At 61.1% G+C, this 48,342-nt stretch carries 42 protein-coding genes and 4 tRNA genes (1 of these 46 running past the window's edge); 33 read left to right on the plus strand and 13 right to left on the minus strand.

The window, feature by feature from the left end; all coding sequences use genetic code 11:
- The 10 genes from LUN51_RS13680 to LUN51_RS13725 all read left to right on the plus strand — a co-directional run.
- Positions 1–459: the 3' end of a PLP-dependent aminotransferase family protein gene (locus LUN51_RS13680; RefSeq protein WP_277811726.1), read on the plus strand. It extends 1,005 nt beyond the left edge of the window; the window shows 459 of its 1,464 coding nt (coding positions 1,006–1,464); its start codon lies beyond the left edge, outside the window; it ends in the stop codon at positions 457–459.
- A complete protein-coding gene (locus tag LUN51_RS13685) occupies positions 456–725 on the plus strand; it encodes a hypothetical protein (protein WP_179000078.1) in 270 nt (89 codons plus the stop codon). Before LUN51_RS13680 ends, LUN51_RS13685 begins: the two co-directional genes overlap by 4 nt.
- A 104-nt stretch (positions 726–829) precedes the next feature.
- Positions 830–1,711, plus strand: coding sequence for an NAD(+) kinase (locus tag LUN51_RS13690; RefSeq protein WP_246893755.1), 882 nt, complete (start codon positions 830–832; stop codon positions 1,709–1,711).
- Between the two features lies 1 nt (position 1,712).
- Entirely contained in the window at positions 1,713–2,720 is a 1,008-nt protein-coding gene (locus tag LUN51_RS13695; protein WP_246893754.1) for a metallophosphoesterase, read from the plus strand.
- A gap of 167 nt (positions 2,721–2,887) precedes the next feature.
- Positions 2,888–3,742 carry a rhomboid family intramembrane serine protease gene (locus LUN51_RS13700; protein WP_277811700.1) on the plus strand — a complete coding sequence of 285 codons (855 nt, stop codon included), beginning with the start codon at positions 2,888–2,890 and terminating at the stop codon, positions 3,740–3,742.
- Positions 3,742–4,005 (plus strand): YeaC family protein, encoded by a 264-nt coding sequence (locus LUN51_RS13705; protein WP_246893752.1) that lies wholly within the window; start codon positions 3,742–3,744, stop codon positions 4,003–4,005. Before LUN51_RS13700 ends, LUN51_RS13705 begins: the two co-directional genes overlap by 1 nt.
- The gene (locus tag LUN51_RS13710) at positions 4,005–4,865 is read left to right on the plus strand and encodes a DUF2797 domain-containing protein (protein ID WP_378094276.1); all 861 of its coding nucleotides are present in this window, start codon (positions 4,005–4,007) and stop codon (positions 4,863–4,865) included. The genes LUN51_RS13705 and LUN51_RS13710 overlap by 1 nt, the downstream gene beginning before the upstream one ends.
- Positions 4,866–4,956: 91 nt before the next feature.
- On the plus strand, positions 4,957–5,640 hold the full coding sequence (locus tag LUN51_RS13715) for a type 1 glutamine amidotransferase domain-containing protein (RefSeq protein ID WP_277811701.1): 684 nt from the start codon (positions 4,957–4,959) through the stop codon (positions 5,638–5,640).
- A gap of 150 nt (positions 5,641–5,790) precedes the next feature.
- Positions 5,791–6,342, plus strand: a complete 552-nt coding sequence (locus LUN51_RS13720; protein WP_246893750.1) for a cytochrome b — start codon at positions 5,791–5,793, stop codon at positions 6,340–6,342.
- A gap of 68 nt (positions 6,343–6,410) precedes the next feature.
- Positions 6,411–7,007 (plus strand): YceI family protein, encoded by a 597-nt coding sequence (locus LUN51_RS13725; RefSeq protein ID WP_075367836.1) that lies wholly within the window; start codon positions 6,411–6,413, stop codon positions 7,005–7,007.
- Between the two features lie 61 nt (positions 7,008–7,068).
- Here the strand turns inward: LUN51_RS13725 and LUN51_RS13730 are convergent, their stop codons facing one another.
- Positions 7,069–8,883: a diguanylate cyclase gene (locus LUN51_RS13730; RefSeq protein ID WP_277811702.1), complete on the minus strand. Its 1,815-nt coding sequence runs from the start codon at positions 8,881–8,883 to the stop codon at positions 7,069–7,071.
- Between the two features lie 219 nt (positions 8,884–9,102).
- Between LUN51_RS13730 and dkgB the strand changes: the two genes are divergently transcribed.
- The 4 genes from dkgB (at position 9,103) to LUN51_RS13750 (ending at position 13,326) form a co-directional block, all read left to right on the plus strand.
- Positions 9,103–9,918, plus strand: coding sequence for a 2,5-didehydrogluconate reductase DkgB (gene dkgB / locus LUN51_RS13735; protein ID WP_277811703.1), 816 nt, complete (start codon positions 9,103–9,105; stop codon positions 9,916–9,918).
- Positions 9,919–10,058: 140 nt separating this feature from the next.
- Entirely contained in the window at positions 10,059–11,384 is a 1,326-nt protein-coding gene (locus LUN51_RS13740) for an MATE family efflux transporter (protein ID WP_277811727.1), read from the plus strand.
- Between the two features lie 153 nt (positions 11,385–11,537).
- Positions 11,538–12,797 (plus strand): D-amino acid dehydrogenase, encoded by a 1,260-nt coding sequence (locus LUN51_RS13745; RefSeq protein WP_277811704.1) that lies wholly within the window; start codon positions 11,538–11,540, stop codon positions 12,795–12,797.
- A 112-nt stretch (positions 12,798–12,909) separates the two neighbouring features.
- Positions 12,910–13,326 carry a hypothetical protein gene (locus LUN51_RS13750; RefSeq protein WP_277811705.1) on the plus strand — a complete coding sequence of 139 codons (417 nt, stop codon included), beginning with the start codon at positions 12,910–12,912 and terminating at the stop codon, positions 13,324–13,326.
- 68 nt (positions 13,327–13,394) lie between these two features.
- On the opposite strand, the gene LUN51_RS13755 is transcribed toward LUN51_RS13750, so the two are convergent.
- The 3 genes from LUN51_RS13755 to LUN51_RS13765 all read right to left on the minus strand — a co-directional run bounded on the left by LUN51_RS13755 (position 13,395) and on the right by LUN51_RS13765 (position 16,979).
- Complete coding sequence (locus LUN51_RS13755; protein ID WP_277811706.1) at positions 13,395–14,585, minus strand: aromatic amino acid transaminase; 1,191 nt, start codon at positions 14,583–14,585, stop codon at positions 13,395–13,397.
- Positions 14,569–14,925 (minus strand): 4a-hydroxytetrahydrobiopterin dehydratase, encoded by a 357-nt coding sequence (locus LUN51_RS13760; RefSeq protein WP_075367841.1) that lies wholly within the window; start codon positions 14,923–14,925, stop codon positions 14,569–14,571. The genes LUN51_RS13755 and LUN51_RS13760 overlap by 17 nt, the downstream gene beginning before the upstream one ends.
- 80 nt (positions 14,926–15,005) lie before the next feature.
- Positions 15,006–16,979 carry a RecQ family ATP-dependent DNA helicase gene (locus LUN51_RS13765; protein ID WP_277811707.1) on the minus strand — a complete coding sequence of 658 codons (1,974 nt, stop codon included), beginning with the start codon at positions 16,977–16,979 and terminating at the stop codon, positions 15,006–15,008.
- A 222-nt stretch (positions 16,980–17,201) separates the two neighbouring features.
- Between LUN51_RS13765 and LUN51_RS13770 the strand changes: the two genes are divergently transcribed.
- The 6 genes from LUN51_RS13770 (at position 17,202) to LUN51_RS13795 (ending at position 24,998) form a co-directional block, all read left to right on the plus strand.
- On the plus strand, positions 17,202–17,462 hold the full coding sequence (locus LUN51_RS13770; RefSeq protein WP_277811708.1) for a BCCT family transporter: 261 nt from the start codon (positions 17,202–17,204) through the stop codon (positions 17,460–17,462).
- The gene (locus LUN51_RS13775) at positions 17,452–18,813 is read left to right on the plus strand and encodes a BCCT family transporter (RefSeq protein ID WP_277811709.1); all 1,362 of its coding nucleotides are present in this window, start codon (positions 17,452–17,454) and stop codon (positions 18,811–18,813) included. The genes LUN51_RS13770 and LUN51_RS13775 overlap by 11 nt, the downstream gene beginning before the upstream one ends.
- A 176-nt stretch (positions 18,814–18,989) precedes the next feature.
- Positions 18,990–22,700: an ATP-binding protein gene (locus LUN51_RS13780; RefSeq protein ID WP_277811710.1), complete on the plus strand. Its 3,711-nt coding sequence runs from the start codon at positions 18,990–18,992 to the stop codon at positions 22,698–22,700.
- Complete coding sequence (locus tag LUN51_RS13785) at positions 22,697–23,323, plus strand: condensin complex protein MksE (RefSeq protein WP_224113461.1); 627 nt, start codon at positions 22,697–22,699, stop codon at positions 23,321–23,323. The genes LUN51_RS13780 and LUN51_RS13785 overlap by 4 nt, the downstream gene beginning before the upstream one ends.
- Positions 23,320–24,579, plus strand: coding sequence for a hypothetical protein (locus LUN51_RS13790; RefSeq protein WP_277811711.1), 1,260 nt, complete (start codon positions 23,320–23,322; stop codon positions 24,577–24,579). Before LUN51_RS13785 ends, LUN51_RS13790 begins: the two co-directional genes overlap by 4 nt.
- On the plus strand, positions 24,576–24,998 hold the full coding sequence (locus LUN51_RS13795) for a group II truncated hemoglobin (RefSeq protein ID WP_277811712.1): 423 nt from the start codon (positions 24,576–24,578) through the stop codon (positions 24,996–24,998). The genes LUN51_RS13790 and LUN51_RS13795 overlap by 4 nt, the downstream gene beginning before the upstream one ends.
- A 21-nt stretch (positions 24,999–25,019) precedes the next feature.
- Here LUN51_RS13795 and LUN51_RS13800 read toward each other — a convergent pair whose 3' ends face one another.
- Positions 25,020–26,354: a replication-associated recombination protein A gene (locus tag LUN51_RS13800; protein WP_277811713.1), complete on the minus strand. Its 1,335-nt coding sequence runs from the start codon at positions 26,352–26,354 to the stop codon at positions 25,020–25,022.
- A gap of 225 nt (positions 26,355–26,579) precedes the next feature.
- On the opposite strand from LUN51_RS13800, the gene LUN51_RS13805 reads away from it, so the two are divergent.
- Positions 26,580–27,125 (plus strand): hemerythrin domain-containing protein, encoded by a 546-nt coding sequence (locus tag LUN51_RS13805; RefSeq protein ID WP_075367860.1) that lies wholly within the window; start codon positions 26,580–26,582, stop codon positions 27,123–27,125.
- A gap of 29 nt (positions 27,126–27,154) precedes the next feature.
- On the opposite strand, the gene LUN51_RS13810 is transcribed toward LUN51_RS13805, so the two are convergent.
- The gene (locus tag LUN51_RS13810; protein WP_277811714.1) at positions 27,155–28,414 is read right to left on the minus strand and encodes a Y-family DNA polymerase; all 1,260 of its coding nucleotides are present in this window, start codon (positions 28,412–28,414) and stop codon (positions 27,155–27,157) included.
- Entirely contained in the window at positions 28,402–28,866 is a 465-nt protein-coding gene (locus LUN51_RS13815) for a LexA family protein (protein ID WP_277811715.1), read from the minus strand. The genes LUN51_RS13810 and LUN51_RS13815 overlap by 13 nt, the downstream gene beginning before the upstream one ends.
- Positions 28,867–29,036: 170 nt before the next feature.
- Between LUN51_RS13815 and LUN51_RS13820 the strand changes: the two genes are divergently transcribed.
- From LUN51_RS13820 to LUN51_RS13845, 6 genes are all read left to right on the plus strand, one after another.
- On the plus strand, positions 29,037–29,930 hold the full coding sequence (locus tag LUN51_RS13820) for a LysR family transcriptional regulator (protein WP_277811716.1): 894 nt from the start codon (positions 29,037–29,039) through the stop codon (positions 29,928–29,930).
- Positions 29,927–30,739 (plus strand): glutamate racemase, encoded by an 813-nt coding sequence (murI, locus tag LUN51_RS13825; RefSeq protein WP_277811717.1) that lies wholly within the window; start codon positions 29,927–29,929, stop codon positions 30,737–30,739. The genes LUN51_RS13820 and murI overlap by 4 nt, the downstream gene beginning before the upstream one ends.
- A 58-nt stretch (positions 30,740–30,797) precedes the next feature.
- On the plus strand, positions 30,798–31,919 hold the full coding sequence (gene trmA / locus LUN51_RS13830) for a tRNA (uridine(54)-C5)-methyltransferase TrmA (protein WP_277811718.1): 1,122 nt from the start codon (positions 30,798–30,800) through the stop codon (positions 31,917–31,919).
- 172 nt (positions 31,920–32,091) lie between these two features.
- Positions 32,092–36,930, plus strand: a complete 4,839-nt coding sequence (locus tag LUN51_RS13835; protein WP_277811719.1) for an NAD-glutamate dehydrogenase — start codon at positions 32,092–32,094, stop codon at positions 36,928–36,930.
- Positions 36,931–37,070: 140 nt separating this feature from the next.
- Positions 37,071–38,126, plus strand: coding sequence for a hypothetical protein (locus tag LUN51_RS13840; RefSeq protein ID WP_040243904.1), 1,056 nt, complete (start codon positions 37,071–37,073; stop codon positions 38,124–38,126).
- A 148-nt stretch (positions 38,127–38,274) separates the two neighbouring features.
- The gene (locus LUN51_RS13845; RefSeq protein WP_040243902.1) at positions 38,275–39,279 is read left to right on the plus strand and encodes a quinone-dependent dihydroorotate dehydrogenase; all 1,005 of its coding nucleotides are present in this window, start codon (positions 38,275–38,277) and stop codon (positions 39,277–39,279) included.
- Positions 39,280–39,369: 90 nt separating this feature from the next.
- On the opposite strand, the gene rmf is transcribed toward LUN51_RS13845, so the two are convergent.
- Positions 39,370–39,576, minus strand: a complete 207-nt coding sequence (gene rmf / locus LUN51_RS13850) for a ribosome modulation factor (protein ID WP_097022303.1) — start codon at positions 39,574–39,576, stop codon at positions 39,370–39,372.
- Between the two features lie 239 nt (positions 39,577–39,815).
- Here rmf and rlmKL point away from each other — a divergent pair, with 239 nt between their 5' ends.
- On the plus strand, positions 39,816–42,029 hold the full coding sequence (rlmKL, locus tag LUN51_RS13855; RefSeq protein ID WP_277811720.1) for a bifunctional 23S rRNA (guanine(2069)-N(7))-methyltransferase RlmK/23S rRNA (guanine(2445)-N(2))-methyltransferase RlmL: 2,214 nt from the start codon (positions 39,816–39,818) through the stop codon (positions 42,027–42,029).
- Between the two features lie 26 nt (positions 42,030–42,055).
- Here the strand turns inward: rlmKL and LUN51_RS13860 are convergent, their stop codons facing one another.
- Positions 42,056–42,340 (minus strand): hypothetical protein, encoded by a 285-nt coding sequence (locus tag LUN51_RS13860; RefSeq protein ID WP_277811721.1) that lies wholly within the window; start codon positions 42,338–42,340, stop codon positions 42,056–42,058.
- A gap of 195 nt (positions 42,341–42,535) precedes the next feature.
- Here LUN51_RS13860 and pdxB point away from each other — a divergent pair, with 195 nt between their 5' ends.
- Complete coding sequence (pdxB, locus tag LUN51_RS13865; RefSeq protein ID WP_075370530.1) at positions 42,536–43,687, plus strand: 4-phosphoerythronate dehydrogenase PdxB; 1,152 nt, start codon at positions 42,536–42,538, stop codon at positions 43,685–43,687.
- Between the two features lie 125 nt (positions 43,688–43,812).
- On the opposite strand, the gene htpX is transcribed toward pdxB, so the two are convergent.
- From htpX to msrB, 4 genes are all read right to left on the minus strand, one after another.
- Positions 43,813–44,715: a protease HtpX gene (gene htpX / locus LUN51_RS13870; protein ID WP_097022300.1), complete on the minus strand. Its 903-nt coding sequence runs from the start codon at positions 44,713–44,715 to the stop codon at positions 43,813–43,815.
- 153 nt (positions 44,716–44,868) lie between these two features.
- Positions 44,869–46,101, minus strand: a complete 1,233-nt coding sequence (locus LUN51_RS13875; protein ID WP_040243891.1) for a pyridoxal phosphate-dependent aminotransferase — start codon at positions 46,099–46,101, stop codon at positions 44,869–44,871.
- A 161-nt stretch (positions 46,102–46,262) separates the two neighbouring features.
- Positions 46,263–47,219 carry a ribosome biogenesis GTPase YlqF gene (ylqF, locus tag LUN51_RS13880; protein WP_277811722.1) on the minus strand — a complete coding sequence of 319 codons (957 nt, stop codon included), beginning with the start codon at positions 47,217–47,219 and terminating at the stop codon, positions 46,263–46,265.
- Positions 47,220–47,348: 129 nt separating this feature from the next.
- Positions 47,349–47,750: a peptide-methionine (R)-S-oxide reductase MsrB gene (gene msrB, locus LUN51_RS13885; protein WP_246920958.1), complete on the minus strand. Its 402-nt coding sequence runs from the start codon at positions 47,748–47,750 to the stop codon at positions 47,349–47,351.
- Positions 47,751–47,968: 218 nt separating this feature from the next.
- Between msrB and LUN51_RS13890 the strand changes: the two genes are divergently transcribed.
- From LUN51_RS13890 to LUN51_RS13905, 4 genes are all read left to right on the plus strand, one after another.
- Positions 47,969–48,044, plus strand: a tRNA-Glu gene (locus tag LUN51_RS13890).
- Positions 48,045–48,067: 23 nt separating this feature from the next.
- Positions 48,068–48,142: transfer RNA gene (locus tag LUN51_RS13895), tRNA-Gly, on the plus strand.
- A gap of 6 nt (positions 48,143–48,148) precedes the next feature.
- Positions 48,149–48,224 (plus strand) — tRNA-Glu (locus LUN51_RS13900).
- Positions 48,225–48,267: 43 nt separating this feature from the next.
- Positions 48,268–48,342: transfer RNA gene (locus tag LUN51_RS13905), tRNA-Gly, on the plus strand.

Consider the following 48,342-nt stretch of genomic DNA (forward strand, 5'->3'; position numbering starts at 1 on the left):
ATGCGCGACAAACTTTCACTTTCTTTATCGGCATCAGCGCCGGCTCAGGTAGCGCTATCGGCTTACCTGTCACGAAGCGGGTTTGATCGGCATTTGCGAACGCTTAGGCACAGGTTTGAATGGCAGCGTAACTGTATGCTGCAAGCGATCACGGCGCATTTCCCTGAAGGTACCCGGACTACATATCCCGCTGGAGGATATTTTTTATGGGTCGAGTTGCCGAAGTGTGTGGACACTTCGCGGCTACACCAGATGGCGCTGGCCGAAGGTATCAGTATCGCGCCGGGTAGTATCTTTTCTTCGCACGAGCGTTTTCACCACTGTCTGCGTTTGAACTATGGCCATCCCTGGGATGAGCGCTTGCAGACCGGCATGGAAATTCTCGGGCGCCTGATTGCCCAGCAGCTGGAGTGCGGGGACCACTCGACAGATGAAATCCAGCAAGGAGCGATACCATGAGTAAGAAGCCAATGTCGCGTAAACTTAAAGCGATATTCAAATTCTTCGCGGCTATCCTCGTGATCAATGTGATCGTGGGCGTCGCTGGGATTGTCTTCATGATGCTCTATTACGGCGAGGTCGATGGGCAGGGTTGGGCAGCGTTGGTGACCTTCATGATCTTGAATACGATCTTCGCTTCGCCGGTGGCCTTGTATCTCTACTGGTGGGAGTTGCACCCCGTGCAGACACCCGAGTCGGATCAGTACAACGACCCCAGGGAATGAGCGAAGATCGCTAATATTGTAAACGTTCCGGTTGGGCGCGGTTTGCTCCGCTGCTCGCCAGTCCGCATAATGACGGGCCGCGACGCCGGCAACGAGACGCTTTCATGCAGCCATTCAAGACCATTGGCCTGATCGGGCGATTGGGCAGCCCCAATGCGGTAGAGACGCTCAAGCGGTTGCTCCGCTTTCTCGGCGCTCGCCAGCTCAATGTGATCATCGAGGAGCGCACCGCCACGGTATTGCTCAATCATGGTTATCCCGAGGCGAGCCGTCGCCAGTTGGGTGAGCGCTGTGACTTGGCGATCGTGGTTGGCGGTGATGGCAGCCTGTTGAGCGCCGCGCGGGAGTTGTGCGCCACGGGTACGCCGGTATTGGGCGTCAATCGGGGGCGGTTGGGGTTTTTGACCGATATCTCGCCGGATGAAGTCGAAGAGCGAATCGGCGAAGTGCTTGATGGGCACTTCGAGAGCGAACGTCGTTTCCTGTTGGAGGCGGAAGTGTTCCGCGCTGGCGAACAGGTCGGCACGGCCTCGGGACTCAACGATGTGGTCATCCATCCTGGTAAGGCCGCGCGGATGATCGAGTTCGAGCTGTTTATCGATGGTCAGTTCGTCTACAGCCAACGCAGCGATGGGTTGATTATCGCTACGCCGACCGGCTCCACTGCTTATGCCTTGTCGGGAGGTGGCCCGATCGTGCATCCCCGGCTCGAGGCCATCACGTTGGTGCCGATGTTTCCGCATACGTTGTCGAGTCGGCCGATCGTCATCGATGCGGCCAGCGAGATCACGGTGCATATCGGTGAAACCAACCACGCGTATCCGCATGTCAGTTGTGACGGCCAGACCCAAGTGGTTTCCAAGCCCGGGGACCGCTTGGTCGTACGCCGCAAACGGGAACGGCTGACACTCCTTCATCCGCATGGTCACAACTATTTCGAGGCCTGTCGCACCAAGCTCGGCTGGAGCAGCCGGATGGGGGAGTGACATGACGCTGGCTCGAAAAGACCTCGAGGGTTACGACCTGATCGGCGATGTGCATGGATGTGGCGCCTCGCTGGCCGTGTTGCTGGAAAAGCTCGGGTATTCCTATCGGGAGGGCGTGTATCGTCATCCGCGTCGTCGCGTGATCTTTCTGGGCGATTTGATCGATCGCGGCCCGCGCATTCGACTGGCTCTGAATATCGCGCGTGACATGGTCGAGGCGGGCGAAGCAGATATCGTGATGGGCAATCACGAATATAATGCCTTGGCGTATTGTCGCCGAGCGCCGCCGGAATGGGCGGGAGAATGGCTGCGTGAGCATTCGCCGCGCCACAATCGCATCATCAATGAGACGTTGGCACAGTTTCGCGATCACCCTCAGGAGTGGCAGTCCCATCTCGACTGGTTCATGACGATGCCGTTGTGCCTCGAACGTGACGGACTACGGGTAGTGCATGCCTGCTGGGACCACGACCTCATCGCGCCATTCCTGGCGCAATGTCCCGATGGTTGCATGAGCGAGGACTTCTTTTACGATTCGGCGTGCCCGGGGACATTCGCCTTTCGTGTCATGGATCGCCTGACGCGGGGCCCCTCCCTGCCGCTGCCGGCGGGCCTGCGGATCTATTCCGGTGATGGCTTCACGCGCACGAGTTTCCGCGCCCATTTCTGGGCACGCGACCCTCTGACCTACGGCGATGTGGTCTTCCAGCCCGATAACCTGCCCGATGATCTCGAGAATCAGCCCTTGAGCACGGAGGAGCGACAGCGACTGCCTTATTATGGACCGGAGGAGCCGCCGTTATTCATTGGCCACTATTGGTGCGAGGGGGTCCCGGCGTTGCCGGCGCCGAATATTGCTTGTCTTGATTACAGCGCTGTGAAATACGGGCGCCTGGTGGCCTATCGTTGGGGAGGGGAACAACACCTGGATGCCAATCGCTTCGTGTGGGTCGATGTGGCGCGTGAGGGATCGGTGCCCCCGACGCCCGATGACATCGCGCTTGCGTGAGTGACAGAAAAAAGTTGAAAAAATTTCGTTGCGCCGGGAACTCATTGCGGTGGGGCGTCGTCAGAGTAAGTGTTCCCTTGAATGATCCCTTGCTCTTGTCCGGCGGCCCCCTCCGCCGGACTTTTTCTTTTGTGCGTTCGTCTGCGGTACTGAAAGGGACCCCGCCCATGTACAAACTGATGGAATTGCCTCTTCAGCAGGATATCGTCGCGCTGCGTCGAGCGTTGTGGGCGCATCGCATCGGTCATCAAGTGACCAATGAGGAGACGATTCAGGTGCTCTGGCTGGCCGATCCGCGTCAGCGTGATGAGGCGGCGCACTTGATCGAACAATGGCACCGTGGCGAGTTGGCCGAGCGTCCCGCTCAGACCACGAAACGTCGTTCACCTGGCATGCTCGGTAGTGCCTTTACCCAGGCACCGCTGGTGGCTGCCTGCGTGGCAATTTGTGTGGTGGTCTTCGCCTTGATGGCGTTGTTCGGTGACCGTGTGGTTGCCGCGCTGACTTTCGTGCCCGTCGATGCCGTGTCCGGACGCCTGACGGTCGGCACCCTGGACGACTCCCTGGCCAGCGGTCAGGTATGGCGCTTGTTGTCACCGGCGTTGATGCATTTTGGTTGGATGCACTTAGTCTTCAACATGCTGTGGTTGTGGTATTTCGGACGCCAGGTCGAGGCCCTGCAAGGCCCTGTGCGCTTTATAATACTCGCCGCCGTGGCAGCACTTGTCTCCAATCTGGCGCAATACGCCACGGGGACCGTGCTGTTCGGCGGCATGTCCGGGGTCGACTATGCCTTGCTGGGGTATGTCTGGCTGATGGCTCGTCGGGCCCCGGAAAGCGGGTTTTTCGTGCCCCAGATGCTGGTGGTGTTCATGCTTGCCTGGATGGTCTTCACCATGACCGACATGGCGGGCTTGTTTGGATTCGGCAACGTCGCCAACGAGGCGCACCTGGGCGGTCTGTTGGTCGGGCTGGTCGGGGGGTGGTGGGCCGGTGGACGTGCCGCGAAAGGAGAGCGTTAGTGAGTGATATGACCTTCGACAAGATGGTGGCGCAGATGACACCTGCCATGTACGACAGCTTCAAGCAGGCGATCGCGCTGCGTAAATGGCCGGATGGACAGCGCTTGAGCCAAGAGCAGACCGAGCTGTGTCTCGAGGCGGTGATGAAATACGAAGTCGCCCACGGTATCCCTGAAGACGAGCGAGTGGGCTATCTTGAGCGCGGCGGTTGTGGCACTAATGATGACACCGGCGAGTCCGATGCCATCAAGTGGATGAACTGATGAGCGATCTGTTCAGCGTGGCGGATGTCAGCGCCGCGCGCGGGCCCCTGCGCAAGATGGACATAGTGCCCGGCGATGCGGAGATGCCGGCGCAATACACCCTGCGTGCCGGAGAACAGCGCATTAGTCTCAATGCGCACCTGGGCACCTCGTTGCGGCTCGTGCATACCGGCGCCATTCACTGCGTGCATTGCGGGCGTGCCACGCGCAAGAGTTTCGCCCAAGGCTATTGCTATCCTTGCTTCAAGTCGCTTGCCCAGTGCGATACCTGCATCGTCAAACCTGAAACTTGCCACTATCATGCGGGCACGTGTCGCGAACCGACATGGGGCGAGCAGCATTGTTTCCAGCCGCACGTGGTCTACCTGGCCAATTCGTCGGGACTCAAGGTCGGCATTACGCGCAAGACGCAATTGCCTACGCGCTGGCTCGATCAGGGGGCGATTCAGGCGCTGCCTATTCTCGAGGTCGACAATCGCCTGCAGTCGGGGCTGGTCGAAACCTTGTTCAAGCAGGTGGTGGGCGACCGGACCAATTGGCGAGCAATGCTGAAAGGGGACGTGGCGCCGCTCGATCTGCCCGCCGAGCGGGATCGTCTATTGTCCGCGCTCGATCAGGAGCTGGCGGCGCTTAAGCAACGCGTCGGCGAACAGGCGATTGGTACGCTGGCGGCGTCCCCGGTCGAGCTGCACTATCCTGTCCTGGAATCTCCCCGCAAGGTGGTGTCGCACAATTTCGATAAATCCCCCGAGGTCAGCGGCCGTTTGATGGGGCTCAAAGGGCAGTACCTGATTTTCGATACCGGCGTCATCAATCTGCGCAAGTTCGGTGGCTACGAGGTGGAAGTGGTGATCGAATAAGGCGCTTGGCGCGGCGGCGACTTGAAGTCCGCTGGGATGTCTCCACTTCGTGGGTATCGACATGAACGTCGCTTAATCCAAGGAGGTTTGCATGAAGATTCTGATGGTGCTGACGTCGCACGATCGCATGGGCGATACCGGCAACGCCACCGGCTTCTGGCTCGAGGAATTCGTTGCGCCGTACTACGTGTTCAAGGATGCGGGCGCCGAGTTGACCCTAGCCTCGCCAAAGGGCGGGCAGCCCCCCATCGATCCCACCTCCACGCAGCCCGATGCGCTGACTGAGGAAACGCGCCGCTTCGAGGCGGATAGCGAGGCCAAGGCGCAGTTGGCCAATACGCGCAAGCTGGCCGAGATGCGCGCCGATGACTACGATGCAGTCTTCTATCCCGGTGGTCACGGCCCGCTGTGGGATTTGACGCAAGACCGCCATTCCCAGCAGCTGATCCACGACTTCCTCGTGGCCCGCAAACCGGTCGCCGCGGTCTGCCATGCGCCCGCCGTGTTGGTGCATGCCCAAGGTCGCGATGGTCAGTCAGTGGTCAAAGGGCATCGCGTCACGGGATTCTCGAACAGCGAGGAAGACGCCGTGGGGCTGACCGATGTCGTGCCGTTGTTAGTGGAAGATGCCTTGAAAGAAAAGGGTGGCCACTATGAGCGCGCCGACGCAGATTTCGACGCCTTCCAATTGCGCGATGGCCTGTTGATCACCGGTCAGAATCCGGCTTCCAGCGCGCCGACGGCCAAGTTGCTACTGGATGCTCTGACAGGCTGAGAATGCCCTCGACCCTTATCCTCTTCTCTTATAATGGCTCGCCTTGGCGGGTCATTATTTCTTTTGGGTTAATGATGCCTTTCCTCGATACGTCCTAGCGTAACGCGCGATAGCCATTATGCTGAAAACATCATCGCTGGAGAGACATGCATGTGGCGCAATTCGGTACACGGCTGGGGCTTGCCCAGCATTCTCTTGCACTGGTTGAGTGCCGTGCTGGTCGTGTCGCTCTTCGTGCTGGGCTGGTGGATGACCGGCCTTGGTTATTATGATCGCTGGTATCAACTGGCACCGTGGTGGCACAAGTCGCTGGGTCTGACGCTACTGGGTCTGACGCTGCTGCGGTTGGCATGGCGCCTGGGTCAGCCCACGCCCACAGCGCATGGCCTGTCTTGGGAGCGAATGCTGGCGCATACCGGCCATTGCCTGCTGTACGTTTTGCTGTTGACGGTAATGGTGAGCGGCTATTTGATCTCCACTGCCGAGGGCCAGGGCATCAGCGTGTTCGGCGTCTTCGAGGTACCGGCGCTGATCAGTGAGCTGCCGAATCAAGCGACCCTGGCGGGTGATGTGCATTGGTACGCTGCTTGGGCACTGATAGTGCTGGCCGTGGGCCATACGCTGGCGGCGCTTAAACATCATATTTTCGATCGTCGGGACACCTTGCGCCGCATGTGGTGGCCCGGTGGGTCTCGACGTTAATGAGTTCGATATACGTGGCGGTGTTGCCGCCACTCTGGTTCTGCAAACCTTCCTCTTAGGAGATGACAATGTTCTCGAAATCGCTATTCAAAACCGTAACCGGTGCCGCCCTCGGCGCAGCCGCGTTATTGCCGATGACCCAGGCCAGTGCCGCCGAGTACCAGATCGACACCGAAGGGCAGCATGCCTTCATTCAGTTCAAGATCAGCCACTTGGGCTATTCCTACGTGCTGGGTACGTTCGACGAGTTCTCGGGGAGCTTCTCTTACGATCCCGACGCGCCGGAAGCGTCCAGTGCCAATGTCGAGATCGACGTGACCAGCCTCGACAGCAATCACGCCGAGCGTGACAAGCACATCCTGAGCGACGACTTCCTGAACGCGTCGGAGTATCCCACCGCAACGTTCGAGTCGACCGGCTTCGAATCGACTGGCGAAGGCGAGGGCAAGCTGTCCGGCGACCTGACGCTGCATGGCGAAACGCAGCCGATCACCATCGATGTCGACCATATCGGTGGGGGCGACGATCCCTGGGGCGAATACCGGAATGGCTTCGAGGGTGAAACGACGCTGACGCTGTCCGACTTCGGCATCGATACCAGCAAATTGGGGCCGACCGCGTCCACTGTCGATATGTACCTCGTGGTCGAAGGTATCCGCCAGTAATTCGCCACGCATGGTCGAGTCTGAGTCGCCCCGCCTCGTGTGGGGCGATTCACGTTAGAGCTTAGTCGTGGGCGATCGCCAGACGGTTACGTCCGCCTTGCTTGGCTCCGTAAAGCGCCATGTCGGCGTGATGCAGCAGAGTTTCGGCATACTCGCCGTGCTGGGGATAACAGGCTAGTCCCAAGGAGACGGTAAGGTGCAGCGGTGTCCCATCGTCCAGGGCTATATCCAGCGTGGCGACCTGGTGCCGAAGATGTTCGCCGCGTTGCCGTGCGGCGGCTAGGCCGGCGCCGGGCATGATGATGACAAATTCCTCACCACCGTAACGACAGACGATATCGCCGCGCCGAACATTATCGCTCAGGAGATCGGCGACCTCGATCAATGCCCTGTCGCCAAAAGCATGGCCGTGATCATCGTTGATTGGCTTGAAGTGGTCAATATCAAGCATGAGGACCGACAAGGGGCCTGACTGGCGTTCGGCACGTGCCAGTTCGCGCGTCAAGGTATCGTCCAGGAAGCGCCGGTTGTAGAGACCGGTCAAGGCGTCGCGGATGCTGGCTTCCTCGAGTTGCTCGCGCAGTCGCACATTGCTTAGCGATAACGCCATATCCTCGACAGCACCTTTGGCGAATTCGGCTTGAGGGTCGCCGTTATCTGCCTCATCAAGGGCACTGGCGAGATGAAGATGCAGTACACCCACCGGCTCCTCCGTGCCTTTCAAAGGAATGCAGAGATGGCGCCCGAGATGAGCGGTGCGTAGGTGGGGGCAGACGTCTGCAGCGTGCGTCGCGGGCAGAGTGATATCGCGTATCCCGCCATCACGCAGGGTCAGGCATCCACCTTGGTCGACATCGCCTTGATCCTCGCCCCACTGGCAAATTCGATGGGGCGCGGTAGCTTGTGCGTCTAGGCACCACAACGTGCCACCGAGGGTATTGGCAAAAACCGTGGGTAACTGGTCGCGGAGCGTCGACTGTGCTTCCTGCGTACTGCGGCAGGCTTGCAGGGCTTCGACAAGATCATGGCGCGCCCGCATATCGCGGGTTCGGTCACGCACCAGCACATTGACGCGTTCGGCGAGCTCGCGATTGGTGCGTTTTTCTGTCGCGACCAAGGTTTCGAGGCGAGCTGCCATGGCGTTGAAAGCATGCGCCATCCAGGCGAACTCATCGCGCCCCCGGAGTGCCACGCGTTGGCTGAGATCTCCCGCGACCATACGCCGCGAGCGCTGGGTGATTTCCGAGACAGCATGGCGGGTGCGACGAAACAGCGGCCACCAGGTCAGCAGGGCACTCGCCAGTGCCAGCAAAATGCTCCATACCATGATGTGCTGCGCACGTTTCGCGGCATCCTGACTATCGGCTTGTTGTGTATGGAGAGCCTCTTGCTCAATATCGATGAAGGCGCTCATGACGATGCGAAACTCATCGACCAAGTTTTTGCTGGCTTTATCGGCTATAGGAGCCAGTTCGGCATTCTCGTTACGCGTCTTGATGATGCTATCGGTGGCGACGGTTTTTATCCACTGCCGGAAGAGCTGGTTGGCCTGCTCGAGGCGTCGATGTTGTGTTTCGTCGTTAGAGGCTGCATGTAAGCGTCTCAGGGTGCGCGGAAATGCGCTCAGGGCACGCTGATAGGGCGCCAGGTAATCGCCATCTTTGGTTAGGGCGTAGCCGCGCTGGGCAGTTTCGGCGTCCATGAACAGTCGCATCAAGTGATTGGCATCGGCAATTACCTCAAGGGTCTGGGCGACGCTGCGTGCCGTGCGCTGCTCGACCTGAGATGCCTGGTAGAGGGCGAGGCAGCCAGTCAGCATGATCATGAAGGGCACGATGGCGGCGATTATCATGCGCGCATAGAGCGAATGAGGCATGAGGCAGAACTTCCTTAGATGTGTAACTCTTGGTTACGTTTGGTTGATCATAACGGGACTCGGCAGCCAATCTCAATGGCGATCTAGCGTGAGGAAGGTGTTGAAAGTCAATTTAACGGTCCCCACTTGTTGTACTGATAAGATAGACCTCCTGACGCCATGTTTCATGTTGTAACAAAGCGTTTTTTGTACTGTCTTGCCATCTGACAAGGAGTCACCATGCTTAACCAACGCACGTTGCCCCGCATTGGTCTCGGTACCTTTCGTCTCAAGGACCAAGACGTCATCGACTCGGTCACATCCGCGCTGTCACTCGGTTACCGGCATATCGACACCGCTCAGTTCTATGATAACGAGCGCGCCGTGGGCGAGGCGCTCAAGCAAAGCGATGTTCCCCGCGACGAGATCTTCCTGACCACCAAGGTATGGTGGGACCGCCTACAGCCGCAGGCATTGCTGGAAAGCTTCGAAGAGAGTTGCCGGCAACTCGGCGTCGAATACGTCGATCTGGCCTTGGTTCACTGGCCATCGCCTGACGACGAGGTGCCGATGGCTGATTACATCGGCGCCTTGAGTCAAGTGCGCGAGAAAGGTCTCACACGCGAGATCGGCGTCTCCAACTTCACGGTGGCGCAGCTTGATCAGGCACTCTCGGTCCCTGGCGGTGAGCACTTGATCACCAACCAGATCGAAGTGCATCCCTTCCTGGCCAATCGCACCGTGGTTGCGCATTGCCAAGAGAAGGGCCTTCAAGTCACCGGTTACATGCCGCTGGCGGTGGGCAAGGTGATGGACGACCCCGTGCTCAAGGAAATCGCCGAGGCGCATAGTGCGAGTCCGGCGCAGATCGCGCTGGCCTGGGTCGCGGCGCGCGACATCGTTATGATTCCGTCGTCCACTAAGCCTGAACACCAGCAATCGAATTTGGAGGCGATGGCGATCACCTTGAGTGCCGACGAAATGGCGCGCATCGATGCGCTCGACCGGGGTGAACGTATCGCCAATCCGGATTTCGCCCCGCAGTGGGACGCCTGATCCGCCATTATGAGTGCCGACGAAGGCGCTTTTTACTGGCAGCCTGTTAGACTTGGCGCCCCCGGTGTCGACCGATACCGGGGGCGCCCTGTTTGATACCTTGATCGTTGATTCGCAATGAGGTTTCCGTGACGGAATCCATGTCCTCGCTACGTCGCCAGCTGTGGCAGCAGACCTGGCCCATGGCCATTGGCGTGCTCTCGCTGCTGGGTTTTCAGCTTGTCGATAGTGCTTTCATCGCCCGTTTGGGCACCCAGCCGCTCGCGGCACAATCCTTCACCTTTCCGCTGTCGTTTCTCATCATCGGTGTGCAAGTGGGGCTGGGTATTGCCATAGCGGCGCTGATCTCACGCACCCTGGGCGCTGGCGACACAGCGCGTGCCAGGCGTCTGGGCAGCCTAGTGCTGCTCGGTGGAAGCATATTGATGGCACTGCTGATGTTGATCATGTGGGCCGCGCAGACGCCGATCTTCACGCTGTTGGGGGCCGATGCCCCCACACGAGAGCTGATTCACGTCTATTGGGGGCCGCAGCTGGTGGCCAACTGGCTGGGGGCGGTGCTGTATTTTGGCTATAGCTTGTTTCGGGCACATGGCGATACGCGCTTGCCCGGCAAGCTCATGGTGCTGACCAGCCTGATCAACTTGGGCCTCGATCCACTGTTGATTTTCGGCGTCGGCGACTGGCCGGGGTGGGGGCTGCCTGGTGCGGCCTGGGCGACAGCGCTGGCGTTTGCCATCGGCATTTGGTTCCTGGTGGTGCGACTGCGGGCTCACGACTGGCTGGCGCGTCATGGGCTGCGTGACGAGATGCGTGCCTCAGCGGTACCGTTCATGGCGATCGCCGGGCCTGCGATGATTAGCCAATTGATGCCGCCGCTCTCGGCGATGCTGGCGACTTCAATCGTGGCCGATCTGGGGGAGACCGCTGTTGCGGCCTGGGGGCTGGCCAGCCGTCTGGAAACGCTCTCATTGATGGTGGTACTGGCGCTGACCATGTCACTGCCGCCCTGGCTGGGGCGTTGTTACGGCGCTGGCGATTGGTCGCGTATCGACGCCTTGATGAGGCTAGCGGCACGTACGACTGTGATCTGGCAACTGGGGCTGGGATGTGTCATGGCATTGGCGGCGCCTTGGGTAGCGGTCGCCCTGTCGGGCAATCCGGAAATACGCGACGAGCTCGCGACCTTGATACGTTGGCTGCTACCCAGCTATAGCCTACTAGGCCTTTGTATGCTGGTGGTATCCGCCTCTAATGCGCTGGGTTGGCCGGTACGTGCCATGCTGCTGTCCTTCATGCGCTTGTTCGTGTGTTACTTGCCATGCTTAGCGGTGGGCGCCTGGCTGTCAGGGGTCTTTGGGGTGGCCTGGGGGGCCGCGTTAGGCAACGTGCTGGCAGGCGGTCTCGCCTGGGGCATTTTTCGACGTTCCCTGACGCAACGTATGGCGGTCAATGCTGACACTTAAGAACGCTGTTTTTTAAGTCGTAAAAACCAGGTTATGTATAAAAATCGATTTCATCATCTAGTTAAAAACTAGATTACCTCATAATTTTCTAGCCTCCCCATTCTATACTGGCGCTTCGTTCAGCATCCAATCAGCGCCAAGCGGGGGAAGGCCATGCACGTACTCATTCTCGGCAGTGGTGTCGTCGGCGTCACCAGTGCCTATTATCTGGCATCGCAGGGGCACGAGGTTACGGTGCTGGATCGCCAGGCCGGACCCGCCATGGAGACCAGCTACGGCAATGCTGGTCAGGTGTCGTTCGGTTTTTCCTCACCCTGGGCGGCTCCCGGCATCCCGCGCAAGGCGCTCAAATGGATGTTTCAGGAGCACGCGCCGCTGAAGATCCAGCCCAAGCGTGACCCCGCCATGGCACGCTTCATGATGGCGATGTTCAATAACTGCACGCCGGAGCGCTACGCCGTCAATAAGGAACGCATGGTGCGTGTCGCCGAGTACAGCCGCCAATGCATCGATGCGTTGCGCCGTGATACAGGGATTCGCTACGAGGATCGCCAGCGAGGTCTGCTACAGCTGTTCCGGCATGAGTCGCAGGTCGAGGCGGTAACCAAGGACATGCGGGTGCTGAGTGAATGCGGTGTGCGTCATCGGCTGCTGAGTGCCGAGGAGCTGGTGACGGCCGAGCCGGCACTGGCACGCGTGCCGGGCAAATTCGTGGGCGGGCTGCACTTGCCGGATGATCAAACCGGCGACTGCCATTTGTTCACCCAACGCTTGGCCGATCACTGCCGTGAACAGTTAGGTGTCGAATTTCGCTTCAATGTCGATATCCAGCGCATCGAGCGTCAGGCCGGTCGCATCGAACGAGTCATGACCTCGGCGGGCGCCCTGAGCGCCGATGCATACGTGGTGTGCCTGGGCAGTTTCTCGCCGCTTCTGATGAAGGATCTCGATATCCGCTTGCCGATTTATCCTGTGAAGGGGTACAGCCTGACGTTGCCGGTGATCGACGATGGCGGCGCGCCGCAGTCCACGGTGATGGACGAGACCTTCAAGGTAGCCATCTCGCGCTTCGACGACCGGATTCGCGTCGGCGGTACCGCCGAGCTGGCGTCCTACGATTTGAGTCTGCTGGAAAAACGCCGCGCGACTATCAGCATGGTGGTGCGTGATGTCTTTCCTGAAGGCGGCGATATGGCCAAGGCTGAATTCTGGACCGGCCTGCGCCCGATGACGCCGGACTCGACGCCTATCATCGGTGCCACGCGGTATGACAACCTCTGGCTCAACACCGGCCATGGCACCCTGGGATGGACGATGAGCTGTGGTAGCGCTCACTTGCTGGCTGACCTGATGGCTGGTCGTCGCCCGGCCATCGATCCTCAAGGGCTTTGTGTGGCGCGTTACGCCGCGTGATCTTGTGGCTTGGGGAATCCCTGAGCGCACTGCTTGTCCAATGCTCGCATCAGGTCCGGTCCATCAGTATCGGGCACTCTTGAGTGTGATGAGAGCCATTGAGGAGGCAGCGATGACGAATCTCTCAAACTGGCGTGCCGCAAGCGCCGGCATAGTGGCGTTGTTATTGAGCAGTACGATGATGATGAGCGGGGCGGCACTCGCCCAGGAAGCGGCTGCTTCCTCGGATGTCCAGAAGGGCCAAGCGACCGAGGCGGGCAAGGTTAGCGAAAAATCAACCGGGGTCAGCGATGAGGAAGCCAGCTTCGGCCAGGGGGGTGCACAAACCCCGCTCGATCAACGCCGCAATGCGGTGACCTTCGATCAGATGGATATCGACGCGGATGGTGTGCTCAGCGAAGAAGAGGCACGTCAGGCCGACCGCCTCGATTTGTTCGAGCGCCTCGACGACGGTGAAAGTGAGGTAACGCGGGAGACGTTTCGCGACAAGATCGGCTCGGACACGCTACCCGACGCTCAGGATAAGTAAACGTACAACAAAACGCCCGCCATGCGTGTGCGTGGCGGGCGTTTTCGTGCCGGTCATCGGCGTCGTTGTCAGCCGACGACGGTGGCGATGGCCTTGGCTACATAGGGAAGGTTTTCCTGCGCCAGGCCAGCGACGTTGGCCCGGCCGGAACGCACCATGTAGATGCCGAATTCGTCGCGTAGGCGGTCCACCTGTTCCGGGCTCAGCCCGGTGTAGGAGAACATGCCACGTTGCTCGGCGATGAACGCGAAGCGTTCGTCCAGCCCGTAAGGCTTGAGCGCCTCGACGAAGTCACGGCGCAAGCCGTTGATGCGGTCACGCATCTCGGTGAGCTCTTCACGCCACACGCCGGCCAGCGCATCGTCGTTGAGGATCTCGGCGACGATGGCACCGCCGTGGGCGGGCGGGTTGGAGTAGTTTTCGCGAGCGACGATGGCCATCTGCGAGCGGACGTTCTCCATCTGCTCGCTGTCGCGAGCGATCATGATCATGCAGCCGGTGCGCTCGCGATAGACCCCGAAGTTCTTGGAGCAGGAGCTGGTGATCATCACCTCATCGAGGTTCTCGGCCAGCAGGCGCGGCCCGTAGGCGTCGGCATCGAGGCCGTCGCCGAAACCTTGATAGGCGAAGTCGACCAGCGGCAGCAGGCGGCGCTCGCGCACGACCTCGAGCACGCGCTGCCATTGTTCGCGTGACAGGTCGAAGCCCGAAGGGTTGTGGCAGCAGGCGTGCAACAGTACGACATCACCTTCGGGAATCTGTTGCAGGGCGTGCAACATGCCGTCGAAATCAAGACGGTTGTCGGCGTCCACGTACGGATACTTCTTCAGTTCGACGCCCGCTGCATGAAAGATGCCCAGGTGGTTGGGCCAGGTCGGATCGGAGACCCAGACACCCTTGCCGGGCAGCTGTGACTTGATGAAGTCTGCCGCCAGACGCAACGCGCCGGTTCCGCCGGGCGACTGGGTCGCGCTGGCACGGTTGGCGGCCAGCACCGGGGATTGCGCGCCGAGGACCAGCTCGAGCACCGCCTGGCCGTAGCGCGGATCGCCGTGCGAGCCGATATAGCTCTTGGTCGTCTCGTTCTTTAGCAGCCGCGCCTCGGCCTCCTTGACGGCCCGCATGACGGGCGTATTGCCGTGAGCGTCACGGTAAACGCCGACCCCCAGGTCGACTTTCTGGGGGTTGGGATCTTTTTTGAAGGCTTCGATAAGCCCGAGGATGGCATCCCCGGGCACGCGTTCAATCTGCTCGAACATTGGACTGCGCTACCTCGTCGGTTCTGGCGGCCATGATGAAATCGTTTTTGTGCAAGCCCTTGATCTTGTGTGACCACCAGGTAACGGTGACTTTGCCCCATTCGGTGGTCAGCGCCGGGTGATGACCTTCTGCCTCGGCGAGATCGCCCACCTGATTGGTGAACGCCAGGGCCTGCTTGAAGTTGCGGAACGTGAACTCACGCTCCAGTTGCATGATGCCATCGCGCTCCACGATCCGCCACTCGGGCACATCGGCGCCCAGGCTATGCATTTCCGCTTCACTGACGGTGGGAGCGTCGGCGCTGCAGGCTTCGCATTTCAACTCGGCAAGCTCGCTCATGGTGTTCTTCGCCTCCTTTCGGTGATTTATCCCAGTGTAGAAGCCAACGCCAGGGCGGACCTACCGCATCGGGGCAGATTTTACGCCTTGTTCAAAGAGGCGGCCTTTACGGCTGCGTGGATCTCTGGGTAGGGGCGGTCTTCTAGCGCTGCGAACCCCTCGAGCTGGCGTGCCTTGAGTTGCGTCAGCAGCGGGGTGGTCAGTCCCGCGAGATAGCGTGTGAACAGGTTCGTGCTGGGCGGTGGTGCGTCGGGCAGCGCGATCAGCCGCTCATGTAGCGGCGCGCACAGCGCGGCCACCTGGCGTGGATCGAGCGGTGCGCGAGTCGTTTCTGTGGGCCACTGCGCGATATGGCCGCGACACACCGAGCAATGGCCACAGTGCTCGGGCGCATTGGCATCGCCGAAATAGTCGGCCAGACGCCGGCTGAGACAGGTCGTCGACTCGAATAGCGCCAGCATGGCCTGCAGGCGCTCGATTTCGGCGCGTTCCTTGCGTTGGAAATACGCCGTGAGCCGCTCGGCCAGCGTGGCGATATCGATCTCGGGGGCCTGCACGGCGTAGACCTCGGTCATCTGCTTGCTCTCGAGCTGGATGAAGCCCTGGTCATTGAAGTACTCCAGCGCGCTGATGACGCGTCGCCGTGAGGTATCGAGACCGCGCTCGGCACCCAGGGCGTTAAGCGCGTCATGGTTCAGGGCGCACCATGTCTTGGCCTTGGGCGAGGCCTCGATCAAGGCGGCGACGAAATCGCGACGTTCGCCGTTGAAACGCTCGATCAGTGCCTCTGGCTCGATCAGATACTTGAAGCGATATTCGGCGAAATAGGCGTAGCGCGGGGCTATGACGCCCTCGAGCTCGAGTCTCACCAGCAGTGTCTTGAGCGGCAGTGGTCGTATGTTGCTGTGCTGGGAGAGGGCGTTCAGGCGTACCTCCCACTGACCGTGGGGCGCGGCGTCACGGATGTCCCGCAGGACGCGCTCGATGCCGTCGCGCTCGGGCGTATCACCGTAGACGAAGTTTTCCAGCGCACCCAGGGCGTCGCGGCCGCCGAGCATCAAGCAGCTCGAGGGTTGCCCGTCGCGTCCGGCGCGACCGATCTCCTGACTGTAGTTCTCGATCGACTTGGGCAGATCGAAATGCACGACGTTGCGAATATCGGCCTTGTCGATGCCCATGCCGAAGGCAATGGTGGCGACGATGCAATTGATCTCGCCGTTCATGAATGCCTGCTGCAGGGCATCGCGGGTCTCGCCGTCGAGGCCGGCGTGATAGGCGCGGGCCTCGAGCCCCGCCTTGCCCAGATACGCCGCCATCTGCTCGGCGGTTTTCTGCAGGGTGACATAGACGATGCTGGGCTGGGGCGGCGAGGCGGCCAGGCGCGGCCCCAGCCACTCGACCAGGGCGCGGGGACGGCGCTCGGTGGCGGTGGGCTGCACCTGCAGGTCGAGATTGGGACGATAGAAGCCCGTGGCGGCGACATCCCGGGCGTCGATGGCGAAGCTGTCGCGCATGTCGTCGATGACGCGCGGCGTGGCCGTGGCGGTGAGCAACAGCGCCTGCGGAATGGCGAATTCACGCTGATAGGCGGGCAGCTTGAGATAGTCGGGACGAAAATTGTGGCCCCACTCGGACAAGCAGTGTGCCTCGTCGACCACCAGCAGCGACACCGGCACCCGCTGCAGGAAGGCGCGGAAGCGCTCGTTCTTGAGGCGTTCCACCGAAATCATCAGGATGCGGATGTCGCCGCGCCTGACGCCATCCATCACCGCCGAGGCTTCCTCCCGGCTCTGGCGAGAGTCGAGGCTCGCCGCGGCGATGCCGTGGCGGCGCAGGAACTCGAGCTGATCCTGCATCAGCGCCAGCAGCGGCGACACCACCAGGGTCAGGTGCGGCAGATGCAGCGCCGGCAACTGGTAGCAGAGCGACTTGCCGGATCCGGTGGGAAATATCGCCGCCGCCGAGCGCCCCTGGGTGACAGCCTCCACCACTTGACGCTGGCCGGGGCGAAAGTCGGAATAGCCGAAGACGCGTTGCAAGGTTTCCTGAATCATCGATCGCTCTCTGCAGAACTGAGTAGGCCGGGATATCGGGGCGTGACGATGGGCGCCCGTTGATACTTTCCGCACGAAGGCGGTTAGCCGGTAGCCCCACGCGTATGCTCATTCTCGCATATCGCCGGGGTAGTAGTGACGGCCAGCATGTCCCATTCGACGCCTTGCTCATCTGCTTCTACGGTATTTCTAGAAGGACAATAAAAGATAAAGGAATAACCCATGGACAAACTGGCCCGTAGACTCGGTCTACAAACCGACCCGACCATCTTCTTCGTGTCGGCCGGCATCATGGTGATCTTCCTGATCGCCCTGCTAATGGCACCTGAACCCATCGGCGCTGCCTTTGGTGCCGGACGGGCCTGGATCGTCACCAATCTCGGCTGGTTTTTCATCTTCGGAGTGACCAGTTGGGTGATATTCCTGCTATGGGTGGCCATCAGTCGTTTCGGCGCGATTCGCCTCGGCGGTAATGACGCCTAAGCCGGCTTATGGCAACGTCTCCTGGTTCACCATGCTGTTTGCCGGAGGTATCGGCACGGTGCTGATGTTCTGGGGGGTGGCCGAGCCCATGTCCCATTTTGCCAATCCGCCGCGGCCGGACGTCGAGGCTTTCTCGGTGCAGGCTGCCGACGACGCGATGGGGTTCGCGATCTATCATCTGGGGCTGCATACCTGGGCGATCTTCACGCTGCCCGGGCTGGCATTTGCGTATTTCATCTACCGCTATGACCTGCCTATGCGCTTTAGCTCGGTGTTCTACTCATTGATCGGGGATCGCATCTACGGGCCACTCGGCAAGACGCTGGATATCTTCGCGATTCTCGGCACCCTATTCGGGGTGGCGGTCTCGATCGGCCTGGGAACCCAGCAGATCAATGCCGGTTTGACGGAACTGTTCGGCATTTCGGATGGCGTAATGCCGAAGGTCATCATCATAGCCATACTTACGACCGTGGCGGTATGTTCGATCGTGGCCGGCCTGGACAAGGGCGTGAGGGTGCTTTCCAACGTCAATATCGGCATGGCCGTCGGCCTGATGCTATTCATACTTTTCACCGGGTCGACCGTGTTCCTGCTGCGCTCGATCATCGAGACCGTCGGCATCTATGTCTCCAATATAGTGCCGATGGCGTTCTGGAACGACGCACTGGCACAATATACCCACGAAGAGGGCGGCTGGGGCTGGCAGGGCGGCTGGACCGTCTTCTATTGGGCATGGACGGTGACCTGGTCGCCGTTCATCGGCATCTTCGTGGCGCGCATTTCCCGTGGGCGCACGATTCGTGAATTCGTGCTCGGGGTCCTGTTCGCCCCGTCGATATTCACCCTGGTTTGGTTCGCGATCTTCGGCTGGTCGGCGATGCAGATCGACGGTATCGGCGAAGATGCCCGCGCGGCACTCGGCGCGCAGGCCGGGTCGTTGTCTGCGGCAGTGGAGGAGAGTATTCCGCTGGCGATGTTCGCCTTTTTCGAGAACTTCCCGGCGGCGACCCTGATACAGGGGCTTGCGGTCGTCATCGTGGCGATCTTCTTCGCCACTTCGTCGGATTCGGCTTCTCTGGTGGTCGACATGCTATGTACCGGGACACCCGACCCGGGCCCCTGGCATCAGCGGGTGTTCTGGGGCGTGTCCGAAGGGGCGCTGGCCGCCATGTTGATCGTGCTTGCCGGCGATGCCGGTTTGACTGCCTTGCAGCAGGTCATCACCGTCGTCGGCCTGCCGATGTTCATCCTGGTCTTCGCGATGATGTTCGCGCTGTTGCGCGGCTTGTCTCACGAGAAACTCAGCGAGGTGACCGTCGGCAAACCGCCGCGGGTCGATGACCTGTAGGTGCGTCAGGGCATACGTGCGGCGTGGCAGCATGGAGTGGGGACTGTCTGGCGTGGGTTGATGGCGCTGCTTATATCAGTGCCGATGCATGGCGGACGTGCCAACGATTGGTTGTGCATGCCAGCGGTGGGTAGAATGGCTTTTTGCAAAAAAGCGCAAACTACCAAGGACGCGGCATGGCCCATTTGTTACGTATCGTGATGATTCACGGTCATCTGGAAGGCGTCGTCGAACTGGATGTCGATGGCCATACCAATATCTGTGGTACCAACGCCTCGGGCAAGACCACGCTGCAGCGACTGGTGCCGGTCTTCTATGGTGAACTGCCCAACAAGGTCGTCCCCAAGACACGGATGAAGTTCGATGCTTTCTATCTGCCGCATCGCAACAGCTATCTGATCTACGAATATCGTCGCGAAGCCGGCAATGTCTGCCAGGCAGTGCTGACGCGCAAGAAAGAGGGCGGCCTGGAATATCGCTTTGTCGGCGCGCCGTACCAGCCCGAGGATTATCTGGTGGAAAGCCAGGACGGTGTCGTGGCGCTGGAGTACGGCGATTGGCTGGCCGGGCTGCGCCGCTCCGGTATCGACTTCTCGGCCAAGTACGGGGCGACCTCCGAATACCGTGCGGTGATCCAGAATGACTTCACTCAGCAGCAGGGCAACCGACGAGAGGCCCTGAAACTGCGTCAGACTGCCGCGAAATTCAGCCTGGTCAAGCCCGAGCGGCGCATTCGCCATATGGAGAAGCTGATTTCGGCGGTGCATGCCAAAGAGGGCAAGATGGACACCCTCAAGACCATGCTGGCGGCGATCTTCGAAGAAGACGGCGTCGAACTGCCGGTCACCCGCATTCGCAACACCAAGGCCCGCGACTGGATCGCTCAGATGCGTCAGTCGATGCGTCTGGAGCCGCTGCAACAGTCACTGGCGGAACTGGCCGACATCGACCGCGATATCGTCGATCTTGAATCGACACTCTGGCAGCTCAAACCGCAGCTGGATGCCGACCGCCATCGGGCGGAGCGCGTATTGGCCGATACCGAGGCCGAGTTGAACACGCAGCAGGAAGCCTTTCAGGCTCGCGAGCAGGAATACGAGCAGACGCGCGACACGCTCAACGACCGCATCAGTGAGCTTGCCAGCGAGCTGGATCGCACCCAGCGCAGCCTGAACGACCTGCAGCAGCAATATGAGCAATATGCCGAGGCCGATATGCCCGCCTTGGAGCGGGACCTGGCCGAACTGCCGCAATGGCGGGAACAGGCCCAGCAGTTGCAGGAGCATCTGGCGGTGATGCAGGAGGCCTCCGCAGCCAACCGCTCACGCCTTGATGGTCGCCTGCGCGAGCTTGCCGATCATCTGTCGCGGCGCACCGATGAAATCCAGGCGCTCATCAATGAGTTGGGCGATGAAAAGTCGGCTCGCCAGGAGCAGCAGTGGGCCTCTGAGCGTGAACTGGAATCCCAGTACCATACGCAACGCAGCGAACTGGATGCCGGCTATCAGTCACGGCTCGAGCAAGGCATTGAACGCTTGGCCGATCTCAAGGCTCAGCTCGCCTCGACCGGCCAAGTGCCAGAGGAGGTTCAGGAAGCAGAGCTAGCGCAGGCCCGGGTCGATCAGGCCCAGAGCGATCGCAACGCTGCCGCCAGTCGTCTCGAAGGCTTACGCCGTGAGCACGAAACCTTGCGCCGCGAGCGCGACACGGCAGAGCAGCAGCGAGAAAGCGCCAAACAGCAACTCAATCGGGCGAACCAGCGTTACCAGGAACTTCAGCGTCAGCGCGATCCCGCCGAGGGCAGTCTGCGCTATTTCATGCGTTATCACCGTCCCGGCTGGGAGCACCGCTTGGGCAAGGTCATCGCTCCGGAGTTGCTTGAGCGCCGCGATCTTTCGCCACAGCTTGGCGAAACCGAGCATGACGACCTGTTCGGTGTGACGCTCGATCTTGCCGCCATCGAGCTGCCCGACCATGCCCGTGACGAGGCGAGTCTCAATGCCGCCATCGACGCCGCCGAGGCTGAGCAAGCGCGCGTCGAAGCCGATCTTCAGGCCGCCGAGAAACAGCTCAAGGTCTGCCATGACCGGGTGCAGGGAGCCGAGGAGCCTCTTAGCCAGGCGCGCCTCACGCTCAAGCATGCCGATGACGAAGTCGAATATGCCCTGGATGCCCGACATCAACTTCAGGAGCGTCACGCTCGGCAGCAGAAGGAGCGCCGTCGAGTCGCCGAAGAAGCACTGGCTAGCCAGCAGGCCGCCGACAAGGCCCTGCGCGATGAAAAACGCGAGGCACTGAGCACGCTCGATGACACCCATCAGTCGCAACTGTTGGAACTCAAGGCCGATGGCCAGAGCCAACTGGCCAGCTTCGATGCACGTCTCGATCAGTACAAGCAACAACTCGAGGACCTCAAGGTCGAGCACCAGCGTCAACGCCAGGAACTGGAAGCGGCCTTCGATCAGGAGCTTCAAGACCAGGGGGGTGACCCTGAGACCCTGCGCTCGACGCGCCAGCGCATCAGTGATCTGCAGGAGCGCATTCGCGTCACCGAAAGCCGTCGCGAAGAGCTCGATGCTTACACACGCTTCATGCGCGTCGAATGGGGCGAGCGCAAGCCTGAGCTGGTCGACCGCGAAGCGACGCTGACGCGTGACAAGCAGGCCGCCGAGCACCAGCGCGAGCAGTGCCGCAGCGATCATCAGGCCGCCAAGGTCGCGCACCAGCAAGCCGTCAAGACGCTCAAGGCACGCTCCAATGGTGAACGCGAGGTCATCGATGCCCTCAAGCCATTGCTCGTTCAGGTCGAAGGATTAGGGCTGACCTCAACGCCGAGTGCCGCCGGCGAGCCGTCTCAAGACGCGCCGGGCGATGTGCATGAACGCATCGAGCGTACGCGCCAGGCGCTGAGCAACCGGAGCAGAGAAGTAGACACCCTGCGCAAGGGCTGCGAGCAGGTCGAGAGCGAGCTGATCAAAGGCGCCAGCGAGAGCTTCGTCGAGACGCTGGAAGCCGAGCGCGCCAAGCTCTTCAGCGGATCAGGCGGCGCAGCCAACGAGCAGGGCATCAATCCGCGTCGCCAGCTACCGTTGCTGAGGGGCATGCTGCAGTTGCTCGAAGACCAGCAACAGCAATTGATCCAGCAGGGGCGCAACCTGGGTGCCGATCTGGATAAATTCTTCACTGTCTTCCGTGACCTCAATCGACGCATCAGCGCCCAGAGCCGTCGTTTGTCCGAAGAAGTGGCCGATGACTTGCGCCTGGAGGGCATCAACAAGGCCGAAGTGCGCATTCAGTCGACCATCGATGAGCTAGGCTTCTGGGAGCCGCTCAAACGTTTCGCCCAGCTTTACCGCGATTGGGAAAACTCCAGCCAGACGCTGCCCAGCGATGATTATCTGGATGCGCTGGCCGATGTCGTCGACCTGTTGCGCCACGACCAGCAATACAGTTTCGAAAGTCTGCTGCGTCTCGAATTGCACTTGAACGAGGGCGGCACTGATCTGGTGATCAAAAGCGATCGCCAGTTGCTCGAATCCTCGAGCCACGGCATGGCCTATCTGATCCTGTGCAAGTTCTTGCTCGCCTTCACGCGGTTGTTGCGCGGCCCCTCGGAGATCGCCATTCACTGGCCCATCGATGAGATCGGCACGCTGGCCTACCACAACGTCGAGATGCTGTTCGAGGCCTGCGACAGCAACCGCATCCATATCGTCGGGGCGTTTCCCAACCCCGAGTCCGACGTGTTGCTGTTATTCCATAATCGCTACCTGATCGATCGTGACGCCGAGCAACCGAGTCGCCGCCGTTTGAAGCGCATCGAACCGCGTCTGAGCCGCCTGGCCGAGCGCCTGCAGGAACGCACCACCGAGGAGGTCTCGTCATGATCGAACATGGTCCGCTGCTGGAGCGTTTGCTGGCCGGTGAGTTCGTCTGCGCCGTTAGTGATGACAGAGCCTTTCGTCGCCTCGAGGACGAGGAGGTGCGCGAGCAAATCGACACTTACCTGCGACCGCTCAACCGTCGCCTAGCTACCAACGCCGAGGACAGTGTCTACTTTCTGGCTTGGCGGCAGCTCAACGACGAGGCTCGCGAGCAACTATCGCGGCAGCTTGGCGATGTGCTGCACAGTTTGATGCCGATGCTCGAATGGCTTCAGTTGATGCAGGAAGCGATGGGGCATGATGCCCTGGTGGCACCTGGTGATGTGCTCAAGCCCGCCGAGCTCAGCGCTCGCTGCGAGGACAACCAGAGCTTGCGCGAGCAACTCGAACGCCTTGCCAGCGACACCTTCTTCGGCTCCCAGAGTGAGCAGCTCGACGCCCAGATGAAGCAGGTCTTCAAGCGCCTCAAGGAACACGGCTATCTGCTGCAGCCGCATGCCGATCGCCAGGTCTATCTGGTCACCGGCAAGATCGATTACCTCGTCGATCTGGTGCGACTCATCCGCGACGAAGAAAACCTGCCCGTCGACGATGAGAGTCCTCAGACGCAGGAAAGCTTGTTATGAAGGAGCTTGCTGTGAGCGACGAGCATGAGTTGGAAAGTCGCCTGATCGGCACTGGCGTGGAGCGTTTGGCGCTGCTCGGTAAGCACGCCGATGCCCTGATGCAGGGCTACAGTCGCGATGAAGTGCCACTGGAGGCCTTGAGTGACAGCGCACTGCGGCGGCTGCTGGCCGCACGCATCGTCTGGCGGCCCGACGATCAGGGCGGTGTCAAGCTGGCGCCCAGGGTGCGCGAGTTGATCGCCGAAATGCTGGCCGACGAAACCCGCCGCCAGGTCAATGCCGACGTGGGCGAAACCCTGGAGCTTTTGCGCACGCTGGTGCAGAGCTATCGCGAGGCCCAGAGCCAGGGGGAATACTGGCGCCAGGAGCAGCAGTTGCTGCGCTTGCGCCAGGCCGTCGATGACCTCAACGGACGTTTCGCTGACGCTATCGATAGTCTCTGGCAGCGCCTCAATAGCGATTTCGGTTTCGTCAGCCGCCTGAACGACAAGATCCGCGAAAACGATCGTGCCCAGAAGCAGATCGTGCGCCTGCTGGATGGCCTGCAACTGATCGACTTCGATGAGTTGATCGAACTGGTCGGTAGCGACGGCACCCTGCGCAAACTGCTGATCAGTCAATTGCAACGCCAAGTCAGTCAGCACTACACCAGCCTGCGTGAAGTCCAGAGCCGTCTTACCGAACTGATGGCCCGGTTCCGCCAGCAGCAATCGCGTAGCCGGCTGATTAGTGGCATGGCGGCGTTTTTACGCGAACACCCCAACTTCGTTCCTGGTAATTATGCGCGGCGCAGCGAAGTGCCTGACCTGATCAACCAGGCTGTTCCTCTGATCGCTGCTGCCGCGCCGGCCTTGGATCATGAGCCGGACATTCGTGTGCTGACCGACCTCGTGCACCAGTTGCCGATGCCGGTGCATAAGCCGCAGGCCGTCGCCGCCGCACGGCCCGCCGAGGCCGAGGAGCAAAGCCTGGTGGCGGCTCGCCAACAGGCGCTCAAGCAGGACGTGGAAAATTTCTACCTCACGGTGATCGATCACCCCGATCCCTCTGGTATCAGCGCGCTGGCCTACCTGCAGGAAAGTGACATGGAATGGGGCGACGAGATCTGGCTCTTCCAGGTGATCGCCGAATACCAAGGTCTCCCGCGTAGTGAGCAACGGGCCTTTCGGCTACATCAATCGGAGAGCCGGGCCAGCCGCTTCAACGACCTTCGGCTGATCCACGACGTCACGTTGCAACTGGCGAATTCGGCATGAACGACGAACGGCATGAGACATCTGACGCCATGGTCTTCGGCGTCGGCGACAGCACGCTGCGCGCCATGGGCGGCGAGGCGGCGGTGCGCGAGTTGGTGGAGCGTTTCTATGACGCCATGGAGCGCTTGCCCGAGGCGCGAGGGATTCGCGCTCTGCATCCCGACGACCTAGACGAATCCCGCGACAAGCTGACGACCTTTCTGATCGGCTGGATGGGCGGGCCGAGCCGTTACCGCGAGCGTTTCGGGCCGATCGCCATCCCCGCGGCGCATCGCCACCTGGATATCGGCCCCGAGGAGCGAGATGCTTGGCTGTCATGTATGGCGACGGCACTGGATGAAGTCGGCGCGGCGGACGACCTCAAGCGCTATCTACTGACTCAGCTACGCCACCCCGCCGAGATGTGCCGCCGGCGTTAAGGCCGAAAAAGCGGTGGGTGCTCATGACGTCCCGTCGGCTTGGACGTCGAGTTCGGCGCGCCAGGCCTGCATCTGCTTGAAACGTTTTTCCTGCCCGTATTCCGTGGGCGCGAAGAAGGTGGCTGCGGGGAGTTCCGCGGGCCAACAGTCGTGTGCCCGACCGGCGGGGTAACCGTTGGGTTCGTTGTGTGCGTAGCGATAGCCTTCGCCGTGTCCGAGGGACGCCATCAGTTTGGTCGGGGCGTTGCGCAGGTAGGTTGGCACCTCAAAATCGGGGTGCGCGGAGACGAATTGCTTGGCGGCGTTCCAGGCCTGATCGATAGCGTTGCTCTTGGGAGCGATGGCGAGATGCAGCGCGGCATGCGCGATGGCGCGCTGGCCTTCGTAATCGCCCAGGCGCAGGTAGGCGTCCCAGGCGGCCATGACCAGCGGCAGGGCGCGTGGCTCGGCGTTGCCGACGTCCTCAGAGGCGATGGCGGCGAGGCGGCGGACCACGTCGAGCGGATCGCCGCCCCCTTGCGTGAATTGGGCGATGTACAAGAGCGCGGCGTCGGGGCGCGACGAGCGTATCGATTTGTGGATTGCCGAGAGCAGGTCGTAATAATGATCGCCCTGCTTGTCGAAAGCGCTAGCCTGATGGCCCAGCACTTCATGCAGCGCTTGCAGGGTCAGGCGTTCGCCGTTCTCGGTAGGCTCGGCGAAGTCGCAGGCTGTCTCCAGCAGGCCCAGTGCGCGTCGTGCATCGCCCGAGGCCGAGCGCGCGAGCGTTTCCAGCACGTCCTCATCGGCCTCGATATGGCGCTCTCCCAGGCCGCGCTGAGTATCCGTCAGGGCCTGATGTAGCACACGCAGCAGGTCGTCGACCTCCAGCTTGCGCAACACATAGACGCGTGCCCGCGAGAGCAGTGCCGAATTGACCTCGAAGGACGGGTTCTCGGTGGTCGCGCCGATCAGCGTCAGCAAGCCGGATTCCACATGGGGCAGCAGCGCGTCCTGCTGGCTCTTGTTGAGACGGTGAATCTCGTCCAAGAACAACAACGTCGGCTGCCCTCGCACTTGCCCCTCGCGCGCACGCTCGACGGCGGCACGGATATCCTTGACGCCGGCCATCACTGCCGATAGGCGTTCGAGCATGGCGCCCGAGGCATCGGCGAGAATATCGGCCAGGGTCGTCTTGCCCACGCCCGGCGGCCCCCACAAAATCATCGAGCGTACCGCGCCGCTTTCCGCCATGCGACTCAGTGGTTTGCCGGGACCGACCAGCGCCTCCTGGCCGACGTAGTCGTCCAGGCGGCGCGGCCGCATGCGATAGGCCAGCGGTGTGTTATCGGATTGGGAAGAAGCGAACAGGTCCATGTGTATGCCACCGTGGGTGAGTCGAGTCGCCAAAAACCGTGTCTAGACTTTCGGCCAACAGGCGTAATCCTGTCATACACGCTAGGGTAAAACATTCGAGCCCCGGTAGGGTGTTTCCCATCGGGAGAATGGGAGTCACTGAAGACTCTCGCCTAAACTGGCAAAGAAGGCTGCCGGATACCCCGCGCTGCCCGCTTCGACAGCAAAGGAGGCCTGTACATGCCCATGCTGACCCAACTGCGCCAAGACCACGCCAACATGGCGCGTCTGCTGCATGTGTTGCAGCTCAAGCAGAAGACCCTGGCGGAAGGTGAGCGACCCAACTTCCAACTGATACGCGAGGTCGTAGATTATATTCTCGACTACATGAGTGGGTTCACCGAGCCGCTGGAACGCATGTGTACCGAGCAGTTGAACGTACGGGCGCCGCAAGCCGACGCGCTGTGTCAGCGGTTGTCCGAAGACTATCGGGCGCTCAATGAACGTCTGGCGAAACTCTCTCAGGATCTCGACATGATCCTGATGGATGCGGTAGTGCCCATGGATCGCTTCAGCGAAGACCTCCGGGCCTATCTCGAGGCACATCGGGCCTATCTGCGTGGCGAGCGCGAGGAATTGTTCCCGTTGATCCGCGAGCACTTCGACGAAGACGATCTGGATCGGCTGGCCAAGGCTCTGCCGGAAGGGGCTGAAGCTGAACTGGCGCGCCTGCAGGAAGGCTATCCCGAGCTTTACGCCGAATTCCGTGAGGCGCCTTCGCCTTTGAATTGAGCTATGTCGCCACGTGAACGGCATAGTGGTCATCGGGCACGTGCCCGGGGCAGTTCATCCCAGCGCGTGGTATAGCATGCCGAGCGATAGGCGCTGTTCATCTGCCAGGAAGCGTCAACGGGTTGCGGGCCCAGGGTCAGCGCCTGTCGGCCGTAGCGGGCGCGAATGGTATCCCAGGCATGCATCAGCGCCTCTTGCCGGGCCGGATCGGTGCCATCGAAGAGCGTCGTCTGGCTCTGTTGGCGAGGCGTTAGTTCGGTGAGCATCACTCCGAGTTTCTGATAGGCCGCCGGTTGCCATAAGCGTGCTAGCAGGCGCTGCGCCGCGCGGTTGAGTTGCTGAGTGTCGGCGCTAGGGAACGGTAATGCAGTCCACTCGCAGGCATGACGAAACGTGCCGGCGTGATACGGGTTGGTGCGCAGGTAGACGCCGATTGCCGAGGCCTGCATGGCGTCGCGTCGCAGCTTTTCGCCAGCGCGTTGGCAGTGATGGCGCAAGGCAGCGGCGAGGGCGGCGTGGTCGCGCAAGGGGCGTCCGAACGAGCGCGAGCAGAGAATGCTACGGCGCGGGGTTTCCAGATCGCTCATCGATAGGCAGGGATGGCCGTTGAGTTCGGTGGCAGTGCGCGCCAGTACCACGCTGAAACGACGCCGTAGCTCGCTGTCGGGTGTCTCGCGAAGCGCGGCGGCGGTAAGCACTCCCATGCCGGCCAGGCGCGCGTTGAGGCGTTCTCCCACGCCCCATACATCGCGCGGCGATAGCCGATTCAGGTGTGCCGTCAAGTCAGGCGCGTCGGCGCTTTGCCAAACGCACACCTGGGGGCGTGTCGGCTGTGCCTTGGCCTGTTTATTGGCGAGCTTGGCCAGGGTGCGTGTCGGGGCGATGCCGATGGATACCGGCAGCCCGACTTCCCGCACCACGCTACGCACCAGGCGCGCGCCCAAGGCGTGCCAGTCTTCCTGCATGCCGCGTAGATCGAGGAAACACTCGTCGATGGAATAAGGTTCCAGCGTTGGTACCTGGCGCGCCAGGACCTGCTGCACGCGTGCCGAGAGGTCACCATAAAGTGTGTAGTTGGAGGACTTCAGCACCACGCGACGCCGTAGTGCTGGGTCGATCTTGTGGGTGGGGATGCCCATGGGAATATCGAGCGCCTTGAATTTCTCGGAACGCGCGATGACACAGCCGTCGTTGTTGGACAGCACGCCCACCGGAACGCCCTCCAGACGCGGTTCGAAAAGGCGCTCGCAGGCGGCATAGAAGTTGTTGCAGTCGATCAGCGCAAACATGACGGCTCGGCCGGTTCCTCGCCCATGGCGGGTAAGGCGTGAATGGCGTAGCAGATGACGCCCCACAAGCGGTCATCGTCGGCTTCGAAGGGCAGTGTCGCCAGGTCGGGGCGTGACGGCGCGAGGTACAGCTGCGCCTCACGACGTTCGAGGTGCAACACGCTCAGTTCGCCATCGATGGCGGCGACCAACCAATGCCCGGGACGCGGTGAAATAGCGCGGTCGACCACCAGCAAGTCACCGTGGTACAGGCCGGCGTGGTGGTGATCGTCGCCTTCCAGATGCATGAAGAACGTCGAGGCCGGGCGGCGCACCAAATGGTGATGTAGATCCAGCGGCGCTTCTCGGTAGTCGTCGGCCGGAGACGGGAAGCCGCTGGCGCCGCGTGGCAGAGTGTCGCTCGATGTTGGCGCCGAGGTGGACGCGGCGAGGGCGATGGGCGTCATGGACATGTCGGAACCTCGAAAATGAAATGACGAATACTGTAAAAATAAACAGTATTTTGCTCAGGGGCAAGCCGGACCGTCTCATCGCGTGAGCGGGTAAGGTAGAATGCGCGCAAACGTTTTCGAGAAAAGTCGTTGCGAGAAGTCGTTGCGAGAAGTCGTTACGAGGGAGCCGTATGGACCGCCTGCAGGCGATGCACATCTTTCGCGCCGTGGTCGAAGCTGGCAGTTTCGCTGGCGGTGCGCGCAAGCTGGAATTCTCCAATGCCATGGTTAGCAAACAGGTCTCCAAGTTGGAGGCCAGCCTGGGGGTTCGCTTGTTGACGCGTACCACGCGGCGCTTGCAGTTGACCGCTGAGGGCGAGCGCTATCTCAATGGCGCGAGTCGCTTGCTCGACGAATTGCAGGAGCTAGAAACGGGGCTTAGCGAGCAGCGTGGTGAGGTGCGCGGCAAGTTGCGTCTCTCCGCGCCGCTGGATTTCGGCGTGCGTGCACTGATGCCTGCCTTGCAGGCGTTTGAGCGCCGTCATCCGGCGGTGATGCTTGATGTCGTGCTCGAGGATCGCCGTGTCGACCCGGTGGCAGAAGACTTCGATCTGGTGGTGCGTATCGGTGAGCTGGAGGACTCCAGCTTGATCGCCCGGCCGTTGATGGATATGCCGCGCCACGTTTACGGCGCGCCGGAGTATCTGGCACGGCATGGAACGCCCACGCATCCCGCCGAGTTACGTGAGCATCGTTGTCTGCACTATAGCCTGGCGCGCGAAGGGCACTATTGGCACTTCCAGGTCGACGGAGCGGCGTATCGGGTGCGCATCCGCCCGGTCATGGCCTGTAACAACGGACGCGCCCTGACCGAGGCAGCGATACGCGGCATGGGGCTGGTTTACAAGCCGGCGTTCCTGGGGGAACCGGAAGTCGAGGCCGGGCGACTGGTCCGCGTGCTGGACGATTTCAGCGTGGCGCCGATCAGCGTCCATTTGCTGTATGCCGAGCGTGAGTTCATTCCCGCGCGCCTGAGGGCCTTAGTGGATACGCTGCTGGCGCACTTCGCGGAGACCCGCGCATGACGGCGCCAATTCTGATCTTTGACTCCGGCGTCGGCGGGCTCTCGGTGGTCGGTGCCTTGCGCACACGCCTGCCGGGCGCACCGCTGGCGTATGTATGTGACAACGCTGCGTTGCCGTATGGCACCAAGCCCGATGCCTGGTTGGTCGCGCGGATCGTCGCGGTGTGTCGCGCGGCGGTCGAAGCGAGTGGCGCGCGCGCCTTGGTAGTGGCCTGCAATACGGCCAGCACGTTGGCGCTACAGGCCTTGCGCGAGTGCCTGAGTATTCCGGTGATCGGTACTGTACCGGCGATAAAGCCGGCCGCTCATGCCTCGCGCAGTGGTGTGTTCGGGCTGCTGGCGACCTCGGCGACGGTGTCGCGTCCTTATACGCAGCGTTTGATCGGTGAGTTCGCGCCGGATTGCACGGTGGTGAGTCTGGCGGCCGATCCCTTGGTCGCGCAGGCCGAGCGCGTCCTGACCGGGATGCCGTGGGACGATGCGGTCATCGCCGCAAGCCTCGCGCCGTTATGGCAAGCGTCGCGTCTCGATACCGTAGTGCTGGGATGCACGCATTTTCCACTGCTGCGCGAGGCGCTCGAGCGGCATGCGCCGCGCGAGATAGTGTGGATCGATTCCGGTGACGCCATTGCGCGGCGCGTGGCGCAAGTCGTTTCTCAGGCCGTTTCAGGGGCCGCGCGTAATGCGTCGGACAGCGATGCGAGCTGGGCCAGCGCGGCGCAACAACCGGGTCTGGCGCGTGCCCTGGCGGGCTACGGCTTCAGTGCACCGTGTTCTTTGGCATTGCCTGACCCTGTTTTAACCTTCTGATTTCCATGAGATGGTGTCGTTGCGGCGACATCGTGAGTTTTTGCTGAAAGGAGTTTTCGTGGCCGTACCCGTCGTCGACCCCGAACGTTACCAGTCTCAGCTCGACGCCAAGCGCGAGCGTATCACGGCGCAATTTGCGCGCTTCTCCCCGCCGCTGTTGGAGGTCTTTCCCTCGCCGCCGAGCCATTATCGGCAGCGCTGCGAGTTTCGTATCTGGCATGACGGTGACGATCTGTTTTATGCCATGTTCGAGGTCGATCCTGCCGATCCGAAACGCAAAACGGTCATTCGCCTGGATGAATACCCGGTGGCGGGGGAACGTATCAACGCGCTCATGCCCGCCTTGCGTGATGCATTGTTGGCAAGCGATACCCTGCGGCGCAAGTTGTTCCAGGTCGAGTTCTTGACCACGCTGAATGGCGAAGCATTGGTGACCTTGATCTATCACCGCCAACTCGACGAGGCTTGGGAGCAAGAAGCCCGGGAGTTACAGGAAGCTCTGAACGTGTCGATCATCGGCCGGGCGCGTAAGCAGCGTCTGGTGCTCGATCGCGATCATGTCTGGGAGCGGTTGAACGTCGAAGGACACGAATTCGTCTATCAGCAGGTGGAAAACAGCTTTACTCAGCCCAATGCGGCGATTTGTCGGTCGATGCTGGGGTGGGCCCGGGATGTGACCCGCGAGAGCCACGACGGCGATCTTGTGGAGTTTTATTGCGGCAATGGCAATTTTACGGTAGCCCTGGCTGAGAACTTCCGCCGCGTAGTGGCCACTGAGATCTCGCGCACCTCGGTAGCCTCGGCCAACGTCAATCTCGAAGCGAATAGCGTGGCCAACGCCGTGGTGGCGCGGATGTCCGCCGAAGAGTTCAGCGAAGCCCTGGCCGGAGAGAAAAGCGGACGGCGCGTGGCGGCGCTGGCGCTCGATGAGCATGTCTTCACCACCGCGCTGGTCGACCCGCCGCGGGCCGGACTTGATGCGCATAGCTGTGAACAACTCAAAGCCTATGCGCGTATCGTCTATATTTCCTGTAATCCAAACACACTCGAGGCGAATCTCGAGTCGTTGAGCGCGACTCATGCCGTGACTCGTTTCGCATTGTTCGATCAATTTCCGTATACCGGTCATTGTGAATGTGGAGTGCTACTGGAACGCCGGGAGCCGGTAACACGCGCCTAAGACCCCATGCACAACCGGCATACGCCATGAGGGAGCGTCACATCGGTGGGGTCTGACGCGCGATGGGAGTAAGCTCGTGTCACCATGGTGGTGCACGCAATACGCGTGCGTGCCGCCGAAGGATCATTCATCGGCCGCCATGAAGGGCGGTCGGTCGTAGCCGAGGTGCTTGATGCAACACGTCGCGATCGAGGGCAAGGAAGATTTTCTCGCCCAGCTCAAGGAACAACTGGCCAAGCGGCTGCCACAGGAAAAAGTGGAGCAGATCGCTGCCTTCGCCGAGGATTTGTATGCTTCGGCGCCGTTCGAGGAGGCCGCCGAGCGCGGCCTGGATGATATCTACGGCGCCACGTTGTCGGCGTGGCATTTCATGCAGACGCATGATCCCAGCGAGGCCAAGGTACGGGTCTTCAATGCCGATTTCGAGGAACACGGCTGGCAATCTCCACACACCGTGGTGGCCGTGCTGCACGAAGATATGCCGTTTCTCGTCGATTCGGTACGTATCGAGCTCAACCGGCGTGGGCTGACCGTGCATGCGATCCACAATGCCGTGCTGGCGGTGGAGCGCGATGCCAAGCATCATCTCAAGCGTGTTACCTCGACCGAGGCCAAGAACGCGCCAGCATCGCGTGAGTCGATCATTCTGGTCGAGGTCGACCGCCATTCCGATACAGCGACCCTGGACGACCTTCACGACAGTCTCGAAGAAATACTGCGCGACGTGCGTGTGGCAGTGGAAGACTTCGACCCCATGCGTGAGCGAGTGCGCGAGTCGATCAAGGAGCTCAAGGCGCGGCGCCCAAAGCAGATCAAGGCCGACGATCATAAAGAAGCCATCTCGTTCCTCGAGTGGCTGCTCGACGATCATTTCACCTTCTTGGGTTATGACGAGTACGAGGTGTTGCAGGAAGATGGCCAGGATCGTCTGCGTCAGTTACCCAAGAGCGAGCTGGGCGTGTTCAAGCTCGACCAGCCGCGTTACCGCGAGCGCATCAGTACCGACGAGGGCGTCGAAGACGATCAGTATGTGCTGGTGCCGGAGCTTTTGTCCTTCGCCAAGAGCGCCTATCACGCGCGCGTGCATCGCCCCGCCTACCCGGATTACATTTCTATCGACCGTTACGACGAAGACGGTCGCGTCATCGGCGAGCGGCGCTTTCTGGGGCTCTATACGTCGACAGTCTACAACGAATCGCCGCGCAACGTGCCGGTGCTGCGCAAGAAGATCGAAGCCGTCATCAAGGCTGCGGGCGTCAACCCCAAAGGGCATAACGGCAAACAGCTGACGCAGATCCTCGAGGTCTACCCGCGTGACGACCTGTTCCAGATCGATACCGACGAGTTAGCGCAGACCGCCTTCGGTATCCTCAATATCCGCGAACGGCGCAAGGTGCGCCTGTTCATTCGCGAGGACCGTTTCGGCCAGTTCTATTCGTGCCTGGCGTTCGTGCCGCGCGATGTGTTCTCCACCGAATTGCGCGTGCGCATCCAGAACATGCTCTGCGAAGAGCTCGACGCTACCTTCGGCGATTTCAATACCTATCTGTCCGAGTCGGTGCTGGCGCGGATCCAGCTCATCCTGCGTTTCAACGGCGAGCGCCCGGCCGAATACGATATACGGCGCCTAGAGAAGAAGATTACGGCGCTCTCGCGTAGCTGGCGGGACGATCTGCAGGAGGCCATGGTCGAGGGCTATGGTGAGGAGCAGGCCAACCATCTGATGCAAGATTATCGCGAGGCGTTTCCCAATAGCTATCGCGAAGATTTCTCGGCCCGCACAGCCGTTTACGATATCCACCATCTCGGTGAGTTGGGCGGGAATGCGCCGATCAGCCTAAGTCTTTACCGGCTGGTCGAGGAGAATATCGATGGGGTCAATCTCAAGCTTTTCCACGCCGATCAGCCGATCCCGCTCTCCGATGTGCTACCCGTGCTTGAGAACCTGGGACTCCGTGTGATCAGCGAACGTCCCTACGAGGTCGAGTGCCCCGGTCAGGCCTACTGGATTCATGACTTCACCCTCGAGCACCATGGCGACGGAGTCGTCAATCTTCAGGAAATGCGCGATGTCTTCATCGAGGCATTCACGCGCATCTGGACCGGCGATGCCGAAAGCGATGCCTTTAATCGCCTCGTCATCGGTGCCAACCTGGCCTGGCGCGAAGTGGCGGTGCTGCGTGCCTATGCGCGCTATCTCAAGCAGTTGCGCTTTGGCCTGTCGCAGGATTACATCGCCACCACCCTGACCAGCCATCCGGACATTACCCGCGAGTTGGTGACACTGTTCGAACTACGCTTCGATCCCGATGATACCGCCGGCGACAGCGAGATTGAGGAGTGCGTGGCGCGCATCGAAGGCCTGCTCGATGAGGTCGCCAGCCTCAATGACGACCTATTGCTGCGTCGCTATATGGCGTTGATTCAGGCGACGTTGCGGACAAACTATTATCAACGGCGTGAAGATGGCGAGTCGAAGGATTACATCGCCCTCAAGCTCGAACCGACGCAAGTGCCGGATATGCCCAAACCGCGGCCGATGTTCGAGATCTTCGTCTACTCGCCGCGCGTCGAGGGTGTTCACCTGCGCAGCGGCAAGGTCGCGCGTGGCGGGTTGCGCTGGTCCGATCGTCACGAGGACTTCCGGACTGAGATTCTGGGTCTGGCCAAGGCGCAGCAGGTCAAGAATGCCGTCATCGTTCCGGTAGGCGCCAAGGGTGGCTTCATCTGCAAGCGCATGCCCGATGGCGCTGACCGTGACACGGTGCAGAAGGAAGGCATCGCCTGCTACCAGATCTTCATTCGCGCCCTGCTGGATGTGACCGACAACCTGGAAGGCGGCGATGTGGTGCCGCCCGAGCGTGTCGTGCGTCACGACGAGGACGACCCCTACCTGGTGGTGGCCGCCGACAAGGGCACCGCCACCTTCTCGGACATCGCCAACGCCATCTCGCTGGAGTATGGCCACTGGCTGGGCGATGCCTTCGCCTCCGGCGGCGAGCATGGTTACGATCACAAGAAGATGGGGATTACCGCCAAGGGTGCTTGGGAGTCGGTCAAGCGTCACTTCCGCGAAATGGGCCTCAATACCCAAGAAACGCCGTTCAGCGTGGTGGGTATCGGCGACATGGCGGGTGATGTATTCGGCAACGGCATGCTGTTGTCGGACAAGATCCGCCTCATCGCTGCCTTTAACCACCGGCATATCTTCGTCGATCCCGATCCTGACACCTCGGCGTCGTTCAAGGAACGCCAGCGCATGTTCGAGCTGGCGCGCTCGAGCTGGGAGGATTACGACACCTCTTTGATCTCCGAGGGTGGGGGCGTGTTCTCGCGGGATGCCAAGTCCATCAACATTACCCCGCAGATGAAGAAAGCCTTCGACATCAAGGCGGGCAAATTGTCGCCCAATGAGTTGATTCGCGCGATTCTGACCTCGCGTTGCGATCTGCTCTGGAATGGCGGTATCGGCACCTACGTCAAGGCGTCCGGCGAGACGCATGCCGAGGTGGGCGACAAGGCCAACGATGCCTTGCGTGTCGATGGTCATGAATTGCGCTGCCGGGTGATTGGTGAAGGCGGCAATCTTGGCTTTACCCAGCTTGGGCGCATGGAAGCCGCGGAGCAGGGCGTACGCGTCACTACTGACTTCATCGACAATGCCGGCGGGGTCAATTGCTCCGACCATGAAGTCAATATCAAGATCCTGCTCGACGGCATCGTCAAAGCCGGCGATATGACCGACAAGCAGCGCAATGAGTTGCTGGCGAGCATGACCGAAGAAGTGGGTGAGCTGGTACTGCGCGATAACTATCGCCAGACCCAGGCACTCTCCTTGTCGGAGATCCTCAGCCAGCAGGGCATGGGCCCATACCGGCGCTTCATCAATGAATTGGAAGCCGCTGGAGGGCTGGATCGCGAGCTGGAATTCCTGCCCACCGACGAGATGCTGGTCGAACGCACCAATGCGGAAAAAGGCCTGACGCTTCCCGAACTGTCGGTACTGATTTCCTATGCCAAGAGTGCGCTGAAGACCGACATGATCGCCTCCGACCTGCCGGACAATCCGCATGTCCAGAGGCACATGGCGCGCGCCTTTCCCCGTACGCTGGTCGAACGCTTCCCGGACGAAATGTATCAGCACCGCTTGAAGCGCGAGATCACCGCCACGCAGATCGCCAACGACTTGGTCGATCATATGGGGGTCACTTTCGTGCGGCGACTGCGTGATTCCACAGGCGCCTCGCGGGCGGAGGTGACGCGCGCCTATCTCATTGCGCGTGACTGCTTCAATCTCGAAGGACTCTGGGAGCAGATCGAGGCGCTCGATTATCAGGTCGAAAGCCGCGTTCAGTACGGCATGATGCTCGATCTGATGCGACTGCTGCGTCGGGCCACGCGCTGGTTCCTGCGTCATCGCACCAATCAGAGCATTCAGGAAGCGGTGGAGTATTTCGCACCGCGTATCACCCAATTGCAAGAGAGCGTCGGCAAGCGCCTGCGCGGAGAAGATCACGAAACGTGGGATGCGCGTCGCGATGAGCTAGAAAAAGCCGGCGTGCCAACCTCTCTGGCGAGCGTTGTCGCGGCGGCCAACAGCCTATATGCCGGGCTGGGCATCATCGAAGCGGCACGTGCCACCGACGAGAAGATCCAGCGTGTCGCCGAGGTCTATTACGACATTGGCCATCGTCTGGAGCTGCCGTGGATGAATGGCCAGATCAACGCACTAAAGGTACGCGATAGCTGGCAGGCGCAGGCGCGCGAAACCTTCCGCGACGATCTCGATCGCCAGCAATTGGCACTGACCGTCAGCGTGCTCAAGATGGACGGCGCGCCGAGTGGCGTGGAGCCTCGTGTCGAGCAGTGGCTGGAACGCCACGCGGGCTTGGTCGAACGCTGGTGCGGCCTGCTCAATGAGGTGCGTTCGGGTTCCCAGGGTGGTTTCCCGCTATTCGCGGTGGCCATTCGCGAGCTGGTCGATCTCGCCGAGAGCAACGGCGAGGGATAAGTCCGCACATAATGCCCCGAGCACGAGGCTTGGGGCATTGTCGATTTTCCTTCCTCTTCGAACCCGCAAGTGAAGCATTGGCGCTTATGTCTCTGATATGCTGTGCTCGACTCAGGTTCGAAGCCAAGTAGAGAAGCCCCATGAATCATCGCGTTATTACCACAATGCTCGTGGCCCTGGGACTGGCCAGCACGTCATCGCTGGCCATGGCCCAGAGCGCTGCACAGCAGAAGGCGCACGAAGCGGCGGCTAAAATCGATCTTACCGATTTCTTGCAGTCGAGCTCCGATGCACGTAGCCAGAGTTTTTTCTTCGGCGGGACGCAAACGCATCCCTTTACCGTTGAAAAGGCAGGACGCTATCAATTCCAGAGCTCGACCTTGCCGGGCGACTCCGACGATTACCGGATCGAAGCAACCTTGCTCGATGAGCAGGGCAAGGAGATCGCTTCGGCGTCGGGGCTGGGCCAGAACGATGGCTTGACCATGGAGCAACGTCTGGAGCCCGGCGATTACGTGTTGCGTGTATCCGGTCAGAAGTTCGGTACTACCAAGACGGGCGGCAATAGCTTCGTTATCTCCGTCAATGGCTTGGATGCCCAGGGCAACCGGCTTTCAAACGATGAAAGTGGTGTCGATGCTGGTGGCGGCATCATGTTCGGTGGCCCGGGTAAAGATGGCCATACGACGGCGTTCGTCGATGATGATGATGCGGTGGCGGCCATCGCTGCGCCGCGTCCCGAAGCCAGCGGGACAGCTTCTTCTGCGTCCTCGTCGGAGACGTCCACCGCATCGGCCGGTGACCAGGCCGTTGGTTCTTCCGACGATGAAGCCGCGTCCGCCAATGACGAAGACGCCTTGCCGGATGCCTTCGACGAGATTGTGACCGATTTGGCCATTCGTGAGCAGGGCAAGGTGTTGAGTTTCGACGTGGTGGAAGCGGGCACCGTGTCGGTGACAAGCTCGACCTTCCCTGGCAACGAGGGAACCTATCGTCTCGAAGCGCGGATTCTCGACGAAAACGGTGATGTCGTGGCGAGTGACGCGGGCGAAGGTTTCGAGAGCGATTTCGATATCGAAACCACATTGCAACCGGGGCGTTACACCGTTTGGGTGAAAGGCCAGAAGTTCGGCAGTGCGATGAGCGGCGTCAACAACTACACGCTACGCGTGCAGCAGCTCGATACTCAGCCGTAAGGTTCGATGGATTGTCGGGGGCTGACGCATCCCGACGCGAGCCCCGCTTCGCCATGTGCGAATGCGGGGCTCTGCGCTTTTGGGCATGGCTACGCTATACTGCGCGCCCATTTCATGTCTTGCCGCTTATTACATTGTCCGAGGATTCATGTACGCCCTGGCCCGTTCGCTACTGTTCCGACTCGATCCTGAAACCGCTCATGGCGTTGCCCTGACATCACTCGATGCCGGCCATCGCCTGGGGCTGAGCAGGTGGATGGGCGCGCATGTCGAGGCGCCCGTCACGCTGATGGGGCTGACGTTCCCCAATCGCGTGGGGTTGGCAGCGGGGCTCGATAAGAATGCCGAGCACCTCGATGCGCTCGGGGCACTGGGTTTTGGCTTCGTCGAAGTAGGCACGGTGACGCCCAAGCCGCAGCCGGGCAACCCCAGGCCACGTCTGTTTCGCGTGCCGGAATGCGGCGCGATCATCAATCGCATGGGGTTCAACAATGCCGGCGTCGACGCGCTTGTCGCCAATGTACGCAAGAGTCGTTACCGCGGCGTGATCGGCATCAACATTGGCAAGAATTTGAGTACGCCAGTCGAGCACGCGGTGGATGATTACCTGACGTGTCTGCGCAAAGTTCACGCGCACGCGGATTATGTCACGGTGAACCTATCGTCGCCGAACACACCGGGGCTGCGCAACTTACAGTTCGGCGAGCATCTGGAGGCGTTACTGGGCACGCTGGTCGAGGAAAAACACCGCCTCGATGCCGCTAGTGGCCGGAGCGTGCCTCTGGTCGTGAAGATCGCTCCCGATATGGATGCCGATGAGGTCGCGTTAGTTGCACAGGCGCTGGCGGCCAACGGCGTCGATGCCGTTATTGCTACCAATACCACGGTGTCGCGCGAGGCGGTGGCGGGGCTTGCACATGCCGAGGAGCAGGGCGGGCTTTCCGGCCGCCCGGTATTCGAGCCTTCCAATGCGGTGATCCAGGAGTTGCGCCGCCACCTACCGACGCTGCCGATCATTGGCGTCGGCGGTATCGACAGTGGTGACGCAGCGCGTGCCAAATGCAAGGCGGGGGCCGATCTCGTACAGCTTTATACTGGCTTCATCTATCGGGGACCGGCGCTGGTGGGCGAATGTGCTCGGGCGCTGACGTAATGTGCTTAGACGCAAAAAGGCCCGCGTTGCGGGCCTTGTCATGGACCTGTCAATGGGGCGTCGATCCAGGTGCCACGAAGGGTTCTACCATCACAGTACCATGGGGTTTCGATGGATGCCGGAAATCCCCGTCATGCCGGCCCATTGGTCCCCACGACCTTCACGCCAACCGCTCATCCAGTATTCACGGAGGTTGATGTTCTGGCTGGGGCAATCATCGCGAGAGCGCCCCGTCATGCCGGCTTTGTATCCGTGGACATATGCACGCTGAAAGCGATCACGTTTCTGTCGTTTCATCGGATGGCCTCTTATCAAGAACCGATTGTTGAGATCTGACAGTACATGCCGACAATGGGGCACCCATCACCGCCATGAACCGGAACGTCCGGACACGAAACGCATGCGTTTTCAGTAGCTACTACTTTTAAGTTTTAGTGCTTTGGTGCGGATTTGTCGACCAGCGATTTGGCATAAGCCAAACGTTCCATGTAAACCACAGGAATATGACCGGCGCGTGGCGCCGGGATGACGACTTTATGACCGATGTGCAATCCCAATCCTTGACGCTCTACGTCACCTGTCCCAAGGGCCTCGAGGGCTTGCTGGCCGACGAACTCGCGGGCTTCGGCGCGGAGGTGACCGGGACGACCGTGGCGGGTGTCCACGTTCAGGCCGATGTCGCGATGGCCTATCGCATCTGCCTGTGGTCGCGCCTGGCAAATCGCGTGGTGCTTTGCCTTCTGCGCGAGCAGGACATAGAACGTCCCGAGTCGCTGGTCCAGGCCGCCCGCCGGGTCGACTGGCGCGCACACCTGCGTACTGGAAGCAGCCTGGCCGTGGATTTTCATGGTCAATCCGAGCATATTCGCCATACGCGCTTCGGGGCTCAGAGCGTCAAGGATGGCATCGTCGATTCGATGCGGGCGGCTGGCCATGAGCGCCCGGTGATCGAGCTCAAAAACCCCGATACGCGTATTTACGCGCACCTGCATCGTGGGCGTTTGCTGCTAGGACTCGATCTGGTCGGTGGTAGCCTGCATCAGCGTGGCTATCGCCGCGATGCCGGCCATGCACCGCTCAAGGAAAACCTCGCCGCCGCCTTGCTGATGCGTGCCGACTGGCCGGCGCGGGCACGGCGTGGGGAACCCTTGCTCGATCCCATGTGCGGGGCGGGTACGTTGCTCATCGAGGCGGCCTTGATGGCGGCGGACATCGCCCCCCAGTTGGCCCGGCACTATTTCGCCTTCGAGGCCTGGGCGGAGCACGACCCCGGCGTATGGCAAGAGCTCAAGCGCGAGGCGGACGCCCGTGCCAGCGTGGGGCGCCGCCGCGTGAAGTCAAAGCTGTTCGGGCGCGATCAGAGCCCACCGGCCATCGCCGCCGCCAAGGCCAATGCCATGCGCGCGGGAATCCCCTCCTTGATCGAGTTGCAAGGCGCCGAGGTGGCGCAACTCACGCGGCCGGAAGGCGTCGACGGGCCGGGGCTGGTCATCACCAATCCGCCGTATGGCGAGCGCCTGGGCGAGTTGCCCGAGGTGGTGCCCATTTATACCGCCCTCGGTGAACGTTTGCGCGCCGAGTTCGAGGGCTGGCAATTGGCGCTATTTACCGGCAACCCCGACCTGGGTCACCGCACAGGACTGCGGGCCACCAAGCAGTATGCATTCAAGAACGGGCCGCTGGATTGCAAGTTGCTAATGATCCCGGTCGTGGTGGAGAGCGCCTCGCGCGGTGCCTCTGTCCAGGTCTCGGCCAAGAGCGGCTCGGCAGGCGAGCAAGACGCCCAGGAGGCACCGAGCCGTGCCCCGCGCAACGAGGGCGCGCAGATGTTCGCCAATCGGCTGGAGAAGAACCGCAAGCGACTGAAGAAGTGGCTCAAAAAGTCCGGCGAGAGTTGTTATCGACTCTACGATGCGGATATGCCGGAATATGCCCTGGCGGTGGATGTCTACGGCGAGCACGTACACGTGCAGGAATACGCGCCACCGCGCTCGGTAGACCCGCGCCAGGCGCAGCGTCGCTTGTTCGATGCCTTGGAGGTCATTCCCCAGGTGCTGGGCATGCGGGCGGAAAACGTGCACTACAAACAGCGCACACGACAATCGGGCAAGGCGCAATACACCAAGCAGGGTGCCAGTGGCGAACGTTTCGAGGTCAGTGAAGGGCCGGCACGGTTGTGGGTCAATCTTCGCGACTATCTGGATACCGGCTTATTTTTGGACCATCGTCCCGTGCGCCGAATGTTGCGCGACATGGCTGACGGCAAGCGCTTTCTCAACCTGTTCTGCTACACGGGAACGGCGACGGTTCAAGCAGCGCTGGGGGGCGCGAGCGACAGTGTCAGCGTCGATCTTTCCAATACCTACCTGGCCTGGGCACGCGATAACTTCGCGCTCAACCGTCTCGATCCCAGCCGGCATCGGGTGATTCGTGATGACTGTCTGCGGTGGTTGGAAACGGCGGGTAGCGAGTTCGACCTGATTTTCCTGGACCCGCCGACGTTCTCCAATTCCAAGAAGATGGATGACGTACTCGATGTGCAGCGCGATCACGCACGCCTCATCGAACTGGCGATGGCGCGCCTGTCAGCGGACGGCACATTGGTGTTCTCCAACAATCAGCGGCGCTTCACGCTCGACACCAGCATCGGCGAACGTTTCGCGGTGGAAGACATTTCGGCACGGACGTTCGATCCGGACTTCGCACGGCGCCCGGATCTGCATCATTGCTTCCTGATTCGTCACCACTGAGAGCAACGGCCGCGAGTGGTGCGGGATCAGAGGCCGTCGAGCAGCGACAGTTGGCGCATCGCCTCCTGGGCCTCGGGGCTGGTGTCATCGCTGGCCTCGAAGACCTTGGCGAAGCCGCGCGAGGACTGGATATGCGCGACATCCTCGAGCCATGTCGTGGCCTGCGCATAGCTGTCGGCCAGTTGATGCTTGAGGCCGCCGAACTGGGTGCCGATCTGGCCCCAGGCGCGGCTGAATATCCAGTCACCGAACATATCCTGGTGGACATGCACGAGAACATAGTCGTGTTCACTTTCCCAGCGGACGATCACGAGAACTCCTGATGGTGCCGTTGTGGTTGGCAATGGGCTTGTGACGTGTCTTTCGCGGGCCTACTATCGACATTCCCGGCGGGTATCGAATCCCCGGCGAGCACACCGTCTCCGGTGTCGCCGTGGACAGGCAAGTGCGCCCCGTGCGTATTGTAACCGGCCGTCGGACGTGAACAAGGGAGAAAAGAGAAGGTCATGCGCATCCTGGTCGATGAAAATATTCCTCTGGCCGACGACTTCTTTGGCGAGCTGGGCGATATCACCCGCTTGCCCGGGCGCGACATCGATGCTGCAGCGGTCCGCGAACAGGACCTGTTGGTCGTGCGCTCGATTACACCGGTGAATGCGGCGCTGCTTGACGGCTCCCGAGTGCGTTTCGTAGGCACCTGTACCATCGGTACCGACCATGTCGATCTAGACTATCTGCGAGAAGCGGGCATCGGATTCGCCAACGCGCCGGGCTGCAATGCCGACTCGGTGGTCGACTACGTGCTCTCGAGCCTCTTATTGCTGGCTGAGGAAGATGGTTTTCATCTAGCCGGCAAGACCATCGGCATCGTCGGGGCCGGCAACGTGGGTAGCCGTCTGGCGGAGCGCCTGGATGATCTCGACGTGACGTGCTTGATCTGCGATCCGCCACGCGCCGAGGCGGAAGGCCGCGAGGATTTTCTGGCGTTGGATAGCCTGCTCGAGCGTGCCGATATCGTCTGCCTGCATACGCCGCTGGTGTCGGAGGGGGAGCACGCGACTTGGCATCTGCTGGATGCGGGGCGTATCGACGCCCTGGCGTCGGGCACCGTGCTGATTAACGCTGGACGTGGCGCCTGTCTCGACAATCAGGCGCTGCGCGAGCGTCTCCAGCGCGCCAACGATCTACGCGTGGTACTGGACGTATGGGAAAACGAGCCGGGCATCGATCACGGCCTCTACGATCTCGTCGATATCGCCACGCCGCATATCGCCGGGCATAGCATCGACGGCAAGATGCGCGGCACTGAGCTTGTCTATCAGGCGGCGATGCGCCATTTTGGCTTGCCGGCGCGCAAGAAGCTCGGTCAGCTCAAGCCGGACCCATGGCTGCGCAAAATCGTCCTCACGCCTTGGTCGCCGCCGCTGGAAGCGCTATCGCTATGCACGCGAGCCTGCTACGACGTGCGCCGCGACATGCTGGCGTTCGATCGCTACCGCCGACGCATGGGGATGGCGGCGGGTTTTGATGCCTTCCGCGCCGAGTATCCGCTGCGGCGTGAGTTTTCCACCCTGCGCGTCGAGCTCAAGCAGAATAAGGGCGGCTTGCGTGACGCCCTCGAAGGTTTTGGTTTCAAGGTCAAGCTTTCTAACAAGTAGCAAGTCCTGAGTAGCAAGTTTAAGAGGCCTGGCAGCATACGCTGCGCCGAGACGAAAGCACCCACCGACCTTTTGATGAATTCAGGGCCGGTGGGTGCTTTGCGTTGCGCAGCAGTGTGCCGTAATTATTCGCGATAGGCGCTTTCCTTGAGGGCGCGAATGCGATCATCCAGCGGAGGGTGGCTGGAAAACAAGCGTTCCATGAGCTTACGCGTCTGTCCAGTGGTGATGGCGAAGGCCGTCAGCGTATCCGGCATCTGGTCGGGCATCTGCGTTTCGGCCTTGAGACGCCCCAAGGCATTGATCATCGCGCCGCTACCGGCGAGCTTGGCCCCGGCGGCGTCGGCGCGGTATTCGCGGAAGCGTGAGAACCAGGCGACGATGATTGAGGCCACCAGACCGAAGACGATCTCGGCGACGATGACCACCGCCATGTAACCGAAGAAGCCCAGGCCACCGCCTTCGTCGTCGCGACGCAGGAAGCTATCCACCAGTTGCGCGACGATGCGCGCGAAGAACATCACGAAGGTGTTGAGCACGCCCTGAATGAGCGCCAGCGTGACCATGTCGCCATTGGCAACGTGGCCGATCTCATGCGCTAGTACCGCTCGGATTTCCTCGGGGCGCATGCGCTCGAGCAAGCCGGCGGAGACCGCGACCAGAGCATCGTTCTTGTTCCAGCCCGTGGCGAAGGCGTTGGATTGCTGCGCGGGAAAGATCGCCACCTCGGGCATCTGGATACCCGCATCGCGAGCCAGCTCGCCGACGGTGTCGAGTAGCCATTGCTCGGTCGCATTGCTGGGCTGCTCGATCACCTTGGCCCTGGTACTCCTCTTCGCCATCCATTTGGAAATGAACAGCGATACCAACGACCCGGCCATGCCGATCACGAAGCAGAAGATCAACAGGCTGTTCATGTTGAGCCCGTTGGCGTTGAGGTAGGGCTCCACCCCTAGCAGTCGCAGCGTAATACTGGCCACGATCACCACGGCCAGATTGGTCGCGAGAAACAGCAGGATTCGCATCATCGATGGGTTCCCTCAGTTAGTGAGACAGCAATAGTCATGCCGATTCTTGTTGGCCATTAGATACGGCGTCTTGCCTTGGGTTTCAAGACAAATATCGATAATCGTTGAAAGCGCGATGATTCCCGCCCGAGCCAGGCTCGGGCGAGGGTCGGGTCATTGGCGGTAGCGCGACAGGAAGTTGGCGAAGCGGTCGAGGGCATCGTCGAGCTGGTCGGCCCAAGGGAGGGTGACGATGCGCACATGATCGGGAGACGGCCAGTTGAAGGCCGTGCCCTGGACCAGCAGGATCTTCTCCTGCAAGAGCAGGTCGAGTACCAGCTTCTGGTCGTCCTGAATGTTGAAGACCTCGGGGTCGAGACGCGGAAAGGCATACAGCGCCCCCTTGGGCTTGACGCAACTGACACCGGGAATCGCATTGAGCTTGTCATAGGTAATGTCGCGCTGGGCAAGCAGACGCCCACCGGGTAGCACCAGGTCGTTGATCGACTGATAGCCGCCGAGTGCCGTCTGGATGGCGTGCTGGGCGGGCACATTGGCGCACAGACGCATCGAGGCCAGCATGTTGAGCCCCTGAATGAAGTCGTCGGCGCGCTGCTTGCCGCGATTCCCGGAGAGAATCATCCAGCCGCTGCGAAACCCGGCGCAGCGATAGCTCTTGGAAAGCCCATTGAGCGTCACCACGAGCTGGTCGTCGTCGGCCAGCGCGCCGGTGGAGACATGCTCGGCATCGTCGTAGAGGATCTTGTCGTAGATCTCGTCGGAGAACACCACCAGGCCGTGGCGCCGCGCGATCGCCAACAATTCCTTGACCACTTCCGGCGGATAGACGGCGCCGGTGGGGTTGTTGGGATTGATGATGACGATGGCCTTGGTGCGTGCGGTGATCTTGTCGCGTACATCGTTCAAGTCCGGCGCCCAGTCGGCCTGCTCATCGCACAGGTAATGCACCGGCCGCCCGCCGGAGAGGTTGGCCGACGCCGTCCACAGTGGATAGTCGGGCGCGGGGATCAGTACCTCGTCGCCGTCGTCGAGCAGCGCCTGCATGGCCATGGCGATCAGCTCGGAGACGCCGTTACCGACGAACACATCTTCGACGCTGACATCGGGAATGTTCTTGCGCTGGCATTCTTGCATGATCGCCTTGCGCGCCGAATAAAGTCCCTTGGAATCGCAGTAGCCCTGGGCCGTCGGCAGGTTGCGCATCACATCCTGAAGAATCTCTTCAGGGGCTTCGAAACCGAAGGATGCGGGATTGCCGATGTTGAGCTTGAGGATGCGCTGGCCTTCGTCTTCGAGCCGCTTGGCGTGGTCGAGTACCGGGCCGCGAATGTCGTAACAGACGTTATCGAGCTTGTGCGATTTCCGAATGGGCGTGTCGGTATCCATGAGGCTTCCGTTTGCTGCGCAGCCGGTGGGGTGGAGGCGGTGTTTCCGTACCGTTCGGGGCGGGCTGCCGCGCCGCTTCCTAGCATACCGTGGCGCGCGGGCCACGCAAATGGCCCGCATCGGAATAGGCGATTGAAGTAGAAGGGTAAAAGCTTGGCTGTTTAGGCCGGGGAGGGTGACGCGTCCAGGGAGGGATCGTTTTCCTCGGGCACAGGGATGTCGTCCGGTGTTTCTAGCGTCAGACGCCCGAGCTTGCCATCGCGCAGCTCGTGCAGCAGCACTTCGGCGCCGCGGTGCATGTCGACGACGCCGCCGGCGCGCAAGCCGCCCCGTTTGCCGGCGATGGCCTCGACGATGGCTTGGCCATCGAAGCCAGCCAGCGCCAGCAAGTCGCGATGCGGTGGCCCGTCGGCTTCGACGCTGTCGGCATCCGGATTGGGAGTGTAGGCAGGCAACGTTTTGAGCTTGTAACGCGCCTTGAGGGCATCCGGGTAACGCTTGGCCAGCTCGGCGGCGGCGACGATGGCGACATCGCTATATTCCATGGCGGTATCGCGAATCGCGCCGCTGGCCGCCAGGCGATAGGCACTGGCCTGGTCCTCGATCTTCGGCCATAGCACGCCGGGGGTGTCGATCAGCGCGACTCGGCCATCCAGGCGTATTTTCTGCTGGCGCTTGGTAACGGCCGGCTCATTGCCGGTCTTGGCGAGCTTCTTGCCGGCCAGGCCATTGATCAAGGTAGATTTGCCGACATTGGGGATGCCCATCACCATCACGCGTACGTCGCGATCGGCGCGTACATGACCGGCGAGCTCGTGGCATAGCGCGGGGATGCGCTTCAACTCGCGCGATTGGGTGGTGGTCACCGCCAGCGCGCGGATATCGGGCTGGGCGTTGAAGTGTTCCACCCAGCGCTCAGTCTGCTCGGGGTCAGCGAGATCGGCGCGCGAGAGCACCTTGAGCACTGGTTTGTGCTCGGTCAACTCGGCCAACATGGGGTTGGCGCTGGAGTAGGGCAGGCGGGCATCGAGGACTTCGAGTACCACGTCGATTTCCGGTAGCGCCTCCGTTATCTGACGGCGGGCCTTGTGCATGTGTCCGGGATACCAACCCAGCATCGTCTTTACTCCAGCTCGAACAAACGGCCGCCTATGGTAGCAGAGCGAAGCCCGCTAGCAGAGCGGCGGCCGCGATGAATCTCACTCTCCAGATGCAAGACTTTCCAAATGCAAGACTCTTCCGGTGAATTACTCGCCGGGGTGGAAGTCGAGCGATACTGAATTGATGCAATAACGCTGCCCGGTGGTCTCCTGCGGACCGTCGGGGAATACATGTCCCAGATGTGCGTCGCAGCGACGGCACGTGACCTCGACGCGGCGCATGCCGTGAGACGTGTCCAAATGCTCCTCGACGCCAGCATCGGCCAGCGGTCGGTCGAAGCTCGGCCAGCCGCATCCAGAATCGAACTTATGCTCGTTTTCGAAGAGCGGGGCGCCGCAACAGATGCAGTGGTAAATGCCTTGTTCGTCGGAGACCTGGTGATCGCCGGTGAAAGGACGCTCAGTGCCTTTCTCGCGCGTCACGCGATACTGCTCGGGGGTTAACTGCTCCCGCCACTCGTGTTCGCTTTTATGCGTCTTCTCGCTCATTGCCGCCTCCTGCGTTGCGGATACTGTGATGCGCCATGCCGATGCCAAGAGCCCTTGTAACGCATGAGGGATGTCACGGCGTTTACTACAGTGGGCGCCACTTGGTCCACAATATGGGGGCATGGCAGCAACAAGAAAAGGGTGTTCAGACAGAGGGTTGACACCCGCGGGGGTGCCCAGTAATATACGCCGCACCTCGACGAGGCGAGTGATGACACGTCCCATTCGTCTAGTGGCCTAGGACACTGCCCTTTCACGGCAGTAACAGGGGTTCGAACCCCCTATGGGACGCCAACTCACCTCGTGTGGCTGGAAATGCGGGAATAGCTCAGCGGTAGAGCATCGCCTTGCCAAGGCGAGGGTCGGGAGTTCGAATCTCCTTTCCCGCTCCAAAATGCGTCCCATTCGTCTAGCGGTCTAGGACACTGCCCTTTCACGGCAGTAACAGGGGTTCAAACCCCCTATGGGACGCCACTTTCAGTCAGCGTGAGGCCGCAGTATCGGTGTTGTTTGTGATGCGGGAATAGCTCAGCGGTAGAGCATCGCCTTGCCAAGGCGAGGGTCGGGAGTTCGAATCTCCTTTCCCGCTCCA

Source organism: Chromohalobacter canadensis (genome assembly GCF_029544075.1).
Classification (GTDB): domain Bacteria; phylum Pseudomonadota; class Gammaproteobacteria; order Pseudomonadales; family Halomonadaceae; genus Chromohalobacter; species Chromohalobacter canadensis_A.

Bases quoted from the DNA above. Each gene is read 5' to 3' on its own strand.
- LUN51_RS13685 (WP_179000078.1), top strand. From the start codon at position 456: ATGAGTAAGAAGCCAATGTCGCGTAAACTTAAAGCGATATTCAAATTC.
- LUN51_RS13690 (WP_246893755.1), top strand. From the start codon at position 830: ATGCAGCCATTCAAGACCATTGGCCTGATCGGGCGATTGGGCAGCCCC.
- LUN51_RS13695 (WP_246893754.1), top strand. From the start codon at position 1,713: ATGACGCTGGCTCGAAAAGACCTCGAGGGTTACGACCTGATCGGCGAT.
- LUN51_RS13700 (WP_277811700.1), top strand. From the start codon at position 2,888: ATGTACAAACTGATGGAATTGCCTCTTCAGCAGGATATCGTCGCGCTG.
- LUN51_RS13710 (WP_378094276.1), top strand. From the start codon at position 4,005: ATGAGCGATCTGTTCAGCGTGGCGGATGTCAGCGCCGCGCGCGGGCCC.
- LUN51_RS13715 (WP_277811701.1), top strand. From the start codon at position 4,957: ATGAAGATTCTGATGGTGCTGACGTCGCACGATCGCATGGGCGATACC.
- LUN51_RS13720 (WP_246893750.1), top strand. From the start codon at position 5,791: ATGTGGCGCAATTCGGTACACGGCTGGGGCTTGCCCAGCATTCTCTTG.
- LUN51_RS13725 (WP_075367836.1), top strand. From the start codon at position 6,411: ATGTTCTCGAAATCGCTATTCAAAACCGTAACCGGTGCCGCCCTCGGC.
- LUN51_RS13730 (WP_277811702.1), bottom strand. From the start codon at position 8,883: ATGCCTCATTCGCTCTATGCGCGCATGATAATCGCCGCCATCGTGCCC.
- dkgB (WP_277811703.1), top strand. From the start codon at position 9,103: ATGCTTAACCAACGCACGTTGCCCCGCATTGGTCTCGGTACCTTTCGT.
- LUN51_RS13740 (WP_277811727.1), top strand. From the start codon at position 10,059: ATGTCCTCGCTACGTCGCCAGCTGTGGCAGCAGACCTGGCCCATGGCC.
- LUN51_RS13745 (WP_277811704.1), top strand. From the start codon at position 11,538: ATGCACGTACTCATTCTCGGCAGTGGTGTCGTCGGCGTCACCAGTGCC.
- LUN51_RS13750 (WP_277811705.1), top strand. From the start codon at position 12,910: ATGACGAATCTCTCAAACTGGCGTGCCGCAAGCGCCGGCATAGTGGCG.
- LUN51_RS13755 (WP_277811706.1), bottom strand. From the start codon at position 14,585: ATGTTCGAGCAGATTGAACGCGTGCCCGGGGATGCCATCCTCGGGCTT.
- LUN51_RS13760 (WP_075367841.1), bottom strand. From the start codon at position 14,925: ATGAGCGAGCTTGCCGAGTTGAAATGCGAAGCCTGCAGCGCCGACGCT.
- LUN51_RS13765 (WP_277811707.1), bottom strand. From the start codon at position 16,979: ATGATTCAGGAAACCTTGCAACGCGTCTTCGGCTATTCCGACTTTCGC.
- LUN51_RS13770 (WP_277811708.1), top strand. From the start codon at position 17,202: ATGGACAAACTGGCCCGTAGACTCGGTCTACAAACCGACCCGACCATC.
- LUN51_RS13775 (WP_277811709.1), top strand. From the start codon at position 17,452: ATGACGCCTAAGCCGGCTTATGGCAACGTCTCCTGGTTCACCATGCTG.
- LUN51_RS13780 (WP_277811710.1), top strand. From the start codon at position 18,990: ATGGCCCATTTGTTACGTATCGTGATGATTCACGGTCATCTGGAAGGC.
- LUN51_RS13785 (WP_224113461.1), top strand. From the start codon at position 22,697: ATGATCGAACATGGTCCGCTGCTGGAGCGTTTGCTGGCCGGTGAGTTC.
- LUN51_RS13790 (WP_277811711.1), top strand. From the start codon at position 23,320: ATGAAGGAGCTTGCTGTGAGCGACGAGCATGAGTTGGAAAGTCGCCTG.
- LUN51_RS13795 (WP_277811712.1), top strand. From the start codon at position 24,576: ATGAACGACGAACGGCATGAGACATCTGACGCCATGGTCTTCGGCGTC.
- LUN51_RS13800 (WP_277811713.1), bottom strand. From the start codon at position 26,354: ATGGACCTGTTCGCTTCTTCCCAATCCGATAACACACCGCTGGCCTAT.
- LUN51_RS13805 (WP_075367860.1), top strand. From the start codon at position 26,580: ATGCTGACCCAACTGCGCCAAGACCACGCCAACATGGCGCGTCTGCTG.
- LUN51_RS13810 (WP_277811714.1), bottom strand. From the start codon at position 28,414: ATGTTTGCGCTGATCGACTGCAACAACTTCTATGCCGCCTGCGAGCGC.
- LUN51_RS13815 (WP_277811715.1), bottom strand. From the start codon at position 28,866: ATGTCCATGACGCCCATCGCCCTCGCCGCGTCCACCTCGGCGCCAACA.
- LUN51_RS13820 (WP_277811716.1), top strand. From the start codon at position 29,037: ATGGACCGCCTGCAGGCGATGCACATCTTTCGCGCCGTGGTCGAAGCT.
- murI (WP_277811717.1), top strand. From the start codon at position 29,927: ATGACGGCGCCAATTCTGATCTTTGACTCCGGCGTCGGCGGGCTCTCG.
- LUN51_RS13835 (WP_277811719.1), top strand. From the start codon at position 32,092: ATGCAACACGTCGCGATCGAGGGCAAGGAAGATTTTCTCGCCCAGCTC.
- LUN51_RS13840 (WP_040243904.1), top strand. From the start codon at position 37,071: ATGAATCATCGCGTTATTACCACAATGCTCGTGGCCCTGGGACTGGCC.
- LUN51_RS13845 (WP_040243902.1), top strand. From the start codon at position 38,275: ATGTACGCCCTGGCCCGTTCGCTACTGTTCCGACTCGATCCTGAAACC.
- rmf (WP_097022303.1), bottom strand. From the start codon at position 39,576: ATGAAACGACAGAAACGTGATCGCTTTCAGCGTGCATATGTCCACGGA.
- rlmKL (WP_277811720.1), top strand. From the start codon at position 39,816: ATGACCGATGTGCAATCCCAATCCTTGACGCTCTACGTCACCTGTCCC.
- pdxB (WP_075370530.1), top strand. From the start codon at position 42,536: ATGCGCATCCTGGTCGATGAAAATATTCCTCTGGCCGACGACTTCTTT.
- htpX (WP_097022300.1), bottom strand. From the start codon at position 44,715: ATGATGCGAATCCTGCTGTTTCTCGCGACCAATCTGGCCGTGGTGATC.
- LUN51_RS13875 (WP_040243891.1), bottom strand. From the start codon at position 46,101: ATGGATACCGACACGCCCATTCGGAAATCGCACAAGCTCGATAACGTC.
- ylqF (WP_277811722.1), bottom strand. From the start codon at position 47,219: ATGCTGGGTTGGTATCCCGGACACATGCACAAGGCCCGCCGTCAGATA.
- msrB (WP_246920958.1), bottom strand. From the start codon at position 47,750: ATGAGCGAGAAGACGCATAAAAGCGAACACGAGTGGCGGGAGCAGTTA.